Source organism: Glycomyces terrestris (assembly GCF_003933745.1).
Classification (GTDB): Bacteria; Actinomycetota; Actinomycetes; order Mycobacteriales; family Micromonosporaceae; genus Glycomyces; species Glycomyces terrestris.
The window spans coordinates 112,321-166,828 of the sequence record NZ_RSEB01000001.1 but is presented as its reverse complement, the minus strand read 5'-3'; the positions used below and the strand labels follow the sequence as shown (position 1 = coordinate 166,828).

57 protein-coding genes and 1 pseudogene (2 of these 58 running past the window's edge) are annotated in these 54,508 nt (G+C 73.0%); 32 read left to right on the top strand and 26 right to left on the bottom strand.

The annotated features are described in order from the left end of the window. A protein-coding gene (locus EIW28_RS00780; protein WP_158630237.1) for an AfsR/SARP family transcriptional regulator crosses the window boundary here: on the bottom strand, positions 1 to 729 show its start. The gene continues 2,661 nt to the left of window position 1, outside the view; 729 of the gene's 3,390 nt are visible here — the first part of the coding sequence; it begins with the start codon at positions 727 to 729; its stop codon lies beyond the left edge, outside the window. 229 nt (positions 730 to 958) lie between these two features. After that, positions 959 to 1,360: a hypothetical protein gene (locus EIW28_RS00775; RefSeq protein WP_125245824.1), complete on the bottom strand. Its 402-nt coding sequence runs from the start codon at positions 1,358 to 1,360 to the stop codon at positions 959 to 961. Between the two features lie 162 nt (positions 1,361 to 1,522). Between EIW28_RS00775 and EIW28_RS00770 the strand changes: the two genes are divergently transcribed. Then, positions 1,523 to 2,356 (top strand): alpha/beta fold hydrolase, encoded by an 834-nt coding sequence (locus EIW28_RS00770; RefSeq protein ID WP_232013755.1) that lies wholly within the window; start codon positions 1,523 to 1,525, stop codon positions 2,354 to 2,356. Between the two features lie 21 nt (positions 2,357 to 2,377). Here the strand turns inward: EIW28_RS00770 and EIW28_RS00765 are convergent, their stop codons facing one another. From EIW28_RS00765 to EIW28_RS00750, 4 genes are all read right to left on the bottom strand, one after another. Then, positions 2,378 to 2,845, bottom strand: a complete 468-nt coding sequence (locus tag EIW28_RS00765; RefSeq protein ID WP_125245823.1) for a GNAT family N-acetyltransferase — start codon at positions 2,843 to 2,845, stop codon at positions 2,378 to 2,380. A gap of 154 nt (positions 2,846 to 2,999) precedes the next feature. Further along, entirely contained in the window at positions 3,000 to 4,604 is a 1,605-nt protein-coding gene (locus EIW28_RS00760) for a cellulase family glycosylhydrolase (protein ID WP_187350551.1), read from the bottom strand. Between the two features lie 208 nt (positions 4,605 to 4,812). Further along, a complete protein-coding gene (locus EIW28_RS00755) occupies positions 4,813 to 5,454 on the bottom strand; it encodes a dihydrofolate reductase family protein (protein WP_125245822.1) in 642 nt (213 codons plus the stop codon). Between the two features lie 157 nt (positions 5,455 to 5,611). Next, complete coding sequence (locus tag EIW28_RS00750) at positions 5,612 to 6,025, bottom strand: Rid family hydrolase (protein ID WP_125245821.1); 414 nt, start codon at positions 6,023 to 6,025, stop codon at positions 5,612 to 5,614. Between the two features lie 91 nt (positions 6,026 to 6,116). Between EIW28_RS00750 and EIW28_RS00745 the strand changes: the two genes are divergently transcribed. The 3 genes from EIW28_RS00745 to EIW28_RS00735 all read left to right on the top strand — a co-directional run bounded on the left by EIW28_RS00745 (position 6,117) and on the right by EIW28_RS00735 (position 9,047). Next, positions 6,117 to 6,611 (top strand): MarR family winged helix-turn-helix transcriptional regulator, encoded by a 495-nt coding sequence (locus tag EIW28_RS00745; protein WP_125245820.1) that lies wholly within the window; start codon positions 6,117 to 6,119, stop codon positions 6,609 to 6,611. Between the two features lie 95 nt (positions 6,612 to 6,706). Further along, positions 6,707 to 7,696: a phosphotransferase family protein gene (locus tag EIW28_RS00740; protein ID WP_125245819.1), complete on the top strand. Its 990-nt coding sequence runs from the start codon at positions 6,707 to 6,709 to the stop codon at positions 7,694 to 7,696. A gap of 4 nt (positions 7,697 to 7,700) precedes the next feature. Next, positions 7,701 to 9,047, top strand: a complete 1,347-nt coding sequence (locus EIW28_RS00735; protein ID WP_125245818.1) for an MATE family efflux transporter — start codon at positions 7,701 to 7,703, stop codon at positions 9,045 to 9,047. Between the two features lie 14 nt (positions 9,048 to 9,061). Here the strand turns inward: EIW28_RS00735 and EIW28_RS00730 are convergent, their stop codons facing one another. Then, complete coding sequence (locus EIW28_RS00730) at positions 9,062 to 9,544, bottom strand: S1 RNA-binding domain-containing protein (RefSeq protein ID WP_125245817.1); 483 nt, start codon at positions 9,542 to 9,544, stop codon at positions 9,062 to 9,064. Between the two features lie 139 nt (positions 9,545 to 9,683). On the opposite strand from EIW28_RS00730, the gene EIW28_RS00725 reads away from it, so the two are divergent. After that, positions 9,684 to 10,580 carry an arginase family protein gene (locus tag EIW28_RS00725; RefSeq protein ID WP_125245816.1) on the top strand — a complete coding sequence of 299 codons (897 nt, stop codon included), beginning with the start codon at positions 9,684 to 9,686 and terminating at the stop codon, positions 10,578 to 10,580. A 17-nt stretch (positions 10,581 to 10,597) separates the two neighbouring features. Here EIW28_RS00725 and EIW28_RS00720 read toward each other — a convergent pair whose 3' ends face one another. After that, positions 10,598 to 11,188 (bottom strand): TetR/AcrR family transcriptional regulator, encoded by a 591-nt coding sequence (locus tag EIW28_RS00720; protein ID WP_125245815.1) that lies wholly within the window; start codon positions 11,186 to 11,188, stop codon positions 10,598 to 10,600. 88 nt (positions 11,189 to 11,276) lie between these two features. On the opposite strand from EIW28_RS00720, the gene EIW28_RS00715 reads away from it, so the two are divergent. After that, entirely contained in the window at positions 11,277 to 12,695 is a 1,419-nt protein-coding gene (locus EIW28_RS00715) for an MFS transporter (RefSeq protein ID WP_125245814.1), read from the top strand. A gap of 104 nt (positions 12,696 to 12,799) precedes the next feature. On the opposite strand, the gene EIW28_RS00710 is transcribed toward EIW28_RS00715, so the two are convergent. Both EIW28_RS00710 and EIW28_RS00705 read right to left on the bottom strand, forming a co-directional pair. Beyond that, positions 12,800 to 13,447, bottom strand: a complete 648-nt coding sequence (locus EIW28_RS00710; RefSeq protein ID WP_125245813.1) for a GNAT family N-acetyltransferase — start codon at positions 13,445 to 13,447, stop codon at positions 12,800 to 12,802. 96 nt (positions 13,448 to 13,543) lie between these two features. Then, positions 13,544 to 13,915, bottom strand: coding sequence for a VOC family protein (locus EIW28_RS00705; protein ID WP_125245812.1), 372 nt, complete (start codon positions 13,913 to 13,915; stop codon positions 13,544 to 13,546). A gap of 82 nt (positions 13,916 to 13,997) precedes the next feature. Here EIW28_RS00705 and EIW28_RS00700 point away from each other — a divergent pair, with 82 nt between their 5' ends. From EIW28_RS00700 to EIW28_RS00675, 6 genes are all read left to right on the top strand, one after another. Continuing rightward, the gene (locus tag EIW28_RS00700) at positions 13,998 to 14,927 is read left to right on the top strand and encodes a helix-turn-helix transcriptional regulator (protein WP_125245811.1); all 930 of its coding nucleotides are present in this window, start codon (positions 13,998 to 14,000) and stop codon (positions 14,925 to 14,927) included. 86 nt (positions 14,928 to 15,013) lie between these two features. Next, complete coding sequence (locus EIW28_RS00695; protein ID WP_125245810.1) at positions 15,014 to 15,820, top strand: alpha/beta fold hydrolase; 807 nt, start codon at positions 15,014 to 15,016, stop codon at positions 15,818 to 15,820. Between the two features lie 209 nt (positions 15,821 to 16,029). Then, positions 16,030 to 16,713: a hypothetical protein gene (locus EIW28_RS00690; RefSeq protein ID WP_125245809.1), complete on the top strand. Its 684-nt coding sequence runs from the start codon at positions 16,030 to 16,032 to the stop codon at positions 16,711 to 16,713. Between the two features lie 41 nt (positions 16,714 to 16,754). Then, positions 16,755 to 17,306 carry a TetR/AcrR family transcriptional regulator gene (locus EIW28_RS00685; protein ID WP_125245808.1) on the top strand — a complete coding sequence of 184 codons (552 nt, stop codon included), beginning with the start codon at positions 16,755 to 16,757 and terminating at the stop codon, positions 17,304 to 17,306. After that, entirely contained in the window at positions 17,299 to 18,030 is a 732-nt protein-coding gene (locus tag EIW28_RS00680; RefSeq protein ID WP_125245807.1) for an ABC transporter ATP-binding protein, read from the top strand. The genes EIW28_RS00685 and EIW28_RS00680 overlap by 8 nt, the downstream gene beginning before the upstream one ends. Further along, complete coding sequence (locus EIW28_RS00675; protein WP_125245806.1) at positions 18,027 to 18,794, top strand: ABC transporter permease; 768 nt, start codon at positions 18,027 to 18,029, stop codon at positions 18,792 to 18,794. The genes EIW28_RS00680 and EIW28_RS00675 overlap by 4 nt, the downstream gene beginning before the upstream one ends. A 12-nt stretch (positions 18,795 to 18,806) precedes the next feature. Here EIW28_RS00675 and EIW28_RS00670 read toward each other — a convergent pair whose 3' ends face one another. Further along, positions 18,807 to 19,511, bottom strand: a complete 705-nt coding sequence (locus tag EIW28_RS00670) for an RraA family protein (RefSeq protein WP_125245805.1) — start codon at positions 19,509 to 19,511, stop codon at positions 18,807 to 18,809. A gap of 249 nt (positions 19,512 to 19,760) precedes the next feature. Between EIW28_RS00670 and EIW28_RS00665 the strand changes: the two genes are divergently transcribed. Continuing rightward, positions 19,761 to 20,660 (top strand): sulfotransferase domain-containing protein, encoded by a 900-nt coding sequence (locus tag EIW28_RS00665; protein ID WP_125245804.1) that lies wholly within the window; start codon positions 19,761 to 19,763, stop codon positions 20,658 to 20,660. A gap of 216 nt (positions 20,661 to 20,876) precedes the next feature. Continuing rightward, positions 20,877 to 22,046 carry a serine hydrolase domain-containing protein gene (locus EIW28_RS00660; RefSeq protein ID WP_125245803.1) on the top strand — a complete coding sequence of 390 codons (1,170 nt, stop codon included), beginning with the start codon at positions 20,877 to 20,879 and terminating at the stop codon, positions 22,044 to 22,046. A 109-nt stretch (positions 22,047 to 22,155) separates the two neighbouring features. Here EIW28_RS00660 and EIW28_RS24040 read toward each other — a convergent pair whose 3' ends face one another. The 4 genes from EIW28_RS24040 to EIW28_RS00645 all read right to left on the bottom strand — a co-directional run bounded on the left by EIW28_RS24040 (position 22,156) and on the right by EIW28_RS00645 (position 25,309). Further along, on the bottom strand, positions 22,156 to 22,320 hold the full coding sequence (locus EIW28_RS24040; protein ID WP_158630236.1) for a hypothetical protein: 165 nt from the start codon (positions 22,318 to 22,320) through the stop codon (positions 22,156 to 22,158). Positions 22,321 to 22,474: 154 nt separating this feature from the next. Next, entirely contained in the window at positions 22,475 to 23,119 is a 645-nt protein-coding gene (locus EIW28_RS00655) for a DoxX family protein (protein WP_125245802.1), read from the bottom strand. A 114-nt stretch (positions 23,120 to 23,233) separates the two neighbouring features. Next, positions 23,234 to 24,130, bottom strand: coding sequence for an RNA polymerase sigma-70 factor (locus EIW28_RS00650; RefSeq protein WP_125245801.1), 897 nt, complete (start codon positions 24,128 to 24,130; stop codon positions 23,234 to 23,236). Next, complete coding sequence (locus EIW28_RS00645; RefSeq protein WP_125245800.1) at positions 24,131 to 25,309, bottom strand: NAD(P)/FAD-dependent oxidoreductase; 1,179 nt, start codon at positions 25,307 to 25,309, stop codon at positions 24,131 to 24,133. A 211-nt stretch (positions 25,310 to 25,520) separates the two neighbouring features. Between EIW28_RS00645 and EIW28_RS00640 the strand changes: the two genes are divergently transcribed. From EIW28_RS00640 to EIW28_RS00630, 3 genes are all read left to right on the top strand, one after another. Beyond that, positions 25,521 to 27,179 carry a silent information regulator protein Sir2 gene (locus tag EIW28_RS00640; RefSeq protein WP_125245799.1) on the top strand — a complete coding sequence of 553 codons (1,659 nt, stop codon included), beginning with the start codon at positions 25,521 to 25,523 and terminating at the stop codon, positions 27,177 to 27,179. Between the two features lie 190 nt (positions 27,180 to 27,369). Then, positions 27,370 to 28,557 carry an NAD(P)/FAD-dependent oxidoreductase gene (locus EIW28_RS00635; RefSeq protein ID WP_125245798.1) on the top strand — a complete coding sequence of 396 codons (1,188 nt, stop codon included), beginning with the start codon at positions 27,370 to 27,372 and terminating at the stop codon, positions 28,555 to 28,557. Positions 28,558 to 28,635: 78 nt separating this feature from the next. Continuing rightward, positions 28,636 to 29,532, top strand: a complete 897-nt coding sequence (locus tag EIW28_RS00630; RefSeq protein ID WP_125245797.1) for an RNA polymerase sigma-70 factor — start codon at positions 28,636 to 28,638, stop codon at positions 29,530 to 29,532. 85 nt (positions 29,533 to 29,617) lie between these two features. On the opposite strand, the gene EIW28_RS00625 is transcribed toward EIW28_RS00630, so the two are convergent. Beyond that, complete coding sequence (locus EIW28_RS00625; protein WP_232013754.1) at positions 29,618 to 30,739, bottom strand: DUF418 domain-containing protein; 1,122 nt, start codon at positions 30,737 to 30,739, stop codon at positions 29,618 to 29,620. Positions 30,740 to 31,088: 349 nt separating this feature from the next. On the opposite strand from EIW28_RS00625, the gene EIW28_RS00620 reads away from it, so the two are divergent. Both EIW28_RS00620 and EIW28_RS00615 read left to right on the top strand, forming a co-directional pair. Next, a complete protein-coding gene (locus EIW28_RS00620) occupies positions 31,089 to 31,988 on the top strand; it encodes an ATP-grasp domain-containing protein (protein WP_125245796.1) in 900 nt (299 codons plus the stop codon). Between the two features lie 33 nt (positions 31,989 to 32,021). Then, complete coding sequence (locus EIW28_RS00615; protein ID WP_158630235.1) at positions 32,022 to 32,501, top strand: NUDIX domain-containing protein; 480 nt, start codon at positions 32,022 to 32,024, stop codon at positions 32,499 to 32,501. A 61-nt stretch (positions 32,502 to 32,562) separates the two neighbouring features. Here EIW28_RS00615 and EIW28_RS00610 read toward each other — a convergent pair whose 3' ends face one another. Both EIW28_RS00610 and EIW28_RS24035 read right to left on the bottom strand, forming a co-directional pair. Then, entirely contained in the window at positions 32,563 to 33,774 is a 1,212-nt protein-coding gene (locus EIW28_RS00610) for a NosD domain-containing protein (protein WP_125245794.1), read from the bottom strand. A 48-nt stretch (positions 33,775 to 33,822) separates the two neighbouring features. Then, the gene (locus EIW28_RS24035; protein WP_158630234.1) at positions 33,823 to 33,999 is read right to left on the bottom strand and encodes a hypothetical protein; all 177 of its coding nucleotides are present in this window, start codon (positions 33,997 to 33,999) and stop codon (positions 33,823 to 33,825) included. Positions 34,000 to 34,250: 251 nt separating this feature from the next. On the opposite strand from EIW28_RS24035, the gene EIW28_RS00605 reads away from it, so the two are divergent. The 8 genes and pseudogenes from EIW28_RS00605 (at position 34,251) to EIW28_RS00570 (ending at position 43,154) form a co-directional block, all read left to right on the top strand. After that, on the top strand, positions 34,251 to 35,549 hold the full coding sequence (locus EIW28_RS00605; RefSeq protein ID WP_125245793.1) for an ABC transporter substrate-binding protein: 1,299 nt from the start codon (positions 34,251 to 34,253) through the stop codon (positions 35,547 to 35,549). A 63-nt stretch (positions 35,550 to 35,612) separates the two neighbouring features. Next, complete coding sequence (locus EIW28_RS00600) at positions 35,613 to 36,500, top strand: carbohydrate ABC transporter permease (protein ID WP_125245792.1); 888 nt, start codon at positions 35,613 to 35,615, stop codon at positions 36,498 to 36,500. Next, positions 36,497 to 37,336, top strand: coding sequence for a carbohydrate ABC transporter permease (locus tag EIW28_RS00595; RefSeq protein ID WP_125245791.1), 840 nt, complete (start codon positions 36,497 to 36,499; stop codon positions 37,334 to 37,336). Before EIW28_RS00600 ends, EIW28_RS00595 begins: the two co-directional genes overlap by 4 nt. Before the next feature lie 37 nt (positions 37,337 to 37,373). Next, positions 37,374 to 38,429, top strand: a complete 1,056-nt coding sequence (locus EIW28_RS00590; RefSeq protein WP_187350550.1) for a LacI family DNA-binding transcriptional regulator — start codon at positions 37,374 to 37,376, stop codon at positions 38,427 to 38,429. Position 38,430: 1 nt separating this feature from the next. Then, a pseudogene (locus tag EIW28_RS25560) lies at positions 38,431 to 39,066 on the top strand (glycosyl hydrolase family 32); the annotation flags it as partial. Between the two features lie 342 nt (positions 39,067 to 39,408). Continuing rightward, on the top strand, positions 39,409 to 40,752 hold the full coding sequence (locus tag EIW28_RS25555; protein WP_125246669.1) for a NosD domain-containing protein: 1,344 nt from the start codon (positions 39,409 to 39,411) through the stop codon (positions 40,750 to 40,752). 115 nt (positions 40,753 to 40,867) lie between these two features. Continuing rightward, positions 40,868 to 42,343, top strand: coding sequence for an MSCRAMM family protein (locus tag EIW28_RS00575; RefSeq protein WP_125245790.1), 1,476 nt, complete (start codon positions 40,868 to 40,870; stop codon positions 42,341 to 42,343). A 106-nt stretch (positions 42,344 to 42,449) separates the two neighbouring features. Next, entirely contained in the window at positions 42,450 to 43,154 is a 705-nt protein-coding gene (locus EIW28_RS00570) for an MIP/aquaporin family protein (protein ID WP_125245789.1), read from the top strand. Between the two features lie 29 nt (positions 43,155 to 43,183). On the opposite strand, the gene EIW28_RS00565 is transcribed toward EIW28_RS00570, so the two are convergent. Further along, positions 43,184 to 43,720 (bottom strand): AAA family ATPase, encoded by a 537-nt coding sequence (locus tag EIW28_RS00565; RefSeq protein WP_125245788.1) that lies wholly within the window; start codon positions 43,718 to 43,720, stop codon positions 43,184 to 43,186. Between the two features lie 78 nt (positions 43,721 to 43,798). Here EIW28_RS00565 and EIW28_RS00560 point away from each other — a divergent pair, with 78 nt between their 5' ends. Continuing rightward, positions 43,799 to 44,197 (top strand): Imm50 family immunity protein, encoded by a 399-nt coding sequence (locus tag EIW28_RS00560; protein WP_158630233.1) that lies wholly within the window; start codon positions 43,799 to 43,801, stop codon positions 44,195 to 44,197. 146 nt (positions 44,198 to 44,343) lie between these two features. Here EIW28_RS00560 and EIW28_RS00555 read toward each other — a convergent pair whose 3' ends face one another. Together EIW28_RS00555 and EIW28_RS00550 are read right to left on the bottom strand one after the other, a co-directional pair. Next, positions 44,344 to 45,012 (bottom strand): hypothetical protein, encoded by a 669-nt coding sequence (locus tag EIW28_RS00555; protein ID WP_125245786.1) that lies wholly within the window; start codon positions 45,010 to 45,012, stop codon positions 44,344 to 44,346. Further along, entirely contained in the window at positions 45,012 to 45,704 is a 693-nt protein-coding gene (locus tag EIW28_RS00550) for a hypothetical protein (RefSeq protein WP_125245785.1), read from the bottom strand. Before EIW28_RS00550 ends, EIW28_RS00555 begins: the two co-directional genes overlap by 1 nt. A gap of 152 nt (positions 45,705 to 45,856) precedes the next feature. Between EIW28_RS00550 and EIW28_RS00545 the strand changes: the two genes are divergently transcribed. From EIW28_RS00545 to EIW28_RS00535, 3 genes are all read left to right on the top strand, one after another. After that, positions 45,857 to 48,691 carry an AfsR/SARP family transcriptional regulator gene (locus tag EIW28_RS00545; protein ID WP_125245784.1) on the top strand — a complete coding sequence of 945 codons (2,835 nt, stop codon included), beginning with the start codon at positions 45,857 to 45,859 and terminating at the stop codon, positions 48,689 to 48,691. Between the two features lie 115 nt (positions 48,692 to 48,806). Continuing rightward, positions 48,807 to 49,355 carry a hypothetical protein gene (locus EIW28_RS00540; RefSeq protein WP_125245783.1) on the top strand — a complete coding sequence of 183 codons (549 nt, stop codon included), beginning with the start codon at positions 48,807 to 48,809 and terminating at the stop codon, positions 49,353 to 49,355. 134 nt (positions 49,356 to 49,489) lie between these two features. Further along, the gene (locus tag EIW28_RS00535; protein ID WP_125245782.1) at positions 49,490 to 49,867 is read left to right on the top strand and encodes a nuclear transport factor 2 family protein; all 378 of its coding nucleotides are present in this window, start codon (positions 49,490 to 49,492) and stop codon (positions 49,865 to 49,867) included. Between the two features lie 19 nt (positions 49,868 to 49,886). Here the strand turns inward: EIW28_RS00535 and EIW28_RS00530 are convergent, their stop codons facing one another. Next, complete coding sequence (locus tag EIW28_RS00530) at positions 49,887 to 50,564, bottom strand: TetR family transcriptional regulator (protein ID WP_125245781.1); 678 nt, start codon at positions 50,562 to 50,564, stop codon at positions 49,887 to 49,889. A 138-nt stretch (positions 50,565 to 50,702) separates the two neighbouring features. Here EIW28_RS00530 and EIW28_RS00525 point away from each other — a divergent pair, with 138 nt between their 5' ends. Next, a complete protein-coding gene (locus EIW28_RS00525) occupies positions 50,703 to 51,527 on the top strand; it encodes an SDR family NAD(P)-dependent oxidoreductase (RefSeq protein ID WP_125245780.1) in 825 nt (274 codons plus the stop codon). Positions 51,528 to 51,787: 260 nt separating this feature from the next. Here EIW28_RS00525 and EIW28_RS00520 read toward each other — a convergent pair whose 3' ends face one another. The 4 genes from EIW28_RS00520 to EIW28_RS25550 all read right to left on the bottom strand — a co-directional run. Continuing rightward, positions 51,788 to 52,552 carry a hypothetical protein gene (locus EIW28_RS00520; RefSeq protein ID WP_125245779.1) on the bottom strand — a complete coding sequence of 255 codons (765 nt, stop codon included), beginning with the start codon at positions 52,550 to 52,552 and terminating at the stop codon, positions 51,788 to 51,790. A 155-nt stretch (positions 52,553 to 52,707) separates the two neighbouring features. Continuing rightward, entirely contained in the window at positions 52,708 to 53,595 is an 888-nt protein-coding gene (locus EIW28_RS00515; RefSeq protein WP_125245778.1) for an arginase family protein, read from the bottom strand. A gap of 98 nt (positions 53,596 to 53,693) precedes the next feature. Beyond that, complete coding sequence (locus EIW28_RS00510) at positions 53,694 to 54,383, bottom strand: aspartate/glutamate racemase family protein (RefSeq protein ID WP_125245777.1); 690 nt, start codon at positions 54,381 to 54,383, stop codon at positions 53,694 to 53,696. A gap of 38 nt (positions 54,384 to 54,421) precedes the next feature. Beyond that, on the bottom strand, positions 54,422 to 54,508 hold the 3' end of the coding sequence (locus tag EIW28_RS25550; RefSeq protein ID WP_125245776.1) for a ribosomal protein L7/L12. Its footprint extends 519 nt past the window's final position; 87 of the gene's 606 nt are visible here — the last part of the coding sequence; the start codon falls outside the window, past its right edge — the gene reads right to left on this strand; the stop codon is at positions 54,422 to 54,424.

Genomic DNA, 54,508 nt, shown 5'->3' with positions numbered 1-54,508 from the left:
GGACAGGATCTGCCGCTGGAGCCGCCGCACCGGCGCCGACGGCTGGATGCCGAGCTCGTCGTCGAGCAACCGGTGCAGGCGCCGGTACGCCGCGAGCGCTTCGGCGCGCCGTCCGCACCGGTGCAGGGCGAGCAGCAGCAGCTCCCACAGGCGCTCCCGAAGCGGATGCGCCTCGACGAGCGCATCCAGCTCCACCACGGCGACGGCATGGCGCCCGGCCGCCAGCTCCGCTGTCAGGCACAGCTCGATGGCTTCCAGCCGTTGGTCTTCGAGCGCGCGGGCGTGGTCGCGGACCGCCGCCAGGTCGATGTCGGCGAACGCCGGACCCCGCCAGAGCCCGACACCCGCTCGCAGGGCGTCCACCGCGTCGTCGAAGCGCCCCGCGTCCAGCGCCTCCCGCCCCGCCGCCGCCGAGCGCCCGAACCGCTCGGCGTCCAAGGCCCCCTCCGGCACCGCCAGCAGATAGCCCCCGGGACGGCTGACCAGGGCGTCAGAACCCCCCGCTCCCCGAAGCAGCCGACGCAACCGATACACGTACGCCTGCAACGTGGTCCTGCCCGCCGGAGGCGGGTCGCCCCGCCACAGCTGATCCATCAGCCAGTCGCGGCCGACCGTCCGGTTCGGACGGAGGAGCAGCAGCGCCAGCAGCTCGCGCTGCTTGGCGGCGTCGACCGGGACCACCCGGCCCTGGTCGGCAAGCTCCACCGGTCCGAGCACCCTGAACTCCACCACATCCTCCAGACGCGCCCAGCGCTCGCAAATGCCGCAATCCACTCCATCATGCCGCAAGCGCGCCACCTTCACAGTTCTCGCAGATGGCACCAAGGCGCCGCGCCGGCGGGCGACCGGACCGCCGCGACCCGGCGGAGGACAGACCCCGACCATCAAGGGAGTCATGGGGAACGCACACTGCGAGGGCCGGGTCCGAATCGGACCCGGCCCTCGCGAACGCCGGTGCCTAGCAGGCGCCGGCGCGGTAGGCGGCGGTGTAGTGCGCGTCGTCGCCGCGGAACGTCAGCGTGCCGCCGGAGCCGACGGTGTCGCTGCCGATGAAGTCGTTCGGGTCAGGCGAGTCGGAGTCCCACGCCTCCACAGTGGTGCCCGTGTCGACGGTCCGGTTGACCGCCGCGGTCGAGCCGTTGTCCATCGATCCCGGTGCGGACCAGGTGCCCGTGTTGGTCCGGAGGAACGGCTCGTCGCCGTCCGCGCCCCAGTCCTCCGATTCGTGGACGGTCAGCGAGGTGATGCAGGCCGAGGCCAGCGGCGAGACCTCGACGCCCTGCGCCGGAGCGGCGGCGACGAGCGCCAGCCCGGCGACGGCGACGAGCGCCCCGAGTCCCTTGACGAGGTGCGATTTCATGCTTCCTCCTGTGTCGGTGAACTTCTCGCCCCAGGCTGTCACCGGGCGCTGGCGCGGATCTGGCGTCGCGCTGGCGCAGGACGCGCCGACGAGCACCGGACTGCGCGGACGGAGGAGGCCGACGACGCGGCGCACTGGAAGCGAGGATCTAAGGTTGCGGCCATGCCAATGCACTACGTCGCGCACGGGCGCGGGACTCCCGTCCTCGCGATCCACGGCTGGACCCCCGACCACCGCCTCATGACCGGCTTCCTGGAGCCGTTCTTCGCCCGCCGCGCCGCCGCGCGCCCCGAGGCGCGCACCTACCGCCGCCTCTACCCGGACCTCCCCGGCATGGGGCAGACCGAGATCACCGAGAAGTACCGGGGCTCGGACGACATGCTCGAAGCCGTCCAGGGCTTCGTGGACCACATGATCGGCGACGCGCCGTTCATCGTCGTCGGCGAATCCTACGGCGGCTACCTCGCCCGCGCCGTCGCCTGCGCACGCCCCGAGCAGGTGCTCGGCCTCGGCCTGGTGTGCCCGATCGGCAAGGAGGCCCGCCACTCCAAGCGGACCCTCCCGCCGCACACCGTGATCGCCCCCGACCCCGACTTCATGGCCACCCTGCCGCCGGCGGACGCCGCCTCGTACGGCGACCTCGCGGTCGTGCAGTCCCCGGAGACGTACCGCCGCTTCCGCGAGGAGATCGCCCCCGGGCTGGCGCTGGCCGACGACGAGGGGCTGGTGCGGGTGGCGCGGCGGTACGAGCTGAGCACCGCGCCCGAGTCAGGAGCGCCGTTCGAGCGGCCCGCGCTGATCGTCACCGGTCGACAGGACGACAACACCGGCTACGCCGATGTCTATGCGCTGCTCGAGCATTACCCGCGCGCGACCTTCGCCGTCCTCGACCGGGCCGGCCACAACCTCCAACTCGAGCAGCCGGTCCTGCTCGACGCCTTCCTGGACGAGTGGCTCGACCGCGTCGAGGAGCACGCGGAACGGGCCGACCGCTGAGGTTCGGGCCCGGGGGCCGGTTCAGGCCGCCGGCTTGGCGAGGTGGACCAGCTCGACGCCCGGGCGGCCCGCGGTCCGGTGGGTCTCGCGGTAGCCGAGGCGCTGGTAGAGGCGCAGGTTCGGTTCGCTCTTCGCGCCGGTGAACAGCGCGAACGCCTCGGTGCCCGGGGCCGCGAGCGCTTCGAGGGCGGCGATGATCCGGGAGCCGAGGCCGCGGCCCTGCATGTCGGGGGCGACGGCGATGCGTCCCAAGTGGAGCGTGCGGCCGTCCTGGCGGGCCCTGCCGGTGGCGACGATGCGCCGGTCCGCGACGGCCTTGAGCACGTGCTCGTCCTCGATGGCCCGGGCGACCTCCGCGAGCGTCTCCGTCAGGGGCGGCAGGAACGGGTCGCCGTACAGCTGGGCCTCGGAGACGTAGGCGCCGCGGGAGAGCGTGAGGATCTCCCCGGCGTCGGCCGGGCCGGCGGGGGAGAGGCGGGGGTCGGTCATGCCGGGAGCGTACGGGCGGCACGGCCCGGAGGACAACTCGAATCCCGCCAGGCTGGACCGGCCGCCGGTCCCGCGTGGGTCTCGCGTGCTTTCTGCGAAGGGCGGCACCGCGGTCCGGTGCCGCCCCTCCCCAGGTCTTCCTACGCCGCCGGGTCTACCGGAAGGTCCAGCGCTGGTTGGCGGCGCCGCTGCACGACCACAGGATGATCCGCGTGCCGTTCGCGGTGGCGGCGCCGCTGGCGTCGAGACAGAGTCCGTTGTGGACGTTCGTGATGGTGCCGTTCGCGTTCACGGTCCATTTCTGGTTGTTGCCGCCGTGGCAGTCCCAGATCGCGGCCCGGGTGCCGTTGGCGGTGCCCCAGCCCGCCGCTTCGAGGCACTTGCCGCTGACCCGCAGCTCGCCGGCGGCGGTGCGGGTGAACAGCTGGTTGGCGCCCTGGTTGCAGTCCCACAGCTGCGCCTGGGTCCCGTTGGCCGTGGAGGCGTTGGGGATGTCGAGGCAGCGGTTCGAGGCGGCGCCGGCGATCGCGGTCGAGCCGGAGGGCTGGCCGCCGCCGAGGCCGGTCAAGATGGCGTCGATGATGCCCTGCTGGGTCACGGTGTTGTTGGACCGGTTGAACAGCCCGAACCCGTACTGGCCGTTCCAGCCGTTGTCCCAGTAGACCGGGACCGCGCCGTACTTCTTGGCCGTGGCGGCCATGAGGCGCGCGAAGTCCTGTCGGGACTGGGTGTTGACCGGGTCGTGCGAGGACTTGTCGATCGCGCCGTACTCGCCGACGACGACCGGGTACCCCTTCGAGACGAACGCGTCGTAGGTCTTCTTCAGCTGCGCGTCCAGGTGGTCCTCCTGGCCCCAGGTGGAGGTCCTGGAGGCGTCGGCGGCGTTCGGGCCCCACTGGGTGATGGTCCCGTTCTCGGTGCCGGCGAAGTCCCACGGGTCGTAGTAGTGGACCGAGATCATGATGCGGCGCTCGCTGCTGGGGACGGTGGGGGAGCGGTGGTTGTCGGTCGGGATCGCGAACCCGTAGTTTCCGGTGGTGTAGTCGATGTTGGTGTTCCAACCGGGGACGAGCAGCCACCGCGAGGTGTTGTTCCCGCCGGTCTGACGCACGGTGTCGACGAAGATCTGGTTGTAGGCGTTGATGTTCGAGTAGCAGGGCTGCGTGGGGGCGCCGTACTGCCCGTCGAACTCCTCGTTCATGGACTCGAAGATCAGGTGCTGGTCGTAGTCGCGGAACCGGGTGGCGATCTGCTGCCAGGCCTTCTGGTACTTGGTCTTGATCGTCGTCTGGTCGGCGGCGTCGCAGATGAGCCAGGAGCCGTTGGTGCTCTTGAAGCCGTCGCCGTGCATGTTGATCACGACGTACATGCCGCGGTCGTAGGCGTAGTCGACGACCTGCTGGACGCGGTTCAGCCAGGCGGTGTTGATCGTGTAGTCGGGCCCGGAGCCGATGTAGTTCAGATAGGACACCGGGATGCGGATGGTGTCGAATCCGGCCGCCTGGACGCGGTCGATCAGCGCCTGGGTCACGGTCGGGTTGTTCCACGCGGTCTCACTGGGGATGCCGTTCGCATTGGCCTCCAGGCTGTTCCCCAGGTTCCATCCCGCGCCCATGTCGGCGGTGATCTGCGAGGCGTTGAGCTGTGTCATCGTGTCGGCCGACGCCTGCGGCGTCCAGCTCGTCACCGACACGCCGACCGCCACCGCCAAGAACACGGCCGCGAGCGCGGCCCTGAACCTTCCCTTTGCTGCGCCCACGAGCGCTACCTCATTTCGAATATACCTGTCGCCGTTGACGTTCGGAGGCCCGTCCGGGTTGCCGGCGCGTGTGCGCCGGGCCGAGGCGGCCTCTCCCGATGAGACGTTTGTTGGATCGTGCAATGAAACTATGATCCATCTGCATATTCGAAAATGTCAATGGAATCGTCAGATCTTTCGCGGCGGGGCGGCCGGCCGAGCGCGGGCCTCAGCGCGAGAACGTCACGTGGATCGTGCCGCTCGGGGCCACCTCGCTGCGGACCTCGTACCCCTGCTCGAACTCGCGCAGGTCCGCCCACAGGTTCTGTCCGCGCCCGAGGAGGATCGGCGCGATCGCCACGTGCAGGCGGTCCACCAGGCCCGCCGCCAGTGCCGCCCGCGCCGTCGTCACGCCGCCGCCCACGCGCACGTCCAGGTCCCCGGCCGCCTTCCGCGCCGCCGCGACGGCGTCCTCGAGCGAGGACTGCACGAAGTGGAACACCGTGCCGCCCTCCATCTCCAGCGACGGCCGCTCCTCGTGGGTGAGCACGAACACCGGCACGCCGAACGGCGGGTTCGGGCCCCACCAGCCCTGCCACTCCGGGTCGTTCGGGTGCTCGTGCAGCCCGAACATGCCCGCGCCCATCACCTCGGCCCCGATGCCCTCGAAGTAGGCGGCGGCGTACTCGTCGTCGAGGCCGGTCGTGCCCTTGCCGGGCTGGCCGAGCACCCGCTCGCGGAAGGTCCGGGTCCCGGCGTACGCCGCCGTGAGCCGCCCCCAGTCCCTGCCGAAGGGGTCCTCCGGCGTCTGGTCGGTGGTCGAGGCGTACCCGTCCAGCGAGATGTTCAGATCCACACGTACTCGACCCATGGGTCGCTCCTTCGATGTCAGGGCCCCGGTCGCGGGGCGCGGGCTCATGATCATGACGAGACGGCGGCCGCCGATTCAGCGGTCCGAACCGAACAGTTGTTCGGCTTCGCGGAAGCTCTGACCGGCGGCCGTCGCGCGGACTGGACCACGCTAACCGCTAGTCGCGGACGATCGCGGTCACGCGGATCTCGACGCGCATGGCCGGGGCGCCGAGGGCGGCGACGCCGAGCTGGGTCCAGATCGGGGCGCGGCCGTTCATGCGCTTGCGGAACTGCTCGGTCATGACCTCGGTGGGCCGGGCGCCGATGTAGGCGGGGTCGTCGGGCAGGTGGTAGGAGTTCACGTGGACCACGTCGGCCCAGGTGGCCCCGGCGTCGGCCAGCACGCGCTCGACGTTGTCGAAGGCGCGCACGATCTCCTCCTCCAGGTCCTCGGGGAACTCGAGGTCGTCGTTCCAGCCGCCCTGGCCGGAGATCTCGACGCGGTCGCCGATGCGCACGGCCTGGCTGTATCCGAGCGCGTGGAGCTTCTCGCCGGCTCCGGCGGTGATGAAGAACTGGGGCTCGTCCATGGCGTTTCCTTCCGATTGACTTCACGCTTGAAGTGAACCTAGCACATTCACTTCAAGCGTGAAGTCAATGGGGGCTCGGTAGACTGCCGCCATGCCCACGACTGCGGACGCCGAGGGCCGCGACGCCGGCCCGGTGCGGTGGCTCGACCCCGCCGAGAAGGAGGCCTGGACCGGCCTCGTCTCCCTGGTCTACCTCCTGCCCGAGCGGCTCGAGGCGCCGCTCCAGCGCGAGTGCGGGATGAGCCTGTTCGAGTACCTGGTCCTCAGCCACGTCTCCGAGGCCCCGGACCGCCGCCTGCGCATGAGCGAGCTCGCGTTCCTCGCGAACGGGTCGCTCTCGCGGCTCTCCAACGTGGCCAAGCGGTTCGAACAGCGCGGCTGGCTGGAGCGGTTCCCCGACCCCGCCGACGGCCGGTACACCCTCGCGGCGCTCACCGACGCCGGGTTCGCGGCCGTGGTCGCCGCCGCGCCCGTGCACGTGCGCGCCGTGCGCGAGGCCGCCCTCGACCGCCTCGACGCCGACGACCACGCCGCCCTCGCCCGCATCGCGGAGAAGCTCCGCGTCCGCCCGGTCGACCTCGCCTAGACCGGCGGCGTCCGTGCTCACGGCCCGGCCCCGGCCCGGCCGCCGTGAGCCCCGGCGCCCGAAACCCCCGCCCCCGCAAGCGAAGGAATCTCCAGATGGAGAGCATCACCAAGAACCGCCAGACCCCCGAGACCCTCCGCGCGATGATCGCCAAGGCGTTCGGGCCGGCCCAGGTCCCCGCCGGCGGCGATTTCGCCGCCGAGCTCGGGCACGGCTGGTTCAACGTCGCCTACCGCCTCCGCCTCGCCGACGGCCGGCAGGTCGTCCTCAAGATCGCGCCGCCGCCGGACGTCGAGGTCATGACCTACGAACGCGACGCGATGGACACCGAGCTGGCCGCGCTCGCCCTCATCCGCGAGCACACCGGCGTCCCCGTCCCCGACATCCTCTTCGCCGACGCCGACCGCGGACTCTGCGGCGCGCCCTACTTCTTCATGCCCTACATCGACGCCGACAACCTCGGCATCGTCAAGGAGACGCTCTCGGCAGCCGAGATCGCAGCGTACTGGGAGCAGCTCGGGGCGCTCAACGCCGAACTCAGCACCATCACCGGCCCCGGCTTCGGGCCGCTCCTCGACCCCCGGTTCCCGACCTGGCGGGCCGCGTTCACGGCCATGGCCGCCGACGTCCTCGCCGACGGCGAACGCCGCGGCGTCGACCTCGGCTTCGACTACGACACGGTCCGCGCCGTCCTCTCCGAGCACGAAGGCAGCCTCGACGAGGTCGCCGAACCGCGATTCGTCGAATGGGACCTGTGGCCCAGCAACGCGATGGCCGAGGCCGGGCGCATCGTCTGCGTCATCGACCACGAGCGCGCCTTCTGGGGCGACCCGCTCATGAGGGCCGGGTTCTGCGGCGGCGACCCGCCCGCCCTCGGCGACCCCGCGGCCTTCGCGCGCGGCTGGGGCCGCGGCCCCCTCACCCCCACCGAACGCGTGCGCCGCCGCCTCTACAACCTCTACCTGCTGCTCATCATGGTCATCGAGACCGACTACCGCGGCCACACCGAACCCACCCAGTACGACTGGGCCCGAGCGCGACTGGCCGACCTCATGGCCCTCTTCGGACCCCGTCCCCGAGCCTGACCCCATGCCCGCCAAGGCCCTCGAAGGCGTCGACGCGCTCGCCACCGCGCCCGTGGGCCGCCTGCTCTGGCGCGGCACCGCGCAGGCGACCATGTCCGTCGGCGTCTACGGGATCTACGCGCTCACCAACGCCGCGTTCGTCGCCCACGGCGTGGGGCCGACCGCGATGGGCGCGGTCAACCTCGTCGCCCCGGTCCTGCTCGTGCTCGGCGCCCTCGCCACCACGGTCGGCGCCGGCGGGGCCTCCCTGGTCTCCCGGGCCCTCGGCGCCGGCGACACCACCGCGGCCGCCCGCGCCGCCGGCAGCGCCTTCCTCGTCTTCTGGACCGGCGCCGCGGCCATCGCCGCGGCGGGACTGGCCTGCCTCGAACCGCTGCTGACCGTCCTCGGGGCCGAAGGCGAGCTGCGCGGCTACGCGCGCGAATACGCCGTCGTCATCCTCGCCTCCACCGTCGTGGGCACCGGCTTCTCCAGCCTGGTGCGCGCCGAAGGCCGCCTGCGGTACGCCACGATGCTGTGGGTCGCACCGGTGCTCGTCCAGATCACGCTCGACCCGATCCTCATCTCCGGCTTCGACCTGGGCGTGCGGGGCGCGGCCCTCGGCACGGTCGGCGGCCAGGCCGTCTCCGCCGCGATGAGCCTGTGGTTCTTCTTCGCCCGACGCGACCGCCCCTACCGCATCCGGGCCGTCCACTTGCGACCGCACGGCCCCTCCCTCCGCGCCCTGCTCGCCCTCGGATCGCCCTCGATGCTCGCCGGCCTCGGCGCCACGGCGCTGGCGCTCCTGGTCAACAACCTCCTGGCCGGCCTCGGCGCCGCCGCGGCCGTCACCGCCTACGCCGCCGCCGCCCGGGTCCAGACCTTCGCCACCATGCCCCAGCAGGGCATCAGCATGGGCATGCAGCCCATCGTCGGCTTCAACACCGGCCGCGGCCGCCCCGACCGCGTCCGCCGCGCCCGCACCCTCGCCCTGCGCACCACCCTCGCCTACAGCGCCGCCGCGGCCGCCCTCACCGCGGCCCTCGCCGGCCCGATCACCACCGCCCTCCTCGGCGGCCCCGACCCGCAGGCCGCGACCGCGCTGCGGCTCATCGCGATCGGCATCGCCGCCTCCGGCGTCCCGCTCCTGGTCTCGGCGTACTTCCAGGCCGTCGGCGCGCCCCTGCCGTCCTACGTGATCTCCATCGGCACCCTGATCGCCCTCAAGATCCCCGCCGTCCTCGCCCTCAGTCCGCTCGGCCCGGCGGGCGTCTGGACCGGCCTCGCCCTCGGCGACCTCGCCGCCGCAGCGACGGCACTCGCACTCCTGAAGCGCCGCAAAGCGACCCGCGGTATGCCGGACGCGCCCTGACCGCGCCGCGAGGTTCAGCCCGGCGGCAGCGCCAGCAGGATCCGCCGCCGCGCCGGGTCCACCTCGACGAGGACCACCGACAGGACGTCGCCGACCTCGAATGCGGCGCCGGGCACCAGCCCTTCGAAGCCGTCGGGCCGATCCTCGACCCGGACGAACACGCCGATCGGCGCCGCTCTCGTCACGGGGCCGGTGACGACCTCGCCGACCCGGGTCACGAGTGCCGCCATCGGATCCGGTTGCAGCGCTTTCAAGGAGAGCGTCACGCGCTGCCGCCGCTCATCGACGTCGAGGATCAGGGCGGTGACCTCCCGGCCGACGGCCACGACCTCCGACGGGTGCCTGACCCGCCTCCAGGAGAGCTCGGGGATGTTGATCATCGCAGTGACACCGCCGACGTCCACGAACGTCACGCCGAAACTCGCGATCGCGACCACCCTCCCGGTGCAGATCTGCCCGCTGCGGAGGTGATTCAAGGAGTGCTCGGATGCCGCCATCCATCACGACTGTACGGACCCGGCCGGCGAGGTCGGATCGGCGATCCGGCGGGCGGTCGTCCGGCGCCCGGTTCGGCGTCGCCGCTCCGATCTGACCGCGGTCGAATCCCCGCCAGGCCATCGAAGGTAGGGTCCGGAGATGCAGCGCCGAACCGCCCTTCTGGACGCCCCGTCGAACCTGGGCCTCCGCCCGCCCGCGCCCGGTGTCGTCCCCGGTTGCTACAAGCTCGCCGGAGCCCTGCGCGACCAGGGAATCCTCGACCGGATCGGCGCCGAGGACGCCGGGTACGCCACGCCGCCGCGGTACGACCGCGGCGACTGGGAGCCCGGCGACGGCCTGTTCAACGCCGACGGCATCGCCGCCTACACCCGCCGCCTCGCCGACCGGCTCGGATCGCTTCTCGACGGCGGGCGCTTCCCGGTCGTCCTCGGCGGCGATTGCAGCATCCTCCTCGGCGCCGCCCTCGCGCTGCGCCGCCGCGGCCGCTACGGCGTCGCGTTCGTCGACGGCCACTCCGACTTCCGCCACCCGGACAACTCCCCGGGCGTCGGCGCCGCCGCCGGAGAGGACCTCGCCCTGGTCACCGGGCACGGCCAGGCGCTCGCCACCGACATCGACGGCCTGCGGCCCTACATCGACATCGAGGACGCGGCCGTGCTCGGCATCCGCGACGACGACGAGCACACCGCCGAGCTCGACGCCCGCGGGGCCCTGGTGCGCCCGCTCGCCCGCGTGCGCGAGGACGGCCCGGCCGCCGCGGCCGCGGCCGCGCTGGCGCGCTTCGCCCGGAACGGCGTCGACGGGTTCTGGGTGCACCTCGACGCCGACGTCCTCGACGCCGCGGTCATGCCCGCCGTCGACTCCCCGAACCCCGGCGGCCTCTCCCACGCCGAGCTCCGCGCCCTGCTGGCCCCGCTCCTGGCCTCCGAACACTGCGCCGGCTTCGAGATCACGGTCTTCGACCCCGACCTCGACCCTGACGGCCGCCTCGCCGCCGAGCTCACCGACACCCTCGTGGCGGTCATCGCCGGCTGAGGCGCAGGGAGCCTCCCTCAGGACTCCGCAGGGGGCTGGTCCAGGACCGACCGGACGGTGGCGACCGCGACCTCGGCGACGTTCTCCTCGGTGAGGTTTCCGGCCCGGAGCTGCTCGGCCGCGCCGTGCAGGACGTACTGCACGACGCTCACCAGCCACGGGAGCGGCAGGTCGGAGCGGAAGACGCCGTCGCGCTGACCGCGGCGCAGGAGGTCTTCGACGCGCTTGGCCGGCTCGGCGTGCAGTTCGCGCAGGCGGCCGCTCGGCAGGACGCCCTGCGCCGCTTCGAGCAGCGCGGCCGACTCGGCCACCAGCGACCAGCTCGACGCCAGCAGCCGGTCCAGGGCCGCCCCGGGGTCGCCCGACAGGTCCACGGTCGCGAGCGTCGCCTCACCCGCTTCGAGCGCGGCCGAGAGCGCGGCCTCCACGAGGTCGGCGCGGGTCTTGAAGTGGCCGTAGAGGGTCATGCGGCCGACGCCGGCTTCGGCGGCGATCGCCTCGATGGTGGCGTCGGGGTGCTCGCTCAAGCAGGTGCGGGCGGCGGCCACGATGCGGGCGATGCTGCGTTCGGCGTCGGCGCGGCGGCGCGGTCGGGTCTGCGAAACCATGCCCCCAGTTTATCTCGTACGGGAATATACGAGTTAAGCTCGCGGTTATAACTCGTACTTCAACATACGACTTAACCGGAGGACGGCCATGACCGACCACGAACCCCACGGCACCGAGACGGCCCCGGAGCCGCACCCCCTGCGGTGGCGCCTGCTCGCGCTCCTCGGCGCTGCCCAGCTCATGCTCATCGTCGACGTCACGGTCGTGGCGATCGCCCTGCCGCACATCGACACCGCGCTCGGCCTCAGCCGCGAAGCGCTCACCTGGGCCGTCAGCGCCTACACCCTGGCCTTCGGCGGCCTCATGCTCCTCGGCGGCCGCATCGCGGACCTCGCCGGCGCCAAGCGCGTCGTCCTCACCGGCCTGATCCTGTTCACCGCCGCCTCGCTGACGGCCGGCCTCGCCGACTCCACCGAGATGCTCCTCGGCGGCCGCATCGCCCAGGGCGTGGGCGCCGCGCTCATGTCCCCGGCGGCGCTGTCGCTGGTCGTGACCCTGTTCGACGGCGCCGAGCGGCACAAGGCCCTCGGCGTGTGGTCCGCCCTCGGCGGCGGGGGAGCGGCCCTCGGCCTGCTCCTGGGCGGCCTGCTCACCGCCGGTCCGGGCTGGTCCTGGGTCTTCTACGTCAACGTCCCGATCGGCGTGGTCCTCGCGGTCGCGCTCGCGATCATGCTGCCGCGGCGCGTCCCGGCCGCCTCACGCGCCCGCCTCGACGTGCTCGGCGCGCTGCTGGTGACGGCCTCCTCGGCGGTGCTCATCTACGCCCTCATCGGCGCCGGCGACCGCGGATGGTTCACGGCCGCGACCGGACTGCTCGTGCTCGCCGCCCTCGTCGGCTACGGCCTGTTCGCCCTGTGGCAGCGGGCCGCCCGCTCGCCGCTGGTGGACCTGGCGCTGCTCGTGCGCCGCCCGGTGGCGACCGGCACCTTCCTGATCCTCATGGCGACGGCGCTCATGATCGCCGGATTCTTCCTGGGCACCTTCTACTTCCAGCACGCGCTCGGCTACGGGGCCCTGCGGACCGGGCTCCTGTTCCTGCCCGTGGCGGTCGCGACCATGCTCGGCGCCAACGCCACCGGCAGGGTCCTCGCCCGCACCGGCGGCCGTCCGCCGGCCGTGATCGGCCTCCTCGTCGCCGCCGCGGGCCTCGCCGTCCCTGCACTGTGGATGAACGCGGTCGCCGTGGCGGTCGGCGTGGCCGTCGCCGGGGCCGGTACCGGCGCCCTCTTCGTGGTCGCCTCGGCCACCGCCCTGGGCCAGGTCGCCCCGCACGAGGCCGGCGTCGCCTCCGGCATCGTCAGCACCTTCCACGAGTTCGGCGCCTCGATCGGCGCCGCGGTCGTCTCCAGCGTCGCGGCCGCCAGCCTCATCGGCGACACGCTGGGCGGTTTCACCGACGGGTTCACCGTCGCCGCGGTCGCGGCCGCCGCCGGCGCGCTCGTCGCGGCGGTCCTGACGCCCCGCCGCGCGGCCGCGCCCGCCGCGGCCGGCCACCCGGTCCACTGAGCCCCACCGGGTCCCGCGGCACCGCCGCGGGACCCGCGAGCGCCCTTGAACCGATCGCCTTGGCGGCCTTCGCCATCCGGGCCGAGCCGCCGAGCTCAGGTCCGTCATTCGAGGCCGAGCATGGCGCGGGCGTCGGCGTCAAGGCCCTCGATGCGGACCTCGTGCCGCCGGTGGGCGGCCCAGTCCTCGCGGGTGAGGCGCCAGCGGAGGCTGGTGGCGCGTTCGCCCTTGCAGACCTGGTGGTCGATGCCGTCGGGGCGGTAGCCGAGTCTGCGGGAGACGGCCGCGGAGGCGGCGTTGCCCTCGAGCGAGTCGGAGAGCGCGTAGTCGGCCCCGAGGCCGTCGAAGAGGAGGGCGAGCACGGCGGCGCGCATCTCGGTGCCCAGGCCCTGGCCGTGGTGCGCCCGGCCCAGCCACGAGGACGTGGTGGCCTCGCGGGTGACGCCGTACAGCCTGCCGGCGAGGTCCTGCTTGCCGATGACCTGGCCGTCGCGGACCGCCACGAACGGCAGGCACCAGCGTTCGGGGGTGATCGAGGCGATGAGCCGCAGGTTCCACAGGAGCGCCGTGCGCCCGCGCGTGCGGGGCTCCGCTTCGGTCCAGGCGTTCTCGAAGGGCTGGAAGTCGTCGTCGTGGACGCCGGCGGCGGCCTGGTCGGCGAGCGCGGCGAGATCGCCGAAGTCCGGCAGCCGCAGTTCGAGCCGTTCGGTGCGCAGGCGGATGCGGTAGACCGGGAGGTAGTCGGTGAGCATGCCGTCGAGTGTGCCGCGCCGGTCCGACACCGATGCCCGGTTCCGCCGAACCGCCGCGGCCGCGAGGGCGGCGGCCCGGGCCGCCGCCCTGACCCGTCAGTCGAGCGGCGCGACCCGGATGCGGTTGCCGTCGGGGTCGGCCGCCACGAACGTGCGGCCGAAGCCCTCGTCGCGCGGTTCGTCGACGATCCGCACGCCCTTGCCGCGCCACTCCTCGCACAGCGCGTCGACCGCAGCGGGCGCGCCGTCCCGGTCCACGGCGAGGCACACCTCGCTGGTGCGCACCGGGTCCGCGGCGAGATCCACGCCCGAGCGGCTCCACAGCGAGAGGCCGACGCCGCCGCCGAGGTCGAACGAGACATAGGACGGCGCCTCGAAGACCGGTTTCATGCCGAACAGGTCCCCGTAGAAGCGGGCCGCCGCGGGCGCGTCGCTGACGTAGACGATGAAGAGATTCGGTGCGGGCATGACTGCCCTCCTTTCCGTCGGTGGCGCAACGGTAGTCGCGAAACCTGACGGAACCTGTCAGGTTCTCTGCGACCATGGGGAGGTGACTCCCGACAGGTGCTTCTCCCTCCTCCTCGCGCTGCGGTCGGACACGACCGTTGCCGCGCTCGCCGCCGCGACCGGCGTGTCCGAGCGGACCGTCATGCGCGACCTGCGCTGGCTCCAGGACGCCGGCTTCCCGGTGCTCGCGCGCCGCGGCCACTACGGCGGCGTCTCGATGCTCCCCGGCGGCGCCCTCGACACGAGCCGCCTGACGCCGCCCGAACGCGAGCACCTGGCGCTCACCGGACTCGACGACGAGCAGCGGCGCCGCCTCGGCGTCGAAGCGGTCAGCGACCGCGCCCGCCGCAAGGTCGCCGGAGCGGGCTCCGGCGACGGCCTGATCGCCGTCGGCGACCTCGTCGTCAGCGACAACCGGCCGTGGTTCGGCCCCGAGCCCGCCGGCGTCTCCCCTGCCGCGCTGATCGGCGACCTGCGCCGCGGGGTGCGACTCAAGGTCCACTATGAACGGACGGGGTCGATGCGGTGGCGGACCGTGGACCCATACGGGCTCTTGGCGAAAGGCGGCCGCTGGTACCTCGTCGCCGACGAGGCCGGCGCACCCCGGCTCCTCAACCTGCTGAAGATCGACCGGTGGGAGCCGCTGCGCACGCCGCGGCGCCTGCGCCCCGGCGTGCGCCTCGCCGAGGTCGCCGCCGAACTGACCTCCGGCTGGGAGACCGGCGGCGACCTCGAAGTGCGCCTTCGCATTCAGGGCCACCAGGTGGAGCGGGCGCAGCGCCTCCTCGGCTCGCGCCTGACGCTCGGCGAGCCCGAACCGGACGGCACGGCCCCGGGCGTCCTGCGCTGCCGCGTCCTCGAGGACGTGCGCCAGCTCCTGCCGTTCGCCGACTCCGCCACCGTCACCGGCCCGCCCGAAGCCCGCGAACGCGTCAAGGCGCTCGCCCAGCAGATCCTCGACCACTACCGGTGAGACCGGGCACCGCCAACGACGAGCGGCCCTCGCGAGGTCAGCGCCCTGTCAGCGGCTTGTCAGCGGCCTCCGCGAGAGTTCAGGGCATGACGAACCGCAACGCGAACCAGGACACCTGGACCGGCATGGTGCCGGTCGACGACACCGCCCTCTACGTCACCGACACCGGCGGCGACGGCATCCCGATCATCTACTGCAACGGCCAGTTCGCCACCCTCGGCTACTGGAAGCACGTCGTCGAGGAGCTCGGCACCGGCTTCCGCCACATCAACTTCGACGAGCGCTCCCGCGGCAGGAAGTCCGGGAAGTCCGCCGACTACTCCTTCGAAGCGTGCGTCCGCGACGTCGACGCCGTCCTGGCCGCGCGCGGCGTCACCGGGCCGGTCGTCATCGCCGGCTGGTCCTACGGCGCCTTCGTGGCCGCGCACTGGGCCAGCCGCAACCCCGACCGGTGCATCGGCGCCGTCCCCGTCGACGGCGCCCAGCCGCACGACTGGCTCGACGACGCCATGGAGGCCCGCATCCGCAAGCTGTTCAAGCGCCTCGCCCCGATCACGACGCTGCTGCGCCCCACCGGCCTCACCCCGAAGCTCAGCGCCGCGCAGCAGGCCGAGTGCAACATCGAGCTCGGCCGGATCTCCCGCAAGGCCGACCTGGGGCCCGTCCTCGACGCCATCACCGTGCCCACCCGGTACGTGCTCGCCTCCGGCGCCTCCTTCGGCAGCAAGGGCGACGAACAGGAGCTGATCCGCGCCGCCCTGGGCGAGGTCGTCGAGCGCAACCCGAACATCGAGGTCTTCGCGAAGGTCGCCAGCAACCACGACCTGATCCTGCGCAAGGACTACAAGGCGGTCGCCGACGCCGTCCGCGACGTCGTCGCCGCCCGGCGCTGAGACCGCGGCACGGGAAGCCCGGGCCTCCCGCGCCGCGCAGTGAGACCGGCGGCGCCGGGGCGCGAGCCCCGGCGCCCCGCCGTCAGCGAACGGCTGGTCGGCCGCCGCGGACGCTACGGCGGCGCCGCCGACTCCGATTCGGGCCTGCGCCGCCGCGGACGCCGCTAACGTCGGGTGCGACCGGAGGACGCTTGCGAGGGAGGGCCCCGATGAACGACGACGCCGAACCGCGCCTGCCCGGCTGGTTGGACCTCGCGCTCACCATCGTCATGGCCCTCGCGGCGGTCGGCACCGCGTGGGCCGGCTTCCAGAGCGCGAAGTGGAGCGGCCTCCAGGCCATCTCGTTCGCCGAGGCCGGGGCGGCCCGCACCGAGTCCGCGAAGGCCGCCACCGACGCCGGGCAGGACCGCCTCAAGGACCTGGTGGCCTTCACCTCCTGGATCGGAGCCCTCCAGGAGGAGATCATCGCGGGCACCACCCCGCGCCCCGCGGGCGACTACGCGCCGAACCCGGACGAGGTCTCCGGTTTCCTCTACGAGCGGTTCCGGCCCGAGTTCAAACCGGCCGTCGACGCCTGGGTCGCCACGCAGCCGATGGTGAACCCGAACGCGCCCGCCACCCCGTTCGAGATGCCGGAGTACCGGCTCGAGTCCGAGGCGCTCGCGGCCGACCTCGTCGCCAAGGCCGAGGCGGCCACCGCCGAAGCCCACGAGGACAACCAACGGTCGGACAACTACGTGTTCATGGCCGTGATCCTCGCCCTCGCCCTGTTCTTCGCGGGCGTGGCCGGCCGCACGCGCACCCGCCGCTCGCAGTGGCTCCTCTCCGGCGCCGCGTTCGCCACGTTCATCGGCGCGGCGGTCGTCATCCTGACGCTGCCCAAGACGTTCTGAGCCGGTGGCGCCAACCGAATGTTAGTTGCTAACATTCCAGGGTGGGGAAACGAGACCGGACCCGGGAGCGCCTGAGCGCCTGCGCCCTCGACCTGTTCGAGGCGCAGGGCTTCGCGGCCACCAGCGTCGCCCAGATCGCGCGCGCCGCCGGCGTCACCGAGATGACCTTCTTCCGCCACTTCGGCAGCAAGGAGCAGGCGGTCCTCACCGACCCCTTCGACCCGGTCATCGCGGCCGCGGTCGCCGCCCGGCCCCGAACGGAACCGCCGCTGGCCCGGGCCGTGCGCGGCCTGCGGACCGCCCTGGCCGGCCTGTCCGAGGCGGACCTGGCGACCGCGCGGCGCCGCGTGCGCATCGTCGCGGCCACACCGGCCCTGCGCGGCGCCGCCGCCGTGCAGAACGAGGCCACCGCCCGGGCAGTGGGCGACCGCCTGACCGCGGGCGGCGCCGACCCGCTCGCCGCCCGCGCCGCCGCCGCGGCCGTGCTCGCCGCCGTCACCGCCGCGCTGTACACCTGGGCCGAGGACGAGCGCGCGACCCTGCCCGACGTGATCGGGCGGGCACTGGACACCTTGGACCCGGCCGATGCCTAACCGCCTGGAGATCACCGACGCCGTCCGCGCCTACGGCCCCGGCACCGGGGTCCTGGGCGCGTCCCTGCGCGTCGCCCCCGGCGAGGTCCACGCCCTTCTTGGCCTCAACGGCGCAGGCAAGACCACGCTCATGCGCGCCGCCCTCGGCATGGTCCGCCTCGACGGCGGCGGCGTGCGCATCGGCGGCGTCCCCGTCGCCCGCCTCCCGGCCCCGAACTGGGCCCGGGTCGGGCACCTCATCGACCGCCCCTTCGCCTACGCCGACCTGAGCGTGCGGGCCAACCTGCGCGTCGCCGCCCGCCTCCGCGGCCTGCCGCCCGCGGCGGTCGCCGCCCGCGTCGAGGCGGCGCTCGGATCGTGGTCCCTCGGACGCTACGGCCCGGTCAGGGCCGCGAAGCTCTCCAAGGGCAACCGCCAGCGCCTGGGCCTGGCCGCCGCGCTCATCGCCGGCCCGGACCTGGCCGTGCTCGACGAGCCGACCGACGGCCTCGACCCCGCCGGCGTGATCGCCTTGCGCGAGGCCCTGCTCCGCCTCGCCGCGGGCGGCGCCGGGGTCCTCGTCTCCAGCCACCACCTGGACGAGGTCGCGCGCATCGCCGACCGGATCTCGGTGATGAACCGCGGCCGCATCGTCGGCGGCCTCGAACCCGGCGGCGCCGACCTCGAACGGGCCTTCTTCGCCCTCGTCCTGGCCGACGACGAGCGGCGCGGGGAGGCGCGGTGACCGGTTTCCCCGCCGCCTTCGCGACCGAGGCCCGCAAGGCCGCGGCCGCCGCCGTCCTCCGCTTCGGCGGCGCCTTCCTGGCGCTCGGCACCGCGGTGCTCGCCGCGTCCCTGGCGGCGGCGGTGCGCGCCGGGGACGAGCAGATCGTCGCGAAGCTCGGCCCTGCCGCCGCGGCCACCGGGTGGGAGCTGCTGGCCGCGATCGCGACGCAGGTCGTGGGGGCGGGGGCGCTGCTGGCCTTCGGCGTCACGCTCGCGTGGAGTTTCGGCCGCGAGTTCACCGACGGCACCGTCAACGGCCTGTTCGCCCTCCCGGTGTCCCGCACGGCCCTGGTCGCCGCGAAGCTGGTCGTCCATCTGATCTGGACGATCGCGGTCGCGACGCTGCTGACCCTGCTCCTGCTCGGCGCCGGGCTCGCCACCGGGCTCGGACCGATCGGCGCCGGCGCGGCGGGGGCGCTGGCGCGGCTGTTCGTCCTCGCGGTCTGCTCCGGCCTGATCGCGACGCCGGCAGCGTGGGCCGCGACCCTCGGCCGCGGCCCCCTGCCGGGCGTCGCCGTCGCCGTGGCCCTCATCGTCACCGCACAGGTCACCGTGGTCGCCGCGCCGGCCGGCGGCTCCTGGCTGCCGATCTCCGCGCCAGCGCTGTGGGCCCTGGATCCCGCCGCGGTCAACGGCTTCCAGCTGCTGCTGGTCCCCGCCTTCGCGCTCGCGTGGGCGGCTGCGGCGGCCGCGGCATGGCGGCGCCTGCAACTCGACCGCTGAGTCCCGCGGCGGTCACTCCTCGATCGCGCCGCCGATGGCGCGGAGGTGCTGCCGGAAGGTGGTGCCGTCCCGGTCCCTGGCGGCGAGGTACTCGGCGAAGCGCACCTGTTCGCGCAGGGTCGCGCCCTGCCGGAGCCGGTCCGCTTGGCGGCGTTCGACATCGCGGATCACGGCGGCGGCGTCGGCGATGGCCGCGGCGTGGTCGAGGGGCGCGAACACGAGGCCGTCGTCGTCGCCGACGACGAAGTCCGCGGCCGTGATCCGGTGCGGCCCGAACGCGGCCCAGGCGAGAGCGTCGGGCTCCCGCTCGTCGAGGCGCTGCGGGCCGGCCGGCAGGGCGCCGCGGCTGAAGACGGGGAGGCGGATCCGGCGCAGGTCGGCGGTGTCGCGGTGGTATCCCCAGATCGCGATCCCGGCGAGGCCGGCCGCGGCGGCCTCGTGGGCGGCGAGGTCGCCGACGCAGGATTCGTCCTCGCGAGCCGCGTTGTCCACGACGAGCACGTCTCCCGGCTCGGCCCGGTCGATCGCCTCGAGGAAGACGTCCACGGAGCCGTAGTGCCGCGCGGGCAGGGCGCGGCCGACGAGGTGCGCGCCCTCCCAGAGGGGGAGGACGCCGGCCGGGGCCGAGCGCACGGGCAGGCCGAGCCGGATGAGGGCGTCGGCGACGTGCGCGGTCGTCAGGTCGCGGTAGGCGCGCCGCAGTTCGAGTGCTTCCATCGGGGTCCTCCTCGCCCGGGTCCGCGGATCGGCGGACGCCGCCGGGCCATTCTCGCCCTCCCTCCGGCCGGGTGCGGACCCGGTCCCGCCCGGGCCCCGAGGGCGGCGCGGAGCCGGGCGACACCGTCCGGCCCCGCCGCCCAAGATCATCTCCTTGCGTGATCGCCGCGTCACTCGTAGCGTGGGAGGGCGACCATCCATCCGGGACGCCAGGCGCGCCGATCGCGCTCTCGGGCAAGGAGGACCACCGTGACTGCACCCCCCGTCCGCTACCAGAACCTCTTCATGGACAACGCCCGCTGGGAGGGCGTCGAACTCCGCGAAGGCGACATCGTCATCTCGACCCCCGCCAAATGCGGCACCACCTGGACGCAGATCATCTGCGGCCTCCTCGTGTTCGGGCGGCCCGAACTGCCGGCCCCGCTCGACGACCTCACCGTCTGGGTCGACGCGCTCTTCCGCCCCCACGCCGAGATGCTCGCGCACCTCGAGGCGCAGGACCACCGCCGCTTCATCAAGTCGCACACTCCCCTCGACGGCCTGCCCCAGGACGACCGCGTCACCTACATCAGCATCGGACGCGACCCCCGCGACGTGGGCGTCTCCATCGACAACCACCTCCTCAACATGGACATGGAGAAGGCGATGCGGCTCCGCGCCGCCGCCCTCGGCCCCGACGCGGGGGCGCTCCCGGCGATGGCGCCGCCCGCGCCGACGCCGTACGAGCGCTTCTGGGACTGGGTCGACGCCGAGGACAACCTCATCGGCCTCGGCGCGATGCTCCGCCACCTGGAAGGCTTCTGGGAGCGCCGCGACGAGCCCAACATCGTGCTGCTGCACTTCGACGACCTGAAGACCGACCTCGATGGACAGATGCGCGCGCTCGCGGCCGCGCTCGGCACCACCGTGGACGAAGCGGTCTGGCCGGACCTCGTCCGCGCCGCCACCTTCGCCGAGGTCCGCGGCAGGGCCGCGACCCTCGCCCCCGAGAACACCCTGTGGCGGGACCGCGCCATGTTCTTCAACAAGGGGGCGAGCGGTCAGTGGAAGGAACTCCTCGACGACGCGGACCTGGAACGCTACCGGGCCCGCATCGCCGCGCTCACCACCCCGGAGATCGCGGCCTGGCTGCACCGGGACGGCCTGTAGCGGCGGCGGAGGCGGCGTCCGAACTCAAGGAGCTTCGCCGGAGCTTCGCCGACCGGTGCGGCGCGGTCGTCGAGGGCGAGCCCGGGCAGACCGGCCCGCCGAACGCCCGCGGGCATCGTCCGGCCGGGTGGGGCCGCTCGGGTAGGGCAGGCCGTACCCTCGGTGCGGTGGCTTGCCGGATCGTCGGAAGCCGCTGCGCGCCATACGGTTCGAAGAATGAACCGACGCATGATCCCCGTCGCCGCGGTCGCGGCGCTCGGCCTCGCCGGCGCGTTCGCCGCGGCGGCCCCGGTCACCGCCCGCGACCGGCTCGACGACGCCCTCCTGGCGGAGCGGCTCGCCGACTTCGCCGCCCTCACCGACGGCTCCGTCCTCGTCGAAGTCCGCGACGGCGGCGACGTCTGGCGCGAGGCCGCCGGACTCCGCGGCATCGAGGACGACGCGCGGCCGGCGCGGCCCGGCGACCGGGTCCGCATCGGCAGCGTCACCAAGTCCATGATCGCCGCCGTCGTCCTCCAACTCGACGGGGAAGGCGCGCTCGACCTCGACGACCCCGTCGGCGACCACCTCCCCGGACTCCTGCCGTACGAGGAGGATCCGACCATCCGCCAGCTTCTCCAGCACACCTCCGGCCTGCGCGACTGGGTGCCGATCGCGTACCCCGGCCTCGCCGAGGGCGACCTCACCGAGGTCCGCGAGGGCTACCGGACCCATTACGAGCCCGAGGAACTCATCGACCTCGCCACGCGGGAACCGCTCCTGTTCGACCCCGGCGACGGCTGGGCGTACGCCAACACCGGCTACACCGTCCTGGGCCTGCTCATCGAGGAGCACACCGGCCGCAGCCTCGGCCGCGCCCTCGACGAGCGCGTCTTCGAACCCGCCGGCCTCGACCGCACCTACCTGCCGCGCCCGCACACCACCGGCTTCCGCGGCCCGCACGCCGTCCCGTACCTCACCACCGGCGACCCCGCGGACCCCTACTTCGACGCCACCGACGTCGCCAACTCGCAGCTCGGCGCGTCCGGCGGCGTCGTCTCGACCGTGCGCGACGTGAACGACTTCTACGACGCCCTCACCGACGGCACCCTCCTCACCGCGGACCAGCTCGCGGAGGCCGTGCGGTTCACCGACACCGGCGAGGGCTTCCAGTACGGACTCGGCCTCGGCGGCATCGCCCTCGGCTGCCCCGGCGACCCGGAGGAGGTCTTCATCGGACACGTCGGCGACGGCATAGGCCATCAGACCCAGACCTTCCACTCCCTCGACGGCGACCGCCAGATCACGGTCTCCTGGAGCATCGACGACAAGCACGGCCACCACGACCCGGCCGCCTTCGGCCAGGCCCTCGGCGGCCTCCTCACCGCCGGCCTGTGCCGGTCCTGACCGGTACGGACGCGCGGCGGCCCCGCATGCGGCACCGCCTCCCGTTCGCGACGCCCGCGACGGCGAGGCGGGACGGTGGCCGCACCGCGGCCACCGTCCCGCCGTTCGGCTACGGCCAGCCGCCGTCGCCCAGCGTGACCGGCGTGCGAGCGGCCCGGACGTCGTCGACGCCCGCGCTCGCGTGGTCGGCCTGCGCCGGAGCGGCGAGGGCGGTCAGGGCCAGCAGACCGGCCGCGGCCGCGGTGACGAGGCGCCGCTTCAAGGTGCTGAACATGCGATCTCACTTTCTTCGGTCGGGCCCGCCCGGACCGGGCGGGCGGCTTCGGTGGCACCGCACCGCGATGCCGGGACCCGCATTCGGTGGGCGCGGCGATCACCGGCGCGCCCACCGAATGCGAATCAATCCATTGCGCCCCAAGCGCATCGGTTCATTCCACGATCCAGCCGTACTCGGTGATCCAGCCGTACTCGACGGCCCATTCACGGGTGATCGCGTCCGCCGCGGGCAGCACGGCGATGGAGACGGCGAACATGACGACGAGGACGGCGACCGGGAGCGCCCAGGCGCGCGGGCGGGTCTCCCAGGAGCGCATGAGCCCCGCCTCGCGCGCCACGCCCCGCCGCGGCAGGCGCGTCTCGGGGAACCGGCGGTCGGCGGGCCGCAGCGCCCACGAGACCACGCCCAGCACGGCGAACACGAGCGGCGGCACCCAGGTCTTCGGCCCGTCGCCGAGCGTCAGGTGGGAGACCACCGCGCCCGTCCACAGGAAGGTCACCCCCGCGTACGCCCATTCCTTGACCAGCGGCAACCGCGGCGCCATGATCGCGACCGCGGCGCCCACCTGCGCCGTGCCCAGCACGTACGGGAAGTAGTGGGGGTAGCCGAGGTGGGCCGCCTGGAGCTGGATCCAGTCGATGAGCGCGAGGCTCCACACCGATCCGGCGGCCAGTTCGCCGACGATCACCATTGTGGCCGCCCAGAAGACGATCGAGCGGATCCGGTCGGGGCCGCCGCTTCCAGCGGCCGGATCGCCGGTGCGGATCGCGGTCGGGTCGCGGTCGGTCGTGTGCATGAGTCCTCCTTGTGAACGGTCTTGCGGCTGGGTGTGCGGAAGCGGACCGGCGCGCACGCCGATCGGCGGCGCCGGATGCCGCCCGGCGCGGAGACGCCTCTCGCGGCGCGGAGGTCAGCGGCGGCTGATCCGCTTGGCGCCGGTCATGGCGAGGAGCTTGTCGGGGTTGCGGATCGCGTACAGGTCGGTGACCTTCCCGTCCGCGGTCGTGAGCAGGAAGACGCCGGTGAGGCGCCCGTCGACGAACGCGGCGACCGCGGGCGCGGCGTTGCACGCGACCGTCTCGAACCGCAGGTCCGTCGGCAGGCTCCGGTGGAAGAGCCCGATGACGAGGGCCGCGATCCGCTCCGCGCCGACCAGCGGACGGCGCGAGGCGGTGGTCTTGCCGCCGCTGTCGGCGGTCCAGACGGCGTCCGGGGCGAGCAGGGCGAGGAGCCCTTCGAGGTCGCCGGTCGCGGCCGCGGACATGAACTGCTCGGTGACGCGCGCGGTCACCGCCGCGTCGGGCGGCGCGAAGCGCTTGCGGCGCGCGTGCACGTGCTGCCGGGCGCGGCGCGCGACCTGGCGCACGGCCGCCACCGACTTGCCCACGGCCGCAGCGATGTCCTGGTGCTCGAAGCCGAACACCTCACGCAGGACGAACACGGCCCGCTCGTCGGGGGAGAGCGATTCGAGCACCACGAGCATCGCCATCGACACCGATTCGGCGAGGACGACGTCCTGCGCGGCGTCGTGATCGTCGACCAGGATCGGCTCGGGCAGCCACGGCCCGACGTAGTCCTCGCGGCGGCGCGAGCCGGCCCGGAGCGCGTTGAGCGCCTGCCGCGTCACGAGCTTGGCCAGGTACGACTTGGTGTCGCGGACCTGGTCGAGATCCACTTGCGACCACCGCAGGTAGCTCTCCTGGAGGACGTCGTCGGCTTCGGTGGCCGAGCCCAGGATCTCGTACGCGATCGTGAACAGCAAGGGCCGCAGCAGGGTGAACCGCTCGGCGTGGTCGCCGGCGTCCACTCAGACGCTCCCGTGCGACGGCGCCGCGGCGACCGGGCGCGGCCCTCCCCGGGGCCAGCTGAGCGTCCCGGGCCGGCGCGCCTCGAGCCGCAGCTTCCCCGTCCCGATCCGGCAGGTCAGTTCCTTGATCACCGCGCCCAGACGGCCCCCGACGTAGAAGTCCAGCATGCTGTCGTCGCCGCGGCCCAGCTGCCGGATGCCGTCGCGCCGGCCGAGACTGACGCACGCGCCGGTGAAGGCCAGGTCGATCACCCGGGGCTCGGTGCCCGCGATGCGGCTCAGCACCGTGTCGGCCGCCCTGGCGCCCAACGGCACCGCCGCGTAGCCGCTCATCCGCAGCGGCCGCCCCGACGGCGCCGCGCAGTCGCCGGCGGCCACGATCCGGTCGTCGTCGACACTCGTGAGGGTCTCGTCGGTGAGGAGCCTGCCCAGCTCATCGGTGCGCAGCCCGCTCACGGCGGCCAGTCCGGGCACGGCGAAGCCGGCCGTCCAGACCGTCAGCGCGCTGGCGCGCCGTCCGCCGCCGGAGAGCCGGACCTCGTCGGCGCGGACCTCGGCGACGTGCTCGCCCTCGATGACGACGACGCCGTGCCGGTCCATCCACTTGCGCAGGTACCGGCGCCCCGGTTCGCTGAGGTACGGCGCGAGGGACCGGCCGCACACCAGCGCGACCCCGTGCCCCCGGTCGGCGAGTTCGGCGGCGATCTCGACGCCGGTGAGTCCGCCGCCGACCACCGTGACGGGGGAGTCCGGCGGCAGGGCGCGGAGCGCGCTCCGGAGTCGCCGCGCGGACTCGAGCTCGGTGACGTCGAAACCGAACTCGGCCGCGCCGGGCACCGCATCGGGGGCCGCTCCGACACTGCCCACCGCGTACACCAGGTAGTCGTACTCGACGGCCCCGCCGGACGCCAGCCGTACGACCCGGGCGCCGGCGTCGATGCGCTCGGCCTTGTCGACGACGAGCCGGACGCCGTCGCCGAGCAGGTCGGTGAAGTCGTGGACGGCGTTCCCGGTGCCGGCCGCGAGCTGGTGCAGCCGGATGCGCTCGACGAACTGCGGGCGCGGGTTGACGAGCACGACCTCGACGTCGTCGAGCTGCCGCACGCGGTTGGCCGCGGCGACTCCGGCGTAGCCCCCGCCGACCACGACGATCTTCTCGGGTGTCAGCTGATTGGTCATGCCCCCGTGACACCGGTGGGCGCTTCGGATGTGACAGGCCGTGACCCAAGTCATGGCACGGCTGCGGATCGGCGGCCGGCTCCGGGTCGTGCCGGGCGGGGCCGAAAAAATTTAGGCAATCGGTTGCACTCTTTCCATTGACTCCTTGAAAGCCCTTGCCTTAGATTCATTGAAATACCTCAATGTCAACCCCACCGGAGGCAGTCCACCCATGCAACGCTCAGCACGACTCAGGATCGGCGCGGCCCTGGCCGCCGCGGCGGTGGTGATCGCCGGCACCGCCATGTCGATGACCATGGCCGCGGCCGAGAGCGCCGACGCCCCGTCCTACTCGGCCCAGGCGCTCGGCGCCAACCTCAGCCTCGGCGCGGGTGCCGACGGCTCCAGCAAGGCCTCGGGCACCAGCTACGGCAACGTCATCGACGGCAACGCGAACACCTACTGGTCGCCCTCGGGCACCACCGGGCGCGTCTCCGTCAAGTGGAGCTCGGCGAAGACCGTGTCCACGATCATCATCAAGACCGCCTCCGGCAGCGGCGCCATCGGCAACTGGCAGGTCGTCAACCACGACAACGGGTCCGTGCTCGCCTCCGGCACGGGCGCGGGCACCATCACCTTCGCGGCGACCTCGCTCACTAAGATCGACTTCGTCATCTCCAGCGCCTCCGGCACGCCGCGGATCGCCGAGTTCGAGACCTACGCCGGCACCCCCGACGGCGGCGGCACCAGCGAGCCCCCGAGCGAGGAGCCCACGACCCCGGTCGACCCCGGCACCACGCCGCCGCCCTCCGCCGACGCGCTCTACGTCGCCCCCAACGGCAGCGCGAGCGCCGACGGCTCCATCACGAATCCGACCACGCTCGCCGCGGCCGTCAGCCGCATCACCGCGGGCGGCACCATCTACCTGCGCGGCGGCACCTACAACCTGTCGAGCACGATCGACATCCCGCCGGGCAAGGACGGCGTCTCGGGCGACCGCACCGAGCTGTTCGCCTACGGCACGGAGAAGCCGGTGCTCAACTTCTCGGCCCAGGCCGAGAACGCCGCGAACCGCGGCATCGCCCTCGGCGGCGACTGGTGGCACTTCAAGGGCTTCGTCGTCGAGCACGCCGGCGACAACGGCATCCTGGTCGGCGGCAGCAACAACGTCGTCGAGCGGGTCGTCACCCGCCACAACGCCGACACCGGCCTCCAGATCGCCCGGTACACCGCGGGCGCGCCCTCCAGCGAATGGCCCGCGCACAACCTCATCCTCAGCTCCGAGTCGCACGACAACGTCGACTCCGACGGCGAGGACGCGGACGGCTTCGCCGCCAAGCTCACCTCCGGGCCCGGCAACGTCTTCCGCTTCTGCGTCGCCCACAACAACATCGACGACGGCTGGGACCTGTACACCAAGGGCGACACCGGCCCCATCGGCCCGGTCACTATCGAGGACTCGCTCGCGTACGACAACGGCACGCTCTCCAACGGCGGCCAGGCCGGCAACGGCGACCGCAACGGCTTCAAACTCGGCGGCGAGAACATCGCCGTCAACCACACCGTGGTGCGCACCATCGCCTTCGAGAACGGCAAGCACGGGTTCACGTACAACTCGAACCCCGGCTCCATGACGATCTCGAACAACCTGAGCATCCGCAACGGCGAGCGCAACTTCAACTTCGACGCCGGCAGCTCCGTCTTCCGCGGCAACACCTCCTGCGACAGCGGCTCGAACGACCGCATCGTCGGCAACGCCGACGGCTCGAACCAGTGGGACACCGGCACGAACGGCTCCCGCTGCTCCGCGTACGGCGGCAGCCTCAGCTGGAGCTTCAACGCCAGCGGCACGCTCGTCGTGACCATCGGAGGGGCAGTGGTCGACCTGTAGCCCCACCGCGACCCGAGTCAGGTGCAAGGCGGCCGCTCCCGGCACCGGGAGCGGCCGCCGTACTGCGCAAGGGCCGCCGCGGGCGCGCCGGCCCCCCGCGCCGCGCCCTCCTATGGCCTGCGTCACTCGGTGTTACGAACCCCGGCCCGCCGGTGTCTCATGCCCGACCCACGAAACCGAAGGAGACACCATGAACGGGAACACCCGAGTCGTCGTCCTCGGCGGCGGCTACGCCGGCGTCATGGCCGCGAACCGACTCATGCGGCGATCGGACCTGAACGTCACGATCGTCAACCCCCGCAAGGACTTCGTCGAGCGGATGCGGCTCCACCGCCTCGCCGCCCGATCCGGCGAGGCGGTCCTCGACTTCGCGGCCGTCCTCAACCCGGACGTGCGGCTGCTGGTCGACGCCGCGACCGCGATCGACCCCGGCCCGCGCACCGTCGCGCTCCGCTCGGGCGCTGCGCTCGCCTACGACTACCTCGTCTACGCCGTCGGCAGCGGCAGCCCCGAGCCGAAGACCCCGGGGGCGGCCGAGCACGCCTACACCATGGACACGCTCGAGGAGGCGCTCGTCCTGCGCACCGCCCTCGACGACACGGCCGCGTCCCGGCCGGTCACCGTCGTCGGCTCCGGACCCACCGGCATCGAGGTGGCCGCCGAGATCGCCGAGGCCGGCCGCCCGGTCACGCTCGTGTGCGGGGCGGCCTTCGCCCCGTACCTGCACCCGCGCGCCCGCCGCTCGGTCGCCAAGGGGCTCGCGAGGCTCGGCGTCACCGTCATCGAGGGACCCGACGCGCGAGCGGTCGAGGTGACCGGGGACGCCGTCCGGCTCGGCGACGGCCGCGAGCTCGCCAGCGCGGTGACGGTGTGGACCGCCGGCTTCGGCGTGCCCGACCTCGCCGCCCGCAGCGGCCTGCGCACCGACGGAGCGGGCCGACTCGTCACCGACGAGACGCTGACCAGCGTGGACGACCGGCGGATCGTCGCGGCCGGGGACTCCGCGGCACCCTCCGGCCTGGCGCTGCGCATGTGCAGCCAGGCGGCGTTCCCGCTCGGGGCCCACGCCGCCGACACCGTCCTGGCCCGGATCGCCGGAGAGGAGCCCGCGACCATCGACATCGGCCTCCCCGCGGTCTGCACGAGCCTGGGCCAGCGGAACGCCACCATGCAGTTCCTCTCCGCCGACGGCACGGCCACGTCCTTGTACATCGGCGGGCGCTTCGGGTCCAGACTCAAGGAGATGTCCTACCCGCACGTCATCGAGCGGCTGGCGCGGGAGGCGCGCGAACCCGGCCGGTTCGAGTGGAAGCCGAAGGACGCCCTGCGGCCCAAGCTCCTCGCCGAACTCGACCACGCGGCCTCCCAGGCCGCCTGACCGCCCGCACCTCCAGGAAACCAGGGCGCGCGCCGCGCGGTACCGTGCGGCGCGCGCCCGCCCGAAAGGAGCACCGCCGTGAGCGATCCGACCGCCGACACCGCGACCGAGGCCTTCGTCGCCCACCGGAACTTGCTGTTCACCGTCGCCTACGAGATGCTCGGGTCGGCCGCCGACGCCGAGGACGTCCTCCAGGAGACCTGGCTGCGCTGGGTCGAGGTCGACCTCGACCGGGTGCGCGACCCCCGCGCCTACCTTGTGCGCATCACCACCCGCCAGGCCCTCAACCGGCTGCGCGCCATGCAGCGCCGCAAGGAGGCGTACGTGGGGCCCTGGCTGCCCGAGCCGGTGCTCACCGCCCCCGACGTCGCCGACGACGTCGCCCTCGCCGAGAGCGTCTCGATGGCCCTCATGCTCGTGCTGGAGACGCTCGCGCCCACCGAACGGGCCGTGTTCGTCCTGCGGGAGGCCTTCGACTTCGGGTACGACGAGATCGCGGCCGCCGTCGGCAAGAGCCCCGAGGCGGTCCGGCAGATCGCCTACCGCGCCCGCCGCCACGTCGAGGCCCGCCGCCCGCGCGGACCGGTCTCCGACGCCGAGACCCGGGCGGCGCTGGCGTCCATGAAGTCCGCGCTGGAGACCGGCGACTTCCAGGGGCTGCTGGAGGTCCTCGCGCCCGACGTGGTGATCGTGGGCGACGGCGGCGGCTTCAAGCACGCCACGCTCCGCCCGGTGGTGGGCGCCGACAAGGCCGCCCGCATGTTCTTCGGCGGGCTCGCCAAGCTCGATGGCACCCTCACGGCCGACGTCACCTCCGTCAACGGCGCGCCGGCCCTGATCGTCCACCTGGACGGGGAGCTCGACGGCGTCATGGCCGCCCGCATCGAGGACGGACGGATCACCGGCGTCTACTACGTCCGCAACCCCGAGAAGCTCACCCACGTCACCAGCACCACGCCGCTGACGGTGCGCTGAACGCCGGAGGCCGGCGCTGCCCGCTGCGGCGGCGGCGCCGGGACCGGCCGGCCCCGGCGCCCGTCGAGAACGAGGTTCGATCGCCTCAGCGGCGCGCTCCCCTGTAGACGAGGCGGCGGAGGAGGACCTCGGCGGGGCCCTGCCTGCCTTCGGCGTCGAGCACGCGGGCCGCCAGGACGGCGACGGCCCAGATCGCCACCGCTACCCCGACCGCACCGGCCTTGCCGACCGCGTCGCCGACGCCGATGAGGTCGTGGTTCATCACCAGGGCGATCGCCAGCGAGATGAACAGGTAGACGCTGAGCGAACGCTGCCCGGCGGCGGCCAGCAGGCGGGTGCCCGGGCCCTCGCGGCCCGCGAGGCGCAGGCCCAGCAGACCGAACAGGGCCGCGTAGCCGATGCCCGCGAAGACGCCGGTGAGCTCCTGGATCATGTTCAGGACGCCGTAGGCGAGGTCGCCGGTCGCGAACGCGCCGGCTCCGGCCAGCGCCAGGGGCAGCGCTCCTGCCACCGACACCGAGATGCCGACGAGGGCCAGGCGCTTGAGCAGCGGCACGTTGTCGGCGGGCCGGTCGAGCAGGCGCTTGCGCGCGGCCCAGATGCCGATGACCACGAAGACGAACATCGGGAACAGCAGCGTGTTGCCGATCGGCCCGGCGACGACGCCGATCAGCCGCAGGACCCAGTCCTCGCCTGTCGCGTAACCGGGTTGGACCAGCGTGCCGTCGTCGTTGACCAGGACGGTCATCATGATCGCCGAGGCGACGAGGTAGCACGGGGCGAGGATCGCCAGGACCCTGCCGAGCCTGAGGTGCGGCTTGAAGACGAGCAGGCCGATGGTCAGGCCGGCCACGCCGTACGCCGCCAGGATCTCGCCGGTGTAGGCCAGCAGGGTGTGGACGGTGCCGAACACCAGCAGCCACAGGCTGCGCCGGCGCAGGACGCCGCGGCTCTCCTGCTCGCTCAGCCCCTTGCGGCGGCCGCCTTCGACCAGCATGACGAGGCCGTAGCCGAACAGCACGCCGAACATGGGGAAGGCCCGGTTCTCCACCACCAGGGTCGACGCGAAGCTCACGACCTGATCGAGGAACGAGCCGCCGGGACGCCGGCCGTACCCGCCGGCTTCACCGCTGGTCGTGTAGACCGGGGCGTAGGCCACGGCGATGAGCAGCAGCATGAACCCGCGGGCCAGATCGGGCGCGAGCACCCTCCGGGCCTGAGCGGGCGGGGTCGCCGAGCGCGGCGCACTCGGGCCGTTGGGACCGCCTCGCGGCAGGAGGACGGTGTCGGAATCGTCTCTGGGTGGGTGGGCCACAATCGCCGCCTGTGTCTCATCGGGAAGGAAGGGTTCTCGCAGAATCCAACTGTCACAACGAGTTTCAGGGCGCACCCCGGTCGCGCGCCATCCTGCCAACCCGACATCCGCCCGCCCTGGCCGCCCCAGTGCCGCGGTGGGGCTGTCCCCACCTCCGGCGCCGCGGCCTGGGCCGACCGCGCGATCACATGCCACGACCGCTTCGCCGCCCGGGTCCGGCTCCGAGCGGGCGCCGGTCATCATGGGATCCGAGTTCGAGGAGGCTCCCGTGACCGCGCTGCTGCTGTGCTCCGACCCGCTCGCGTCCGCCCGGTCGCGGCGGCCCGATCCCCACTTCGCCAGGGACGGCGAGCACGCCGCGACCGTCGCCGTCATCGACCACGACGCCCTCGTGCGCGGCGACGTCGAGGACGCGGTGCGGCGCGTCCCCGCCGGCCTCGGGCCGGCGTGGTACCGCGGCTGGATGCTCACCGCCTCCCGGTACGCCGATCTCGAAGCGGCGCTTGCCGACCGCGGCTGCCTCCTCCTCACCACCGCGAGCGCCTACGCCCGGGCGCACGAGCTCCCCGGCTGGTATCCGGTCTTCGCCGGGCACACCCCCGCGAGCGTCCACACCGCCGACCTCGCCGCGGTCGAGGACTGGCTGGCCCGGGCCGCCGCCGAGCTCGGTGCGGAGGCGGCGATCGTCAAGGACTTCGTGAAGTCCCGCAAGGACGCCTGGGACACCGCCTGCCACATCCCCGACCTGGGCGACACCGAGCAGCGCCTGCGCGTGGTCAACCGGTTCATGGAACTGCAAGGCGCCGACCTGTACGGCGGCGTGGTCCTGCGCGCGTTCGAGGACTTCGCCGCCGCGACGGGCGCGACCCGGCAGGCCCGGGTGTGGTGGCTCGACGGCGAACCGGTCCAGACCACCGCCCATCCCGACACGCCGCAGGTCCGCGTCAGCCCCGACCTCACCGGCCTCGACCGCGCCGTGGCGGCGCTCGGGTGCCGGTTCGTCACGACCGACCTCGCGCGCCGCTCCGACGGCGTCTGGCGCGTCATCGAGGTCGGCGACGGCCAGGTCAGCGACTTCCCCTCGGGCACCGACATCGGCCCGCTGATCAAGGCGCTCACCGCCGCCCGACCCCCCGCTTGACGGCGGGACCGGTTCTCCGCGAGGATGATCGCCATGGTCGCCGACGACATCGCCGAATCCCCTGCGGAACTCCAGACCACCCATGACGGCCTGCCGATCAGTCAGGAGCCGCCGTTCGGCGTCACGGTGGTGGTCCGCGCGGCTTCGCCCGACGGAACGCGGTACCTCCTCCTGCACCGGGCCCATCAGGGCCCGGATTACGAGGGCGACTGGGCGTGGACGCCGCCGGCCGGGGCCCGCCTGCCCGGCGAGGGGGTCGGCCAGGCGGCGCGGCGCGAGCTGTCCGAGGAGGCCGGGCCGGACGTCGCCGCGTTCGGGGCGACGCTCCGCCCGTTCCCGGGCGAGGCGGGGGAGTGGGCCAGGTTCCTCCTGGACGTCCCCTGGGGCACACCGGTGGAGCTCGTGGACCCCGAGCACGACCGCTGGGAATGGGTAGCCTTGGAGGAAGGGCTCCGCCGCTGCCGTCCCGAGCAGGTGGCGGACGCGCTGCGGGTCGCCGCAGACCTCGCCTGAGTCTCCCCGCCGCACCTGACCGCCTCCGGCCGGCCGGAATCGAGACGGAGCCCTTCGCGGATCACGGCGTCGCGCGGAAGCCGTAGGTGGCCGCTCCGAGGGCCTGGAATTCGGCGGCGGTTCCGGAGTCGAGGACCTTCGTGTTCGTGGTGCTGCCGTCGAGGACGGCCGAGCGGACGCCGACGTTCGCGACGTGGTGGTTCATCGCCAGGTAGTTGCCGCTGCCGGACTTCACCAGGACGAGCGTGGGCACCGCCCCGGACGGGGTGATGGAGGCGGAGGGCACGTCGTAGGTGAAGTGGTTGCCCGTGACGGTGTTGCCGCTGCCGTTGATGTGGACCAGGCCGAACAGGTCGTCGGTCGTCAGCGGCACGCCCTGGAACGGCCCGAACGACTCGCGGTTGCGCAGGAAGTGGTTCGCGCCGACGAGGTTGTTGCGGCAGTCGCCTTCGAGGGTCACCATGCCGGACGAGAACGAGTGGAGCCGGTTGGCCGAGACGGTGCTGTCGTTGCAGTTCTTCAGGTGCACCGAGCTCTTGCCGCGCGGGAAGACGTTGTTGCCCGACACGAGGAGCCCGAAGTGCCCCTCGGCGAAGAGCGAGAAGCCCGCCGGCCCGGCGCCGAAGTGGTTGTCGTTGACCATCGTGGCCTGCCCCGAGCCCACGAGTTCGACGCAGCTGCCGCACTCGGCGATGAAGTTGCCGTTGAGCTGCAACGCGTCGACGCCGGTGAGCACGACGCCGCGTTCGAGGTAGACCAGGCCCAGGCCGGTGATGCGGAGCGAGTCGGTGTCGCTTGTGGAGCGCACGCCGATCTTGCCGTTGCGGTAGCTGTTCTGGTTCGGGGTGAACGAGAGGCCGTCGAGGCAGAAGTCGACCAGTTCGATCGAGCTCAGGCGCGGCGACCCGCCCCGGTCGATGAGGATCGCCTCCGACTTCCCGTCGGTGTTCTCGACCTTGATGCGGCTGCCGCCCGGCCAGATCTCCCACCAGCCGGAGGTGTCGCCGCTGTTGTAGCGGATGCTCGACGAGGTGAACCCGTGGCCGGACCCCTTGATCTGGAGGTAGCTGACGTCGATGACGATGCGGGTCTTCAGCGAGTAGTCGCCCGGCGGGATGTAGACGACGGCGCCCGGTTTCGACGCCTGATTCGGCTGGTTCGCCTTGATGTCGGCGATGATGCTGTTCACGACGGCGCCGATGTCGGTGTACGCGGTCGTGCCGGGGCTGCCGGGGATGGTCCAGGTGGTCACGTCGTAGATGGTCGAGGGCATGGTGGTCTCCCGCTTCGTCGAGGTCGATGCTGTGCGTGGGTGGGCGGGTCAGATGACGCCGAGGAGGGTGCGGTGCGGCCGGTCCTCGGCTGCGGCCTCCTGCGCGGGGGCCGCCGGCGGTTCGGCGCGGGCGGGCCGGGGCGCGCCGAGTCCCGCGAGGACCGCGGCGGCGCCGGCGGCGAGGAGGAGGGTCCGGCGGCCGGCGCCGGCGGGGGAGGGGCTCATGGTGCTCCGTCTCCGTCGAAGGGCTGGGGCCAAATGGATTTGGCACCGTGCTGACCGATGCTAGGACCGCCCGTTCGGGCAGGTCAATGCGCCAAACGATTTTGGCGGGATTTTTTCAGTGTTTGGCATTGACAGCCGCCGAGCCGGGGTCGCACACTCGTGCCAAGACGTTTTGTCAAAACGTTTTGTCACCGGCCCCGACGGTGACCCCTCACGCGTAGCAGAGCTGCTACAAGAATGGAGTCGAAGTCATGACGCTTCGCAGGACCCGCGGTCGTGTCCCGGCCGCCGCACTCGCCGCCGCGACGGCGGCCGCGCTCGCGCTCTCCGGCTGCGGCGCCGGCGGCGACCCCGCCGCGGACGAGCTCACCGTCGTCGTGGAGGGCGGCGGACTGGCGGAACTGGAGCCGATCGCCGACCTCTACGAGCAGGAGACGGGAACCGCCGTCACCCTCGTCGAACTTCCCTACGACGGCCTCTACGACCGCGTCCAGACCGAGCTCGGCTCGGGCAGCGTCTCCTTCGACGTCGCCGCGCTCGACGCGATCTGGTTGAGCGCGTTCGCCGACGGCGTCGCCCCCCTCGACGACCTGTTCACCGACGACGTGAAGGCCGACCTGTTCCCGGGCCTCGTGTCCGAGGCGCAGGTCGGCGGCGCGTACGTCGGCATGCCGATCTTCACCAACGCCGAGATCCTCTACTACCGCACCGACCTGTTCGAGGACCCGCAGCACCAGGCCGACTTCGAGGCGAGGTACGGCTACCCGCTCGCGCCGCCCACGACCTGGGAGCAGTACCGCGACGCCGCGGAGTTCTTCACGCGCGACACCGACGGCGACGGCCAGACCGACCTCTACGGCACCGACGTCAAGGGCGCCGTCGAGACCGAGTGGCTCGCCACCGTCTCCCAGACCGGCGAGGAGCACATGGTCCTCGACCCGGAGCGCGGCGAGGTCACCATCGACGACGCCGAGCACCTGGCGGCCCTCGACTACTACACGAGCCTCCTGCCGTACGCCCCCGCCGGAGCGGCGCAGCTGGACTGGGCCGGAGCGCAGAACCTCTTCTACCAGGGCCAGCTCGCCATGATGCGGTTCTGGGGCCACGCCTACACCCAGACCCCCGACGACTCGCCCGTCGCCGGCCGGATCGGCGTCGCCCCCATGATCGCGGGCGACGGCGGCGTCGCGGGCGTCCCCGGCGCCTGGTACCTCTCGGTGCCCGCGGCGGGCGCGAAGCAGGAGCTCGCGAAGGACTTCATCGCCTTCGCCTACGAGCACAACGAGCTCTCGATCGACACCTCGCTGGGCCTGGCCGCGCGCGTCTCGGCGTTCGAGTCGCAGGCCGACGTCGCCGGCAGGGAGCACTACCCCGCCCTCCTCGAGACGCTCAACGCCCCGGCCACCCGCGCCCGCCCGGCGACGCCGCAGTGGCAGGAGATCGTCGACACCGTGCTCACGCCCATGCTCCAGAAGGCCGTCGAACCGGGGGCGGACAACGCCGCCCTGCTGAAGGAGGCGGAAGCGCAGATCGAGGCGATCCTCCGCTAGCCGCCCGGCGGCCGGCGGCACCGCAGCCGCCGGCCGCCCCACCGACCAGAAGGACCATCCACTGTGCGTGTCACCGATCGCCGGTTCGCCCTGCTGCTCATGGCGCCGGCAGCCCTCTTCCTCGCGGCCTTCGTGCTCTGGCCGCTCGTCCGGTTCGTCTCGAACGCCTTCTACGACATCTCGCCGATCGCGGGCGGGCCCCGCACCCCGGTCGGCCTCCAGAACTTCATCGACGCGTTCGCCTCGGCGTCGTTCCAGGGCGCGTCCGCCCGCACCGTCGTCTACACGGTCGTCGTCGTGGTGCTCGAGTTCGCGCTCGGACTCGCCGTCGCGCTGATCTTCGCCGCGCTCGGCCGGCGCTCGACGGTGTTCCGCACGATCTTCATGTACCCGCTCATGATCGCGCCCGTCGTGGCCGGGCTGCTGTGGCGCTTCCTGCTCATCGACAACTTCGGGATCGTCAACGAGCTCCTCGTCCGGGCCGGCGTCCTCCAGAGCGCGGACCAGGTCGGCTGGCTGAGCGACCCGGCGATCGCGCTGTTCGCCGTCGCCCTCCCGGACGTCTGGCTGACGACGTCGTTCATCACCCTCGTACTCTTCGCCGGCCTCCAGACCATCCCCGGCGAGATCCTGGAGGCCGCCCGCATCGACGGCGCGCGCTTCCCCACGATGCTGTTCCGGGTGATCCTCCCGCTGCTGCGCCCGGTGATGGCCGTCGCGCTCATCGTCCGCGGCATCGACGCGGCCCGCGCGTTCGACATCATCCTCATCCAGACCAACGGCGGCCCGCAGGAGAGCACGACCACGCTCAGCCTGCTCATCTACCGCACCATGACCCGCTACGGCGACATCGGCCTCGCGAGCGCGATGGGCACGATCTACCTGATCGGGATGCTCCTCGTCGCGTCCGTCGCCGTCGCCGCGATCTGGCGGCCGGGGGAGGCCCGATGAACGGCATCGAGACCCGCCGCCGATCGACGAAGGCGATCCTCCTCGTCCTCCTCGCCGTGATCCTGGTGCTGTACGGCTTCCCGTTCGCCTACCTCCTGCTCACCTCCTTCAAGCCCCCGAGCGAGGCGATCGCCGTGCCCCCGTCGGTCGTCCCGGACGTCTGGACGCTGGAGAACTACACGGCGGCCCTCTCGAAGGAGGGCGTCGTCCCGGCGCTCGTCAACAGCGTCATGACCGCCGTGCTCAGCACGCTGATCTCGCTCGTCCTCGCGGTGCCGGCGGCCTACGCGGTCACCAGGTACCGCACCCCCAGCGGGCGGGTGTTCGTGCTCGCGGCGCTCGTCACCCGGATGGTGCCGACGATCGCGGTCGGCGCCCCGCTCGTGGAGACCATGCGCGCCTTGGGGATCAACGACACCTCCTTCGCGCTCGCGATCGCCCACACGACGATCTCGCTGCCGCTCTCGATCTGGCTCATGGCGAGCTTCTTCGAGGCCGTCCCCGACGAGATCGAGGAGGCCGCCAAGATGGACGGCGCCTCCCGGATCGGAGCACTGTGGAGGGTCGTCCTGCCGGTGGTCTCCGGCGGCCTGGCGGTGACGGCGATCTTCACGTTCCTCGCCTCGTGGAACGAGTTCCTGTTCGCCCTGCTGCTCACCTCGGTGCGCGCGCAGACGACCCCCATCGTGATCGCGAACTTCCAGACGCAGTTCGGGCTCGACTGGGGCGCGATGACGGCGCTCGCCGCCGTCTACTCGATCCCGGTCATCCTGCTCACCCTCACGCTCCAGCGCCACATCGTCGCGGGCCTGACCCTCGGCGCGGTGAAAGGATGAACGGAGGCAACCGGATGCGAGCAGACAGGAGACGGCAATGGCGGTGAACGGAGTGGGCATCCGAGACGTGGCCCGGCTGGCCGGCGTCTCCATCACCACGGTGTCGCACGTCCTCAACGACACGCCGCAGACCCGCGTCTCCGCGGAGACCCGCGCGCGGGTCCGCGCGGCGGCGGCCCAGCTCGGCTACGGTCCCAACCGGGCGGCGCGCGCCCTGCGCACCAACCGGTCCGGGCTGATCGGGCTGCTGAGCGAGGAGATCGCGACGACCCCGCACGCGGGCCGGATCATCCTCGGCGCGCAGGACGCGGCGCGCGCCCACGACCTGACCCTCGTCATCGTCAACGCCGAGCGCGAATCCAGCGGCGGCTCGCACCGGGACGACGTCCAGACGCTCATCGACCGGCAGGTCGAGGCCGTCCTCTACGCCACGATGTACCACCGCGAGGTGTCCGTGCCCGCGAACCTGCGGGACGTGCCGGCGGTGCTGATCGACGCGACCGACCGGGACGGCCTCCTCCCGGCGGTCGTCCCCGACGAGGTGGGCGGCGCGGTCGCCGCCGTCACCCACCTCGTCGAGGCCGGCCACCGGCGCATCGGCTTCCTCAACAACGTCGACGACGTGCCCGCCACCCACGAGCGCCTCGTCGGCTACAAGCAGGTGCTGCACCGGCACGGCATTGTGGCCGAGGACCGGCTGATCCTCCAGGCGCCCTCCGAGACCCGGCCCGGCCACGCGCTCGCCCGGGAGGTCCTCGCCGGGGACGACCGGCCGACCGCCCTGTTCTGCTACAACGACCGGATGGCGATGGGCGCCTACCAGGCCGCGGCCGAGCTCGGCCTCGACATCCCGCGCGACCTGTCCATCGTGGGCTTCGACAACCAGGAGCTCATCGCCGCGAACCTCTTCCCCGGCCTCACCACGGTGGCGCTGCCGCACTACGAGATGGGCGAGTGGGCCGTCGAGATGCTCGTGCACCTGCTCAGCGGGGACGCCGACCACAAGCGCCTCCCCGACGGCCCGACCCGCCTCCACTGCCCCCTGGTCACCCGCGGCTCCGTCGCCGCCCCCCGAGAACCCCGAAAGGCCTGACATGCTCCGACTCGCCGCATCGTGGGTGTGGGACTTCTGGATCGCCGACGACGGCGACCGCTACCACCTGTACTTCCTCAAGGCGCCCCGGGCGCTCCTCGACCCCGACCGGCGGCACTGGCGCGCCTCGATCGGACACGCCACCTCCACCGACCTGACGACCTGGACCGAGCACGCCGACGCCGTGATCCCCGACGACGCCCCCGCCTTCGACGACCTCGCGACCTGGACGGGCTCCGTCGTCCGCGGCGACGACGGCCGGTGGCGGATGTTCTACACGGCGGTCAGCCGCGCCGAGGACGGGCTCGCGCAGCGGATCAGCTCGGTCGTCTCCGACGACCTCTTCACCTGGCGCCGCGAGCCCGAGCGGCAGGTGCTCGAACCGGACCCCCGCTGGTACGAGACGGCCGCGACCCGGCAGTGGCCGGACCAGGCGTGGCGCGACCCGTGGGTGTTCCGCGCCGAGGACGGCTGGCACATGCTGACCACCGCGCGCGCGAACCGCGGCGCGCCCGACGACCGGGGCGTGATCGGGCACGCGACCTCCCCGGACCTCGTCCACTGGACCGTCCGGCCCCCGCTGTCCGAGCCGGGCGCCGGCTTCGGGCACGTCGAAGTGGTCCAGACCGCCGTCGTCGACGGCACCCCGGTCGGCCTGTTCTCCTGCCTCGGCCCCGAACTCGCCCAGGGCCGCCGCGACCGCGACCCCGCGGGCGGCGTGTGGGCCTTCCCCATCGACGCCCCGACCGGGCCGTTCCGACTGGAGGAGGCGTACCGCATCACCGACGAGCGCCTCTACGTCGGCCGCCTGGTGCAGGACCGGGCGGGGGAGTGGCGCTTCCTGGCGTTCCGCAACGAGGACGGCCACGGGAACTGGATCGGCGAGATCACCGACCCGCGACCGGTCCGATGGGTCGACGGCCGGCTCACCGTCGACTGGACCGCCCCGTCCGAGGCACCGGCGCGAACGCGGACCGCCATGCCCGCCAACCACTACGACGTCACGCAGTGGCCCGTCGGCGACGCGGCCGAGGACGTCGGCGAGGTGCTCAACAGCATCATCGCCGACATCAAGAGCCGCCAGAAGGACGCCGACGCCCGCGACGGCGGCAAGCCCGGCGCGGTGATCCACCTGCCGCCCGGCGACTACCGCCTCCGCACGCAGGTCCTCATCGACCTCAGCTTCCTGCGGATCGAGGGCGCCGGCCACGGCTTCACCTCGTCGAGCATCCGCTTCAACGTGCCCGAGGACGAATGGCCGGACCTGCACGAACTCTGGCCCGGCGGCAGCCGCGTCCTCGTCGACCTGCCCCCGGGAGACGACGAGCGCGCGGGCGCGGCCTTCCTCGTCGCGCGAAGCGGCCACCCGCGGATCAGCTCGGTCGAGTTCGCGGACTTCTGCATCGACGGACTCCACTTCGCCTCGGACGGCTCGGGCCTCCACCCGGAGAACACCTACGTCAACGGCAAGACCGGCATCTACGTCGCGGACGCCAACGACTCCTTCCGCGTCAACGGCATGGGCTTCGTCTACCTCGAGCACGCGCTCACCGTCCACAACGCCGACGCGCTCTCGATCCACGACAACTTCATCGCCGAATGCGGCAGCTGCATCGAACTGCGCGGCTGGGGCCAGGCCTCCAAGATCACCGACAACCTGATCGGGGCCGGCTGCAACGGCCACTCGATCTACGCGGAGCACCACGGCGGACTCCTGATCACCGCGAACAACGTCTTCCCCCGCGGCGCGAGCAGCATCCGCCTCGACGGCGTCACGAGGTCGAGCGTCACCGGCAACCGGCTCCACTCCTTCTACCCCGGGATGGTCGTGCTGGAGGCGAGCTCGGAGAACCTGATCGGCTCGAACCACTTCCTGCGCGACCACGAACCCTGGGCCCCCTTCTTCGGCGTCGACAACGGCCTGGACGACGACTTCGGGCTGCTCGCCGTCAGCGGCAGCGGCAACTCCGTCATCGGGAACCACTTCTCCGCGATCGTCGACCCCGCCAGGGTCCGCCCCGCGGGCGCGGCGCCCGTCGTCATCCGCCTCAAGGCGGGGGAGCGGAACTACGTCGCCGCCAACCACGTCGTGTCGATGCAGGCCCGCGGCGAGGCGGGCGCCTCCGCGTACGCGGCGCAGGTCGACGCCCTACTCTCGACCGACGCCGCGGCGCGCCTCGCCGTCACCACCGTCCTGGTCGACCCGGAGTCCAGGCGGAACACGATCCTCGACTCGGGGACCGAACGCCAGGTCGACGCGGACCCCGCGGCGAACGCCGTCCGGCCGAGCCCCGCCGTCCCCGGGGAGGACGCCGAGGCGTGAGAACCCCCGGAACGGGCCGCCGTCCGCGATCCCGAGCGGAGGCGAACCCCTCGGTCCGCGACTCGCGCGGCGAACTGCCCGACGATCGGGCGCGCAGCCGATAGGCTTCCCGACTGTGTTCGCAAGAGGACTGACCGTCACCGTGTTCATGCTCGTCGCGCTCGCCCTCGGCCAGGCGCCTCCCGCGGCCGCGCAGGCGCAGACGTCCGCCGGCGCGTGGGCCGACTGGAGCGACTGGGGCGGGTCGTCCGGGGCGTACACGGGCGCGGTGACGATCGGGACCGCGCCGGGACTCCAGGCGTCGTTCACCACCGATTCGCGCAGCGGCAGCGGCGTCGGCGAGATCTCCGGGTCGAGCACCTGGCTGTCCGAGGGCACGCCGGTCGGCGCGAAATACGGGTCGAGCCGCGGCGAGCCGTACCTGAACCTCCGGCCCGCAGCGGACAACGCCGCGTCGCCGTCGACCACGACGTACCGGTTCGACGGCCCGACCCCGGTGGGGTTCTTCGCGTTCGTGCTCGGCGACATCGACGCCGACGCGGTGCGGATCGAGGCGGAGGACGTCGACGGCGACGCCGTCACCGCCGCCGAGATCGGGTTCCAGGGCGCGTTCAACTACTGCTCCAGCGAGGCCCCCGGCGGACCGTCGTGCTCCAACGTGGACGACGAGTCGCCGACCTGGGACGCGTCGGCGATGACGCTCACCGGCCGCGCCGACGCGGCCGACCGGTCCGGCGCCTCGGCCTGGTTCGAGCCGACCGTGCCGCTGTCGGAGCTCACGTTCGTCTTCACCCGCCGCTCGGGCTTCCCGGTCTACCAGACCTGGTTCGCCTCCATGGCCTGCGACCTCACCGGCACCGTGACGGACGAGAACACCGGTGCCGGCGTGGCCGGGGCGACCGTCAACCTCTTCGACGCCGCGGGCGCCAAGCTCGAGTCGGCCCAGACCGACGCGACCGGCGCGTACGCGTTCCCCGCCTACACCATGGGAACCGAGTACGACCTGGAGGTCATCGCCCCGGACGGCATGATCGTCGAAGGCGCGCGCCGCACCACCACCGACCTGTCGACCTGCCCGTCCGCGGTGGACTTCACCGTCCGCGACATCGAGCCCGTCGCGGTCGGCGGCAGCGTCGCCACCGAGTGCGGCATCCCGCTCGGCGGCGTCCCCGTGACCCTCACCGCCGCCGACGGCACCGAGGTCGCGACCACGACCGACTCCGAAGGCCGCTACCTGTTCGACCGCGCCGAGATCGGCGAGCACACCATCACGGCCACCCCGCCCGAGCAGACGGAGCAGGCCCTGACGCGGACCATCGAGGTCGAGTCCGCCGACCAGGCGCCGATCACCGGGCAGGACTTCGTCGTCCGCGACACCGGCCTGTGCCCCGATCCGCCGGGGGACACCCCGGCGCCCGGTGACGACGGCGGCGACGATGCCCTGCCACAGGGCACCGGCGCGGCCCGGCCGCTGCTCCCCGTGACCGGCGCGGACCTGCCGTCCCCCGCGGCCGCCGCGGCCGCGGCGCTGCTGGTCGGCGCCGCGCTGCTCGCGGCGGCCCGATCGGGACGCCGCGCGGACCGCACCTGACCGACCCGTCCATCGGCTGAAAATGGCCGAAACACCCGCACAGCACGGTCGGCCCTGCGATCCTCTGTGGATCACACGGATGTGACGGTCGTTCGAGGGGGACGTGATGCGCGCGATCTGGGCCGAGCTGGTCGGGACCTTCTGCCTGGTGTTCTTCGCCGTGGGCGCGGCCGTGTACGGCATCGAGGGGATCGGCTTCACCGGCGTCGCGTTCGCCTTCGGCCTCGTCCTGTTCGCCCTGGCCTACGCGATCGGCCCCATCTCGGGCTGCCACGTCAACCCCGCGGTCACGCTCGGCGCACTGGTGACCGGCCGCGTCGACATCGGGACCGCGGTCGGCTACTGGATCGCCCAGTTCGTCGGCGGCATCGCCGGCGCGGCGCTCATCAAGTTCATGACCACCGCGGGCGACGTCACCGACCAGACCGGCGCCCTCGGCGCCAACGACTACGGCGCCACCGTGAACCTCACCGGCGCGATCGTCATCGAAGCGCTGCTGACGTTCCTGCTCGTCTTCACGGTCCTGGCCGTCACCAGCAAGAAGAACGCCACGCCCGTCGCCGGCGCCGCCATCGGCCTGGTGCTCGCGATCATCCACCTGGTCGGCATCCCGCTCACCGGCACCTCGGTCAACCCGGCCCGCTCGCTCGGCCCGGCCCTGTTCGCGGGCGGCGCGCCGCTCGAGCACGTGTGGGTGTTCATCGCCGCGCCGCTCGTCGGCGGCCTCCTCGCCGCGGCCGTCCAGCCGTGGCTGTACGGCCGCGAACCGAAGGACGACGAGACCGACGCCGAGACCGCCGCCGCGCTCTGACGCGGCCGGACCTCGCCGCGGCCGCGGTCTCAGGCGAGGTAGTCGAGCACCGCCTGGAGGTTGGCCTCGATCGGGTCGACCGCGTCGACCTGGAGGCGTTCGACGGTGATCGAGGGGAACTCCTCGCGCATCCGCTCGACGTGCGCCCAGTCGATCTCGTGCCAGCCGGGGATGCCGCGGACGCGGCCCTCGACCCGCGAGCGGTGCACCTCGACGTCGCTGCACACGCACTCGACGACGCGCAGGCGCGCGCCGTGCTCGTCGGCGAGCTCCTGCCACCGCTTAGCGGTCGCATCGGTCAGAATGCCGTCGGTGATGGCGGACTGGTCGAGCAGGAGCTGGCGGAGGACGAGCGTCGCCAGCAGGTGGTCGTGGAGGGAGATGTAGGCGTCGCGGTCGAGGCCGCCGAGGATGCGGTACGGCGTGAGCGCACCGAGCATCCAGTCGCCGGCGAACGCGGGCGTCTGGAGGGTGCGGGCGAGGCGTTCGGCGAGGGTCGACTTCCCCGTCCCGGGGAGGCCGGTGAACGCGATGATCTGCTTGGCGGGCGTGTCGTCGGCATGCATGGGTCTTTTCTACCCGCTCAGGCCCACTCGTCCAAACGGCCCCGGATTCCGCTTGCCGGGGGAGGCGATAATGCTGCGGTGCAGTGGACTGACCATGTCGACCTCAGCGAGGGCGTCCTCAAGGTGTTCGGGGGCCGGGCGCCGAACCTGGACCGCGTCGAGATCCGCGAAGTCGTCATCGAGGACGGCCGCATGATCCGCCTCCGCTTCGACCTGGCCGAGTACCCCGAGCATCCGCCCGCGAAGTGGGCCGCCCGCGAGGCGAACACGGTCCAGATCGACCTCGGTCTCGGCGACCTCTCGCAGCTGGCGGTCACCGGCGTCCTCGAACCCGCGGTCGGCGACGTGACGATCGCGGCGGTGTCACCCGGCGGCGTCGCCGTCACCGCCGCGGTCCGGGCGTTCCGCTTGGAGGCGGCCGGAACGTTCGCCTGGATCCGCAGGTGCTCGGCCTATACCAGGGGGACGAGCCTGTAAGCGGTCGACAGCGACTGCGATCAGACGGCCTCGGCGTCGGCGCTGGACGCCACCGCGGTCCATATCGGATTCCGGGATCGCCCGTCCGCCGCGTTCGAGCGGCCGCGAGGGGCGGGGCCGGACCTGCCCCGCCCCTCGCGCGCCTCTCAGCCCCGCGGCTCCTCCGGCGCCGCGACCGCGATGCAGTTGTCCGTGGTGTACACGTCGCGGCCCCGGGCGCAGAACTGGAGGTCGCCCGGCAGTTCGGCGTCGGAAAGGATCTGGAAGGCCAAGGCGCCGATCATGGTGCCGCCGGCCGGGAGGTCGACGGTCACCGAGCTGTCGGCGCTGGTCCACAGGTGGTCGCGCCACTCGCCGTCGGCGACCTGTTCGAGCTCGGTGATCGGGTTGGCCACGCAGGCCCCGTAGGCGTCGATACTGGCCGGCGCGCAAGGCATCTCGCCCTCGGGGAAGACCAGCTGGAAATCGAAGTAGTTCAGCCAGGCGTCGGCCACGCCGCGGTCGTCGGCCTCGCCGGTCGCCGCCACGTAGATCACCAGGTAGTGCGCGTCCGCGTCGGCGATCTCGCCGGCGAGCTCGGTCTGCCAGGCCGTGTCCACCGGCTTCAGCCGCAACCCGACCGGCACCACGCCCTGCTCGACGTACAGCAGCTCCTCGCCGGGGAAGTCGGCGAACGCGGTGTAGGTCGGCCCGGACGCGCTCGGCGAGGACTCCGGCTGCGAGCTCGACCCGGTCGCGCCGGTGTCGTCGCCGCCGCATCCGGTGAGCGCCAAGAGGAGGCCGGCGGTGAGGAAGGAGATCGAACGGATCGACATCAGGCTCGCTCCCCCGTCGGCGCGGGAACCGCGATGCAGTTCTCGTAGTCCATCAGGACCGACTCGCCGCCGCCGCAGAGCTCGATCGGACCGGTGGCGTCGGAGGTGTCCGCGACGGTGAAGACCACGACTCCGGCCGCGGTCTCGCCCGTGTCCAGCGGGATCCCGGCGAACCAGGCCTCCTCCCACTCGTACGTGCCCCATTCCTCGTAGGGGACGTCCGCGAGGTGGGTCGTCATGGTGGCGTTGTCGTGGCAGATCTCCTCCATCGACTCGTCCCGCGCGCCGATCGCGTCGCGCTTGCAGTCGTCGCCGGTCCCGAAGCGCAGGCCGAGCGAGGAGGCGTTCAGGTATGCCTCCTCCACGCCGCGGTCGGCCGCCTCGCCGGTCGCGACGACGTAGACCGCCAGGAAGTGGCTCCCGACCGAGGCCGGCCGGCCGGCCAGCTCGGTGAGCCAGGCGGTCTCGACCGCCTTGACGCGCAGGCGGTACGAGTCGCGGCCGTCGGTGTACACCATCTCCTCGCCCGGGTAGTCCTCGTAGGTCGAGTACGCGGGTCCGGACGGGCTCGTCGACGCGGTCGCCTCGGCGGTCGTCGCGTCGGATGCGGTCTCGCCGCTGCCGCCGCCGGAACAGCCGGCGAGTGCGAGCAGCGCGCTCAGGGCGAGTAGGGACGGGGAACGTAGGGACATGCGGTTTCCTTGATCTCTGGGTCGACTTCGCCGTCGCCGCCCGCCGGGCCGTGGCGGGTCCACGCGGCTCCGCGGAGCAGTATCGGCGAACCCGGCTTCAGATCGGCTTCACCGCCGCCGAGGCCACCGCCGCCCGGGGCTAGAATGGCGGCGTGCCGGACCCCGATGGCCGCGAGAGCAGCGCGAACACCGCCACTGGACCACCTGGCGGCGTCGCGTTCGGGGTGCTCGGACCGCTGCGGATCGCCGCGGGCGGCACCGAACTCGAGCTGACCTCGCCCCGGTCGCGCATCTTCACGGCCCTGCTGGTGCTCAACCCCGGCAGGCAGGTGACGCTCTCGGCGTTCGCGGACGCCCTGTGGGGCGAGGAGCTGCCGCAGAACCCCCGCCGCGCGGTCCAGCTGTGCGCGGTGCGAGTGCGGGCGCAGCTCGACCGGATCGGCGCCGGCGACCTGGTGGTGACTTGCCCCGACGGGTACCGGCTCGACGTCCCCCCGGAGGCCACCGACATCGGCGCCCTCGCGGATCTCCTGCGCGAAGCCGACGCGGCCGCCGCCGGCGGCGACGCCGAACGCGAACTGGCCGCGGTCGCGGCGGCACTCGAACTGTGGCGGGGCGAGCCCCTGGCGGACGTCCCGTCCGAGGCACTCCAGCGGGAGGCGGCACCCGGTCTGCGCGAACGGCATCTGCAACTCCTCGAACGGCGCATCGAGATCCTCCTTCACGGCGGCGGCACCGCCGAGCTGGTGGACGAGCTGGTCGACCTCACCGCGCGGCACCCCCTGCGCGAAGGGCTCAGCGGCCAACTTATGCAGGCGCTGCACCACTGTGGACGACGCGGCGAGGCGCTGGAGGTCTACCACCGCTTCCGCCGCCGCCTGAGCGACGAGTTCGGCGTCGAACCGAGCGAGTCGATACGCGAGCTCCACGCCGCGATCCTGGCCGGTCGGCAGGACGATGACCACGGCGGCGAGCCGCTGCGCCTGCCGGTCCCGCGGCAGCTCCCGGCGAGCGCGGCGGCCTTCTCGGGGCGCAAGCGCGAGCTGGCCGAGCTCGACGAGCTCCTGACGGTCATGCACGGTTCCTCGGGACCGGTCGTCGGAGTGGTCACCGGGACGGCCGGAGTCGGGAAGACCACGCTGGCGGTCCACTGGGCGCGCCGGGTCGCCGACGAGTTCGTCGACGGCCAGCTGTTCGCCGACCTGCGCGGGTACCACCCGGGGCAGGCGCTGCCGCCGGACCGCGTCCAGGCGCGGTTCCTGCGGACGCTCGGCGTGCGCGCCGAGGACCTCCCCACCGAGCCCGACGAGCTGACCGCGCTGTTCAGGTCCACGATCGACGGCCGGCGGCTCCTCATCGTGCTGGACAACGCGAACAGCGCCGACCAGGTGCGGCCGCTGCTGCCGAGCGGCCCCGGGTGCCTGACCGTCGTCACCAGCCGGGACGCGCTGCTGAGCCTCATCGCGACCGACGGGGCGAGCCGGGTCGACCTGGACCTGTTCGACATGGCCGAGGCGCGGGAGCTCCTGGCCCGGCGGTTGGGCGCCGAACGGCTGGCCGTCGAGCCGCAGGCGGCCGACGACCTCATCGCCGCCAGCGCACGGCTGCCGCTGGCGCTCGCGATCGCCGCCGCCCGGGCCGTGATCGACCGGAGCGCCTCGCTCAGCGCGCTCGCCGGGCAGCTGCGCGAGGGGCTCGACGCCTTCGGCACCGATTCGGACCTGACGGACGTGCGAGCGGTGTTCTCCTGGTCGTACCGCGCCCTGAGCCCGGGCGCCGCCCGCATGCTGCGGCTGCTCGGGCTCCATCCGGGACCGCATCTGTCGGCGTCCGCCGCGGCGAGCCTCGGCGGCCTCCCGGTGCCGGAGGCCGGGACGCTGCTCTGCGAGCTGACGCAGGCGAACCTCGTCACCGAGCCCGTGCCGGGGCGCTTCGCCCTGCACGACCTGATGCGCGAGTACGCGGTCGAGCTCGTGTCCGCCGACGAGTCCGAGGACGACCGCGACCGGGCCGTCCGCCGCCTCCTCGACCACTACCTCCACAACGGTTACGCCGCCGTGACCGTCATCGACCCGATGCTGACCGGCGAGGCGCCGCAGGACGTGCTCCCCGGCGTCTGCCTGGAGGAGATCGCGGACCACGACGCGGCCATGAACTGGATCGCGTCCGAGCAGGACGCACTCCTGTCCATCATGGACTGGGCGTCGGACGCCGGTTTCGACCGGCAGGCCTGGCAGCTGGTGTGGGTGCTCGTCCCGTTCTTCGGCCTCCAGAGCAACACCGCGCAGCTCCTCCGCTGCATGGACGCGGCGCTCAAGGCCGGCGAACGGCTCGGCGAGCCGCTCATGCAGGCGCGGGCGCACCGCGGGCTCGGCAACGCCTACTTCAGGGCCGCGCGCAACGAGGAGGCCGACCGGCACTTCGCCCTCGCCCTGGCGCTCTACCGCGACACCGGCGACCTGGTCGGCGAGGCCCACGTCGCCATGGGCCTGTCGGCGTTCCGCGAACAGCAGGGACGGCACCCCGAGGCGCTCGAACACGCGCTGCGGGCGCTGGAGCTGCACGAGCGCCTGGGCGACCCCGGCTCCCACGCGAACGCCCTCAACTCGGTGGCATGCTGCTACATCCAGGTGGGGCAGCATGAACTGGCCCTCGACCACGCCCGGCGGGCGCTCGCGGCGTTCCGGACCATGAAGGCCCCCAACGCGGAATCCGCGGCACTGGACACGATCGGCGACGCCCACCAGGGGCTGCGGCAGTTCCCCGAAGCGATCGACAGCTACCAGGAGGCCGTCCGCCAGGCCCGGCTGGCGGGCAACCACTTCTACATCGCCCGGAGCCTCGACAACCTCGGCGACGCCTACCACGCGGCCGGCGACCGGACCGCGGCCCGCGACGCCTGGCACCAGGCCGGGACCATCCTCGACGAGCTCCAGCACCCCGCCGCAGCGCGCGTCAGGGACAAGCTCGCCCAGGCCGGGGAGTGAACCGCGGTCGAGCGCGCCCCGGAGCCGCGTGAGGCACGCGCCACTGTTGCGGCCCAACGGCATCGCCCGCGCCTGCGGAACCGGCGCCGTTGCCGCCTGCGCCTAGGATCGCGGCATGACCCTCCTTCTGATGGGCGCGAACCCGTGCGCCACCCTCTTCGAGGGCGACCGGGCGACCGCCTTCGCATCGGTCTGGCGCGTCGACTGGTCGGTCCGCGGCAGCGGGCACGCCCTGGTGCTCGGCACGCCCGAGGCCGTCAGGATCATCGGTCCCGACCTGGAGCTGGCCGCCTGGCTCGGCCACGAGTTCAACCGCCACCTGACCACGGTGCGCTCGGGCATCGCCTGGCGCGAGCCGGAACTGACGGCCGCACCGGTCGAGTTCGACCTCGACCTCGACCACGGCCTCTTCGCCGCCGCCGACGACGTCTCGGTGGCCGTCACCGGCCCGATCGAGCGGTTCCTGACCCGCAACGACGAATACGACCTCGGCGGCGTCCCGAGGATCCTCTCCACGGTCTGGATCCCCTGCGCCGACGCGACGGTCACCGAAGGCGACCGCCGGCTGCGCGGCGCCCCGCGAACGGACCTCGACGCCCAGTCCTCGACGGCGTTCATCGCCGAGGCCGAAGTCTGGTGCACCACCGACCACCCGCGCCGCTGACGGCGCTCCGCGGGCGTCGATCTGCCGGGCAGCGGAGCGACGCGCGCAGTGCCCGATCGCATCGAGGGGTATGGGGGACAGCCGGTTCCTCGGCCCCATAGCCTGGTGTTGTCGGCACCGGTCGGAGGTTGCTCATGGCGACGGACATCGAAGCACTGCTTGCACTCGAACACCAGGGCTGGGCCTCGCTCTGCGACGGCACCGGCGGCCGCTTCTACGGCGCCGCCATGACCGAAGCGGGCCTCATGGTGCTCGCCCACGGCCAGGCCCTCGACCGCGCCGCGGTCGTCGCGTCGCTGCGGGACGCGCCCGCCTGGGACGGCTACGAGATCGCCGATCCTCGGCTGGTGCCGCTGGGCGCGGACGCTGCGGCCCTCGTCTACACCGGCAGAGCCTGGAGGGCGGGCGACGGGTCGCGGTTCGAAGCGCTCATGGCCTCGACGTACGTTCTGGTGCAAGGGGAGTGGCGGCTGGCCCTGTACCAGCAGACCCCGGTCCCCGCAGCGTCCTAATCAGAGCCGTAGGCAGCGGTCACCGGCGGGCCGCTCGGGCGAGCGTGCCCGCCGTGAGGGTGGCGATGGTCGTCGTGAGGAAGTCGGTGAAGTCGATGCGCATGGCGCCCACGGCGGGGTCGGCTTCGTAGGCGGCGAGGACGCTCGGCGCCGGATCCGCGTGGGTGGCGACGGCCCCGGTGACCAGGATGATGTGGCGGCAGAGCGATCCGGCGGACTCGCCGAGTTCGGGCAGGTGCCGGCGGAGCAGGCCGGTCAGGGTCGCGCGGTGCCGTGCGGCGGCGCGCTTGTAGTCGAGGGCGACCTCGGTGGAGATGTTGCGTTCGAGCACGGCGGCCTGGGCGCTGAGCAGGTCGCACAGCACGCGTTCGCCAGCGAGCGACTCGGCGAGGGCCGCGGCGAGCCGGTCGCCGCGGTCGGCGGCGCTCGCGTCGGGCGGGATCGCCGCGTCGAGGCGGGGCGGCAGCGCGGCGAGCCAGCGCCCCTCGGCGCGGTCGAGGAGTTCGAGCAGGACCGCTTCGCGCGACTCGAAGTAGCGCAGCACGTTCGACTTGGCCAGGCCGACGCGGCGCGCGAGTTCGTTCAAGGTGAGTGCGGCGACCGGCATGGTCTCGAGCATCTCGGCGGCGGTCTCCAGGATCGCCGCACGGCGGGCCTCCCGCTGCTCCTCGGAGCGCGCGCGCTGGAATGTCGTCATCGACACAGCGTACAGACTCGCGGTCTCTTGAATAAAAGACCGGCGGTGCGTTATAGTCGAAATACAACGGACCGCCGGTCTGAAACGGGAGTCAGCAGGACCCCTGCCGCGCGGCCCCCGCTCGAAACGAGGCACGTCATGTCCAAGGTCTGGTTCGTCACCGGCAGCTCCCGCGGCCTCGGCCGCGCCGTCGTCACGGCCGCGCTCGACGCGGGCGACCGCGTCGCGGCCACCGCCCGCAATCCCCGCCAGCTCGACGACCTGGTCGAGCGGCACGGCGACCGCGTCCTGCCGCTCGCCCTCGACGTGGCCGACGCCGCCGCCGTCCAGCGGGCCGTCCAGGAGTCGGTCACCGCCTTCGGCCGCCTCGACGTGGTCGTCAACAACGCCGGATACGGCGATCTCGCCTCGGTCGAGGACGTCACTCCCGAGGACTTCCGAGCGCAGATCGACACCAACTTCTACGGTGTGGTCCACGTGTCCAAGGCCGTCCTCCCGATCCTGCGCGAACAGGGCTCGGGCCACCTCTTCCAGGTGTCCTCGATCGGCGGCCGCGTCGGCTCGGTCGGACTGGCCGCCTACCAGAGCGCCAAATGGGCCGTCGGCGGCTTCTCGACCGTGCTCGCCCAGGAGGTGGCGCCCTTCGGCGTCAAGGTGACCGTGCTCGAACCCGGCGGCATGCGCACCGACTGGTCGGGGTCGTCCATGTCCATCCCGCCGGTCAGCGAGCCCTACCGGTCCACCGTGGGCGCCTTCGCCAAGGTCCGCCGCGCCTACACGGGCACCGAGCCCACCGACCCCGCCAAGGTGGCCGAGGTCGTCCGCGACCTCGCCGGCCGCGAGGACGCGCCGCTCCGGCTCCTGATCGGCGCCGACGCCTACCGGATCGCGATCGCGACCTCCGAGGCGCAGCGCGAGTCCGACGAGCGCTGGCGCGCCGTGAGCGAGTCCGTCGCCTTCTAGGCCGCCTCGGCGGGCGTCCGGTGCGCTCCCGCCAGCGCTCCGAGCGATGTCCACTGCGGACTGCGCTTCGCCGGGGGCCGGAACGGGGCCGGAGCGAACTCGTCGGGCGCCTCGTGCCCTGCCACCGCCGGGCCCGGTGGGGGAGTTCGGCGATGCGGGTGTTCCTCCCCGTCGCCCGGCCCCGGCGCGAGGCGTCGCGCTCGGCGGACCGGTCACCCGCGGACGGGGCCGCCGAGCGGCGGCCCCGTCCGGTCGGGGTGTCACCGCGTCGCGAGCTCCGAGAGCGAGTGCAGCGGCGCTTCGACCACCGCGGCGCCGTCCTCCGAGACCACGGTGCTCCCCGCATCGGCGGCGGTGTCAGGGCCGTCGGGCGGGGTCGCGCCGAGGACGACGGTCACCGGCGCGCCGTCCGCGTCGAGGACCACCGCGCCCGAGGCGTCGAGCCCGCCGACCTTGTCGCCGGCTTCGGGGACCTCGGCGGGGGCCGCGGCCGAGTCCAGCGAGTGGTCCGGAAGCCAGTGGTTCCCGGACCACATGGTGCCGCCCTTCCAGTCCCTGGTCGCGGGGTTCCAGACGTAGCCGTGGCCCATGGTGCCGTACCACCCGTCGCCGCAGAGCGGGTGCCCGAGCATCCTCGACTGGATGATGAGCTGCCAGCCGACGTTGTCGTTGTAGAGCCAGTCGGTCTCGGCGCACACGTACCAGGCGCTGCCGTTCCAGGCCAGTACCTGGATCTTCGCGGCGATCTGGTTGGTGGGCTTCGCGAGCGCCAGTGAGCACGGGAAGGTGCCGCCGGGCGCCATCACGGTCGTCGAGGAGACGTCGACGCGCGAGTACCCGCCGCCGTCGCCGTGGGAGATCTCGGAGCGCTCGTGGACGCAGAGGTCGTTGGTGCGGTAGACGTGGGCTTCCTGGTACACGTAGTGCGCGGCCGCCGGGGTCGAGCCGAGCAGGACGAAGGTCATCGCGCCCGCGGCAGCCGTGATCAGCGACCGCAGGAGCGAGGTTCGGAGGCGTGTGCTCATCGTTCTTCCTCTCCGCGGAGGCGTCAGGGGGTTCGCGCGCCTCCGCCCCTTCGATGCTGCGCGGCCGCGGGCGGCGGCGGCGGATTCCGAACGGATCCGAACAATGTGCACGGTCGAGCGGCGCGCCGCCGCGAAGGGGCGCAGCGGAGAGCGGTCTACGGCAGGACGCGCTCCAGGAGTTCGAGGAGGCGGGCCGCGTGCGCTCCGGTCGGGTCGAGGTCGGGGCGGAAGTCCGCGACGCTGGCGCCGAGGAGCCGCTCGGAGCGGGCGAGGGGCGCCATCACCGCCGCGAGCTGATCCCAGTCGAGGCCGCCCGGCTGCGCATAGCTCACCGCGGGGAGCACCTCGCCGTCCAGCACGTCGACGTCCAGGTGCAGCCACATCCGCAGACCGGGCTCGGCCGGCAGGGCCGCAGCGCGCCGCCCCGCGGCGGCGGGGTCGGCCGCGACCGCTGCGGCGTCGCACCGGTGCATCGCCGCGGGCACGCGCTCGAGTTCGCGCCTCGCGGCCGCGTCGAGGCCGCTGGAGCGGTGGCCGAGCAGGACCACCGCGTCCGCGGGGATCATCGGCACCGCCCCGGCCAGTGCGACGAGGGGATCCGCTCCGTCACCGGTCAGCACCGCGAGTTCCATGTCGGCGGTCTCCCCGGTCTCCGAGCCCGGCCCGTCCGAGTAGTCCGGGTGGCCGTCCAGGAACCACAGCCCCATCGGGCCGTGCGATCGGCGCAGTGCCGGGACGATCCCCAGCAGGAGGGAGCAGTCGCCGCCGACGACCAGGGGCCGCCGCCCGGCCTGGTTCCGCAGTGCGCCTTCGAGTTCGTCCGCGAGCGCGTGCGCGGCGCGCACCGTCTCCGGGAGCGCGAGCACCCCCGTGCGCGCGTCGCGTTCATGGCTGTCGATCGCGCAGGCGGCATCGCCGAGATCGGTGTGCACCAGACCGGACAGGCCCGCCGCGCGCAGCGCGGCCGGAGCCGCCTGCTCGCCGCGCCCGGACCCCGAGCAGTCCCAAGGCGCCCCCAGCAGGAACCAGTCAGCGGAGTTCACGATCGCGCCCCCTCGTCGGTGCCCGTAGGCTTCCCGGTCGATGATCCCGCAAACGACGGGAGCCGGACGCGGAACGCGCCGGGGGCGTCCGCGGGCGCTCAGGCCAAGGCGAGGTCGACGAGGTGCTCGGCGTGGATCCGGGTGGAGTCGAAGACCGGGACCGCGGCGTCCGACTCGTCCACCAGGAGCGTGATCTCGGTGCAGCCGTAGATCATCCCGGCACAGCCGGCGCCGACGAGGTCGGCCATGACGCGCCGGTAGACCTCGCGGGACTCCTCCCGGACGGCGCCGAGGGTCAGCTCCCCGTAGATGATGTCGTGGACGAGCGTGCGGTCCGCGGCGGGCGGGACGACGACCTCGATCCCGTGCCGGGCCATGCGCTCGGCGTAGAAGCCCATCTCCATGGTGAACCTGGTGGCGAGCAGGCCGACCCGCTCGACCCCGGCGGCGCGGACGCGGTCGGCGGTCGCGTCGACCAGGTGCGCGAACGGGATCGCGACCGCGGACTCGATCCGGTCGGCGACGACGTGCATCGTGTTGGTGCACAACCCGATCAGGTCGGCGCCGCCGCGTTCGAGCGACTCGGCCGCCGCGGCGAGGACCTTGCCGGCCCCGTCCCAGTCGCCGGCCCGCTGCATCGCCTCGATCTCGCCGAAGTCGACCGTGACCATGAGGCTGCGGGCGTTGTGCTGCCCGCCGAGGCGGGTCCTGACGTCCTCGTTGACGAGCCGGTAGTACTCGGCGGAGGACTCCCAGGACATCCCGCCGATCAATCCGATGGTGCGCATCGTCCCATTGTGCGCCGACCGCGCTCGCCGGGCGGACCTCAGGAGCCGACGATCCGGACGGCCGCGCCGGCGGCGCGGAGGCGGGACTGCGCGGCGGTCGCGGTCGGCTGGTCGACGGCCCGCAG

Excerpts from the sequence above, each read along its gene's own strand:
- EIW28_RS00775 (WP_125245824.1), bottom strand. The coding sequence starts at position 1,360 with ATGAAATCGCACCTCGTCAAGGGACTCGGGGCGCTCGTCGCCGTCGCC.
- EIW28_RS00770 (WP_232013755.1), top strand. The coding sequence starts at position 1,523 with ATGCCAATGCACTACGTCGCGCACGGGCGCGGGACTCCCGTCCTCGCG.
- EIW28_RS00765 (WP_125245823.1), bottom strand. The coding sequence starts at position 2,845 with ATGACCGACCCCCGCCTCTCCCCCGCCGGCCCGGCCGACGCCGGGGAG.
- EIW28_RS00755 (WP_125245822.1), bottom strand. The coding sequence starts at position 5,454 with ATGGGTCGAGTACGTGTGGATCTGAACATCTCGCTGGACGGGTACGCC.
- EIW28_RS00750 (WP_125245821.1), bottom strand. The coding sequence starts at position 6,025 with ATGGACGAGCCCCAGTTCTTCATCACCGCCGGAGCCGGCGAGAAGCTC.
- EIW28_RS00745 (WP_125245820.1), top strand. The coding sequence starts at position 6,117 with ATGCCCACGACTGCGGACGCCGAGGGCCGCGACGCCGGCCCGGTGCGG.
- EIW28_RS00740 (WP_125245819.1), top strand. The coding sequence starts at position 6,707 with ATGGAGAGCATCACCAAGAACCGCCAGACCCCCGAGACCCTCCGCGCG.
- EIW28_RS00735 (WP_125245818.1), top strand. The coding sequence starts at position 7,701 with ATGCCCGCCAAGGCCCTCGAAGGCGTCGACGCGCTCGCCACCGCGCCC.
- EIW28_RS00730 (WP_125245817.1), bottom strand. The coding sequence starts at position 9,544 with ATGGCGGCATCCGAGCACTCCTTGAATCACCTCCGCAGCGGGCAGATC.
- EIW28_RS00725 (WP_125245816.1), top strand. The coding sequence starts at position 9,684 with ATGCAGCGCCGAACCGCCCTTCTGGACGCCCCGTCGAACCTGGGCCTC.
- EIW28_RS00720 (WP_125245815.1), bottom strand. The coding sequence starts at position 11,188 with ATGGTTTCGCAGACCCGACCGCGCCGCCGCGCCGACGCCGAACGCAGC.
- EIW28_RS00715 (WP_125245814.1), top strand. The coding sequence starts at position 11,277 with ATGACCGACCACGAACCCCACGGCACCGAGACGGCCCCGGAGCCGCAC.
- EIW28_RS00710 (WP_125245813.1), bottom strand. The coding sequence starts at position 13,447 with ATGCTCACCGACTACCTCCCGGTCTACCGCATCCGCCTGCGCACCGAA.
- EIW28_RS00705 (WP_125245812.1), bottom strand. The coding sequence starts at position 13,915 with ATGCCCGCACCGAATCTCTTCATCGTCTACGTCAGCGACGCGCCCGCG.
- EIW28_RS00695 (WP_125245810.1), top strand. The coding sequence starts at position 15,014 with ATGACGAACCGCAACGCGAACCAGGACACCTGGACCGGCATGGTGCCG.
- EIW28_RS00690 (WP_125245809.1), top strand. The coding sequence starts at position 16,030 with ATGAACGACGACGCCGAACCGCGCCTGCCCGGCTGGTTGGACCTCGCG.
- EIW28_RS00680 (WP_125245807.1), top strand. The coding sequence starts at position 17,299 with ATGCCTAACCGCCTGGAGATCACCGACGCCGTCCGCGCCTACGGCCCC.
- EIW28_RS00670 (WP_125245805.1), bottom strand. The coding sequence starts at position 19,511 with ATGGAAGCACTCGAACTGCGGCGCGCCTACCGCGACCTGACGACCGCG.
- EIW28_RS00660 (WP_125245803.1), top strand. The coding sequence starts at position 20,877 with ATGAACCGACGCATGATCCCCGTCGCCGCGGTCGCGGCGCTCGGCCTC.
- EIW28_RS24040 (WP_158630236.1), bottom strand. The coding sequence starts at position 22,320 with ATGTTCAGCACCTTGAAGCGGCGCCTCGTCACCGCGGCCGCGGCCGGT.
- EIW28_RS00655 (WP_125245802.1), bottom strand. The coding sequence starts at position 23,119 with ATGCACACGACCGACCGCGACCCGACCGCGATCCGCACCGGCGATCCG.
- EIW28_RS00645 (WP_125245800.1), bottom strand. The coding sequence starts at position 25,309 with ATGACCAATCAGCTGACACCCGAGAAGATCGTCGTGGTCGGCGGGGGC.
- EIW28_RS00640 (WP_125245799.1), top strand. The coding sequence starts at position 25,521 with ATGCAACGCTCAGCACGACTCAGGATCGGCGCGGCCCTGGCCGCCGCG.
- EIW28_RS00635 (WP_125245798.1), top strand. The coding sequence starts at position 27,370 with ATGAACGGGAACACCCGAGTCGTCGTCCTCGGCGGCGGCTACGCCGGC.
- EIW28_RS00620 (WP_125245796.1), top strand. The coding sequence starts at position 31,089 with ATGGGATCCGAGTTCGAGGAGGCTCCCGTGACCGCGCTGCTGCTGTGC.
- EIW28_RS00615 (WP_158630235.1), top strand. The coding sequence starts at position 32,022 with ATGGTCGCCGACGACATCGCCGAATCCCCTGCGGAACTCCAGACCACC.
- EIW28_RS00610 (WP_125245794.1), bottom strand. The coding sequence starts at position 33,774 with ATGCCCTCGACCATCTACGACGTGACCACCTGGACCATCCCCGGCAGC.
- EIW28_RS24035 (WP_158630234.1), bottom strand. The coding sequence starts at position 33,999 with ATGAGCCCCTCCCCCGCCGGCGCCGGCCGCCGGACCCTCCTCCTCGCC.
- EIW28_RS00605 (WP_125245793.1), top strand. The coding sequence starts at position 34,251 with ATGACGCTTCGCAGGACCCGCGGTCGTGTCCCGGCCGCCGCACTCGCC.
- EIW28_RS00595 (WP_125245791.1), top strand. The coding sequence starts at position 36,497 with ATGAACGGCATCGAGACCCGCCGCCGATCGACGAAGGCGATCCTCCTC.
- EIW28_RS00590 (WP_187350550.1), top strand. The coding sequence starts at position 37,374 with ATGGCGGTGAACGGAGTGGGCATCCGAGACGTGGCCCGGCTGGCCGGC.
- EIW28_RS25555 (WP_125246669.1), top strand. The coding sequence starts at position 39,409 with ATGCCCGCCAACCACTACGACGTCACGCAGTGGCCCGTCGGCGACGCG.
- EIW28_RS00570 (WP_125245789.1), top strand. The coding sequence starts at position 42,450 with ATGCGCGCGATCTGGGCCGAGCTGGTCGGGACCTTCTGCCTGGTGTTC.
- EIW28_RS00565 (WP_125245788.1), bottom strand. The coding sequence starts at position 43,720 with ATGCATGCCGACGACACGCCCGCCAAGCAGATCATCGCGTTCACCGGC.
- EIW28_RS00555 (WP_125245786.1), bottom strand. The coding sequence starts at position 45,012 with ATGTCGATCCGTTCGATCTCCTTCCTCACCGCCGGCCTCCTCTTGGCG.
- EIW28_RS00550 (WP_125245785.1), bottom strand. The coding sequence starts at position 45,704 with ATGTCCCTACGTTCCCCGTCCCTACTCGCCCTGAGCGCGCTGCTCGCA.
- EIW28_RS00540 (WP_125245783.1), top strand. The coding sequence starts at position 48,807 with ATGACCCTCCTTCTGATGGGCGCGAACCCGTGCGCCACCCTCTTCGAG.
- EIW28_RS00535 (WP_125245782.1), top strand. The coding sequence starts at position 49,490 with ATGGCGACGGACATCGAAGCACTGCTTGCACTCGAACACCAGGGCTGG.
- EIW28_RS00530 (WP_125245781.1), bottom strand. The coding sequence starts at position 50,564 with ATGACGACATTCCAGCGCGCGCGCTCCGAGGAGCAGCGGGAGGCCCGC.
- EIW28_RS00525 (WP_125245780.1), top strand. The coding sequence starts at position 50,703 with ATGTCCAAGGTCTGGTTCGTCACCGGCAGCTCCCGCGGCCTCGGCCGC.
- EIW28_RS00520 (WP_125245779.1), bottom strand. The coding sequence starts at position 52,552 with ATGAGCACACGCCTCCGAACCTCGCTCCTGCGGTCGCTGATCACGGCT.
- EIW28_RS00510 (WP_125245777.1), bottom strand. The coding sequence starts at position 54,383 with ATGCGCACCATCGGATTGATCGGCGGGATGTCCTGGGAGTCCTCCGCC.